A 57,671-nucleotide genomic window follows, 5' to 3' on the forward strand; every position below is an offset into this window, starting at 1 on the left:
GACCATCAGCCCGACGAGGACACCGCCGGGTTCGAGCCGGACGAGCTGATCGCGATGGGCGAGCGGGCCGGGATCTCCGGGCCGTCCTTCCCGGCCTGCGTGACCGGCGGCGGGCAGAACGCCCGGCTGGACGAGCTGACCCGGTACGCGTTCTCCGTCCGGGGGGTGCGCGAGCCGCCCGCGGCGTTCCTGGACGGCCGCCGGCTGGACGACTCCGTCCAGCGGGACGCGGCGCGGCTGGAGCGGGCCATCCATGCCGCGCGCCACCCGTGACGGCACTATGACCGAAATGTGATCGCCCGCTCTGGCCGTCCGGGGACCACGCGCCCCTCCAAAGGAGGTAACGTCAACGCCCATGCAGCCGGTGGCTTCCATACCTAGTCCCGCTCAGGGCGTCTGGCATCTGGGCTTCGTCCCCATCCGCGCCTACGCCCTGATGATCATCATTGGCATCGTCGTCGCGGTCTGGCTGGGCGAGCGGCGATGGGCGGCCAAGGGCGGCCAGCCGGGCGTGGTCATCGACATCGCCGTGTGGGCCGTCCCGTTCGGGCTGGTCGGCGGACGGGTCTACCACGTGGTGACCGACGCCCAGCGCTACTTCGGCGAGGGCCGCGACCCGGTGGACGCGCTGAAGATCTGGGAGGGCGGCCTGGGCATCTGGGGCGCCGTCCTGTTCGGCGCGCTCGGCGCGTACATCGGCTGCCGCCGGCACGGGATCTCCGTGGCCGCGCTGGGCGACGCGGTCGCCCCCGGCATCGCCCTCGGCCAGGCCATCGGCCGGTGGGGCAACTACTGGAACCAGGAGCTGTACGGCCGCCCGCTGGACACCTTCTGGGCCCTGGAGATCGACCCGGCGCACCGGCCGCGGCTGGAGGACGGCAGTCTCGACCCCCGGTACGCCGACATCGCGACCTACCACCCCACGTTCCTGTACGAGTTCCTGTGGTGCGTCGGCGTCGCCGCCCTGGTCATCTGGGCCGACCGCCGCTACAAGCTGACGCACGGCCGCGCGTTCGCGCTCTACCTGGCGGGCTACACCGCGGGCCGGTTCTGGATCGAGTGGCTGCGCATCGACGACGCCCACCACGTCCTGGGCATGCGGCTCAACAACTGGACGGCGCTGCTCGTCTTCATCGGCGCCGTGGCCTACCTCTACTGGGCGCGCGGCAAGACCGGTCCGGAGCAGGTCGGCGCCGCACCCGAGACCGGTCCGGAGACCGAGGCGGGCGGCGCGGTCGCCGCCCCGGAGGACGCGACCGCCAAGCCGGACGCGGCACCGGAGGAGAAGGACACCGCCGAGGCCGCCGCGGCCGACGAGAAGGACGCGGAACCCGTGTCCGGGACGGAGCCCGATCCGGAGCCCGAGCCCGAACCGGTGACCCCTGAACCGGCGACCTCTGAACCGGCGACCTCTGAACCGGCGACCTCTGAGGCGGAGGCCGAGAAGGACGAGGCGCCGGAGAAGCCCAAGAAGCCCGAGGACCCGGAGGAACCGGATCGGCCCAAGGGGTCCGGGGAGCCCGGAGAACCCGAGGCGTCGTCGGAGTCGGAGGACGAGCCCGCCGATGACGACGAGGACGCCAAGGCGGAACCCGTGAAAGACCGCAAGTAGCGTTGCCGGCCGAGCATCACCATCAGCACCGGGACGTCACCGGTGGCTGGCTGCGGCCCGCGGTGTTCGGCGCGATGGACGGGCTGGTGTCCAACTTCGCGCTGATCGCCGGGGTGGCGGGTGGCCACGCGTCCCGGCAGGTGGTGCTGCTGGCCGGGCTGGCGGGCCTGGCGGCGGGCGCCTTCTCGATGGCGGCGGGGGAGTACGTCTCGGTGGCCTCGCAGTCCGAGCTGGCCGAGGCCGAGATCGAGGTGGAACGGCGGGAGCTGGCCCGCCATCCGGACACCGAGCGGCGGGAGCTGGCCCAGGTCTTCATCGACCGGGGCGTGGACGCCGAGCTGGCCGCCGAGGTCGCGCGGCAGCTGTCGCGCGACCCTGAGGAGGCGCTGGAGGTGCACGCCCGCGAGGAGCTGGGGGTGACGCCCGGCGAGCTGCCCTCGCCGCTCCTGGCGGCGGTGTCGTCGTTCCTGTCGTTCGCCCTGGGCGCCGCGCTGCCGGTGCTGCCGTACCTGTTCGGGACGGGGGCGTTGTGGCCCGCCATGGTGGTCGCGGGGGTGGGGCTGTTCGGCGCGGGCGCGCTGGCGTCCCGGGTGACCGCGCGGCCGTGGTGGTTCGGCGGGCTGCGCCAGCTCGCCTTCGGCGCCGCGGCCGCCGGGATCACGTACGCGGTGGGGGCGCTGATCGGCGTCAACGGAGTGTGACGCCCGGGCACGAAGCGCGATCCGCGAATCGGGGCGAAACATCCTTTTGGACGCGCGAGCGGGCGGTGGACCGCTAAGCTCCCGGACTGTGATCGAGGCTCGTGGTACTCATGCGACCGGTTCCCAGACGTCGCGGGCATCGCGCACCGGCCGGGCGCCGCGCCAGGAGGGCGGCGGCGACTTCTGGCCGGAGGACGGACCCCGCCGCCGTGCCAAGGACGGGCCGCCCCGGTCCAAGCTCCCGCTGATCGTCGTGGCCGTGGTCGCGGTGCTGGCCATCGCCGGGGCCGCCGCGTTCTTCGTGCTCCGCGGCGGCGGCGACAAGAAGGCGGCGACCGGTCCGGGCAACGGCGCCAAGCTGTCCCCGACCGCGTACACGCCGCAGATAGCCGACAAGGACATGGCCAAGCTGGCGCAGCGCAGCGCCGATCAGCGGCCGGTCACGCAGGGCGAGGCGTTCCCCGCCGACGTCAGGACCGTCACCTACAAGAAGTACTCCCTGACCCTGGCCGCCTCCCAGATCAGCGACGACTGCAAGTCCGTCACCTGGGGCGCGCGGTTGCAGGCCGACCTGGCCAAGTACCAGTGCTCGCAGATCGCCCGCGGCGCGTACGTCAGCCAGGACCGCGGGCACGTCGGCCAGTTCATCGCGATCAACCTGGTGAACCAGGAGGGCGCGCAGCAGATCGTGCGCGTTCTCGACCCGCAGACCGCCGCCGGCTTCGTCTACCCGCTGGCCGCCGAGGGCGCCCCCGCCTTCGCCTCCGGGTTCAGCGCCGCCTACGCCCAGGCGTACGGGCACTACGTGATCGTCACCTGGGTGCAGCGCGCCGGGGGAGCCCAGCCCGCCTCGCTCAACGAGATGATCGACGTCAGCCTCGCCATCGAGAAGCCCGCCGACTTCGTGTGGGGCCGGCTCCAGCTCACCGACGGGACCCGGTAGGGCCCCGCCACCGTGGACTGGGACCAGCCCCGCCGCCGCGGCCCGCAGGAGCAGCGCGGGCAGGCCGCCCGCCGTCCGCGTCCCCAGCCGGGCCGTGCCGCCCCGCCGGCCCGCCGCCGGGGCGGTCCTCCCGAGCCAGGGGGCTGGGACCAGCTCATGCCGCGCGGTCGCGTCCCGCGCCCGCGCCCGCCGGAGGGCCGCGGCGGTCAGGCGGGGCGCGGGGCACCGCCACCGCGGGGTCCGGTTCCGCGTCCGCGGCTCCCGCAGGAGCCCCGGGAACGTTCCGCCGGGCAGGACAAGGGACAGGCGAAGGGGCAGGCGAAAAAGCAAGGGAAGCGGTGGGGGCGCGGGGCGTCCCCTGAGCCGCCCCCGGATCGGGCCGCCGCCGGCCGGCCGCGTCCCAAGGGCGCCGGAAAGAAGCGGGGCCGCCGTCCAGACGAGGGGCGGCCCCCGCTCCGCGAGAACGCGACCGGCCCCCGCCCGCGCCCGGCCGTCAAGCGTGAGAACCCGCCCCGCAAGGGTGGGGGCGGGACGTCCAGGCGCTACTTCGCCGCCGCCGGCGGGCTTGCCGTGATCATGGTGGCCGCCCTGGTCGCGGTGCTGGTCCTGGGGGGCGGTGACGAGGGGACGGGGCGGAGCGGCGCGCCGGGCCCGGTCGTGGGACGGCCCGCCGAGAGCGGCGTGTCCCCGTCCTCCTACTCCAGCAGCCCGTCCACCGGGGCGTACGCGGCGATCGAGCAGCGGTCCGAGGACGCGGCGCCGCTGACGGTCGAGGAGGCGTTCCCCGAGCGCGCCCAGAAGATCGAGCTGCCGGACGCCGGGGTGGAACTTTCGCTGAAGGCCAAGCGGCTCGACGGTGACTGCGCGGCGGCCGTCTGGGGTGCGGGCGTCGGCGACGTGCTCCGCCAGGGGGCGTGCAGCCAGGCCGTCCGTGGCGTGTACGCGGACACGGGCGAGAAGGCGGGCGAGGGTTACGCGCTGACCGTCGCGGTGTTCAACCTGGCCGGCAAGCAGGACGCGGACCGCCTGGTGGCCATGCTGGGCGGCGGCGGAGGTTTCGTCCGTCCCCTGGAGGCGGAGCCACCGGTGGACAGGTTCGGGCAGGGGTTCACCATGGCGCGGGGCCTGGCGATGGGTCACTACGCGGTCGTGGCCTGGGCGCAGCGGCTCGACGGGCAGGGAACAGCGCAGGACGAGACGCTGTTGTCCCTGCTGATCGAGGGTGGGAAGGCCCCTTCGGCGCTGGGCAGGGCGGCCCGCGCCACGCGGCCCGCGTCCTGAGCGGGGGATTGCACGAGATTCTCCCGGGTTGCACGCATGTTTCGCCCGTTACGGGGTAAACATGGTCTGGCCGTGAGGATGATCACCGAGGTCAGGGCGATTTGACCGAAAAGTCGGCCGGTATCCTGGTCTAAACCACTCTCGGGTCCCCGGCGACCGGCGCGAGGAGTTTCGCGATCTCGGTCACTCGGGGATGATCCGGGCGTGAGGTAATGTCTTCACACCGCAGCAGGGCCAACGTCGTCCCGCGCCTGCACAAGGCATCGAAGGTGAGATTCGAGTCGCCGGCACGAGCGGCGACACGCGACGACGGGAGGGTTGATGGCCGCTGCTGCCCTCGCCCCGGGAACACCCCCTGACCAGGGGCTGTACAGCCGGGCGAACGAGCACGACGCCTGCGGGGTCGCCATGGTCGCGGACCTGCGGGGACGCCCCAGCCATGAGATCATCCGCAAGGCCCTGACCGTCCTGAGGAACCTCGACCACCGGGGCGCCGTGGGCGCCGAGCCCGACGACGGCGACGGCGTGGGCATCCTCGTCCAGATCCCGGACGCGTTCTTCCGCGAGGTGTGCGGGTTCGCGCTGCCCGAGCCCGGCGGGTACGCGGCGGGCATCGCGTTCCTCCCGGTGGACGCCGCCGAGCGGGCCGCCGCGGTCGCGCACGTGGAGAGGCTGTGCGCCGAGGAGGGCCTGGCCGTGCTGGGCTGGCGCGAGCTGCCGCACGACCCCGACTTCGCCGGGCCCGCCTCCCGCAAGGCGATGCCGCACTTCACGCAGCTGTTCGTCGCCCCCGCCGAGGACGGCCCGCACGCGGGCAAGACCGGTCTGGAGCTGGACCGGGTCGTGTTCTGCATGCGCGAGCGCGCCGAGCAGGACGTGAAGGTGTACTTCCCGAGCCTGTCCAGCCGCACCGTGGTCTACAAGGGGATGCTGACCACGCCGCAGCTCGAGCCGTTCTTCCCGGACCTGTCCGACACCCGCTTCGCCAGCGCGATCGCGCTGGTGCACTCGCGGTTCTCCACCAACACCTTCCCGGCCTGGGAGCTGGCGCACCCGTACCGGTTCATCGCGCACAACGGCGAGATCAACACGGTGAAGGGCAACCGGAACTGGATGCGCGCCCGCGAGGCGCTCCTCAAGTCCGACCTGCTGCCCGGCGACCTGTCCCGGATCTACCCGGTGATCGACATCGAGGCCAGCGACACCGCGTCCTTCGACGAGTGCCTGGAGCTGCTGCACCTGGGCGGCCGGTCGCTGCCGCACGCGGTGCTGATGATGATCCCGGAGGCGTGGGAGAACCACACCGAGATGGACCCGGCGCGCCGGGCGTTCTACGAGTTCCACTCCACGCTGATGGAGGCGTGGGACGGCCCCGCCAGCGTGACCTTCACCGACGGCACGATCGCCGGCGCCGTCCTGGACCGCAACGGGCTGCGTCCCGGCCGGTACTGGGTGACCGACGACGGGCTCGTGGTGCTGGCCAGCGAGGCCGGGGTGCTGGACATCCCCGCGTCCAAGGTGGTCCGCAAGGGCCGGCTCCAGCCCGGCAAGATCTTCCTGGTGGACACCGCGGCCGGCCGGATCATCGAGGACGACGAGGTCAAGGCCGAGCTGGCGGCGGCCCACCCCTACGAGCAGTGGCTGCACCAGGGCCTGGTGCGGTTCGAGGAGCTGCCGCAGCGCGAGCGGGAGATCCCCACCCATCAGACGCTGGTCAAGCGGCAGCAGACGTTCGGCTACACCCTGGAGGAGCAGCGGGTCATCCTGACCCCGATGGCCAGGACGGGCGCCGAGCCGATCGGGTCGATGGGCACCGACACGCCGCTCGCGGTGCTGTCGGAGCGCCCCCGCCTGCTGTTCGACTACTTCAAGCAACTGTTCGCGCAGGTCACCAACCCTCCGCTGGACGCGATCCGCGAGGAGCTCGTCACCTCGCTCCAGTCCACGCTCGGCCCGGAGGGCAACCTGCTGGAGCCCGGACCGCACTCGTGCCGGCGGCTGGTGCTGCCCACCCCGATCCTGGACAACGACGAGCTCTCCAAGATCATCCATATCGACGACGAGGGCGACCTGCCGCATCTGCGCGCCCATGTCGTGCACGGCCTGTACGAGGTCGCCGGCGGCGGCCGGGCCCTGGAGCGGCGCCTTGAGGAGATCTGCGCCGAGGTGTCGCGGGCCATCGCCGACGGCGCCGGGACGATCGTGCTGTCGGACCGCGGCTCGGACGCCGAGCGCGCCCCGATCCCCTCGCTGCTGCTCACCGGCGCCGTGCACCACCACCTGATCAGGGAGAAGACCCGTACCCGGGTCGGCCTGGTGGTGGAGACCGCCGAGGCCCGCGAGTGCCACCACATGGCGCTGCTCATCGGGTACGGCGCGTCGGCGATCAACCCGTACCTGGCGATCGAGACCGTCGAGGACCTGATCGCCACCGGCGCGATCGAGGGCCTGGACCCGGCCAAGGCCGTGCGCAACCTGATCAAGGCGTACGGCAAGGGCGTGCTGAAGATCATGTCCAAGATGGGGGTCTCCACCGTCGCCTCCTACACCGGCGCGCAGATCTTCGAGGCGATCGGGCTCGGCGAGGAGGTCGTCGAGCGCTGCTTCACCGGCACCACCTCCCGGCTCGGCGGCGTCGGCTTCGACGTGCTGGCCCGCGAGGTCGCCGAGCGGCACCGCCGCGCCCACCCGCCGGGCGGCAACGAGCCCGCGCACCGCACCCTGGAGGTCGGCGGCGAGTACCAGTGGCGGCGCGAGGGCGAGAAGCACCTGTTCAACCCCGAGACGGTGTTCAAGCTCCAGCACGCCACCCGGACCCGCCGCTACGAGATCTTCAAGGAGTACACCTCCTCGGTGGACTCGCAGGCCGAGGCGCTGATGACGCTGCGCGGCCTGTTCGACCTGCGCGAGGGCGAGCGCCCGCCGGTGCCGATCGAGGAGGTCGAGCCGGTGTCGGAGATCGTCAAGCGGTTCTCCACCGGCGCGATGTCGTACGGGTCGATCTCGGCGGAGGCGCACGAGACCCTGGCGATCGCGATGAACCGGCTGGGGGGCAAGTCCAACACCGGCGAGGGCGGCGAGGACCCGGAGCGGTTCACCCCGGACGAGAACGGCGACCTGCGGCGCAGCGCGATCAAGCAGGTGGCCTCCGGCCGGTTCGGCGTGACCTCGGAGTACCTGACCAACGCCGACGACCTGCAGATCAAGATGGCGCAGGGCGCCAAGCCGGGCGAGGGCGGGCAGCTCCCCGGCCACAAGGTCTACCCGTGGATCGCCAAGACCCGGCACTCCACCCCCGGCGTCGGGCTGATCTCGCCGCCGCCGCACCACGACATCTACTCGATCGAGGACCTGGCCCAGCTCATCCACGACCTGAAGAACTCCAACCCGTCCGCGCGGGTGCACGTGAAGCTGGTCGCCGAGGTGGGCGTGGGCACGGTCGCGGCCGGGGTGTCCAAGGCGCACGCCGACGTGGTGCTGATCTCCGGGCATGACGGCGGCACCGGCGCGTCCCCGCTGACCTCGCTCAAGCACGCCGGCGCGCCCTGGGAGCTCGGCCTGGCCGAGACGCAGCAGACGCTGCTGCTCAACGGGCTGCGCGACCGGATCGTGGTGCAGGCCGACGGGCAGCTGAAGACCGGCCGGGACGTGATCATCGCGGCGCTGCTGGGCGCCGAGGAGTACGGCTTCGCCACCGCGCCGCTGGTGGTGTCCGGCTGCGTGATGATGCGGGTGTGCCATCTGGACACCTGCCCGGTCGGCGTCGCCACCCAGAACCCGGTGCTGCGCCGGCGGTTCAGCGGCAAGGCCGAGTTCGTGGTCAACTTCTTCGAGTTCGTCGCCCAGGAGGTCCGCGAGTACCTGGCCGCGCTCGGGTTCCGGTCGCTGGACGAGGCCATCGGGCATGTCGAGATGATCGACGCGCGGCGGGCGGTGGAGCACTGGAAGGCCGCGGGGCTCGACCTGTCGCCGATCCTGTACCGTCCCGAGCTGCCCGAGGGCGCGGCGCTGCGCCGCACCACCTCCCAGGACCACGGCCTGGAGAAGGCGCTGGACAACACGCTGATCCAGCTCGCCGAAGGCGCGATCGCGTTCGGTGACAAGGTGACCCTGGAGCTGCCGATCCGCAACGTCAACCGCACCGTCGGCACGATGCTGGGCCACGAGGTGACCAAGAAGTGGGGCGGCGAGGGCCTGCCCGACGACACCATCGACGTCACCTTCACCGGCTCGGCGGGGCAGTCGTTCGGAGCGTTCGTCCCGCGCGGCATCACGCTGCGGCTGGTCGGCGACGCCAACGACTACGTCGGCAAGGGCCTGTCGGGCGGGCGGCTCACGCTGCGGCCCCCCGCGGACGCGCCGTTCGCCGCCGAGCAGCAGATCATCGGCGGCAACGTGATGCTGTACGGCGCCACCTCGGGCGAGCTGTTCGCGCGGGGCGTGGTGGGCGAGCGGTTCTGCGTCCGCAACTCCGGCGCCACCGCCGTCGTCGAGGGCGCGGGCGACCACGCCTGCGAGTACATGACCGGCGGGCGCGCGGTGATCCTGGGCCCGACCGGGCGCAACGTGGCGGCGGGCATGTCCGGCGGCATCGCCTACGTGCTCGACCTGGTCGCCGAACGGGTCAACAAGGAGATGGTGGACCTGGAACCGCTCACCGAGGAGGACGCGGAGTTCGTCCGCGTCCTGGTGGAGCGGCACCTGGCCGAGACCGGCTCCACGGTCGCCGAGAAGCTGCTGGCCGAGTGGGAGACCGCGGCCGGGCGGTTCACGAAGATCATGCCGCGGGACTACCGGCGCGTCCTGGAGGCCAAGGCGAAGGCCGAGGCCGAGGGCCGGGACGTCGACGAGGCCATCATGGCCGCGGCCCAGGGCTGAGAGAGGGGGCGAGCACACCATGGCCGACCCGAAGGGTTTCCTGACCGTCCAGCGCGAGCTCCCGAAGCGGCGCCCGGTGGACGTGCGCATCAAGAGCTGGTCGGAGGTCTACGAGGACTTCGGCGGGGACCGGCTCGAGAAGCAGGCGAGCCGCTGCATGGACTGCGGCATCCCGTTCTGCCACCAGGGGTGTCCGCTGGGCAACCTCATCCCCGAGTGGAACGACCTCGTCTACCGCAAGGACTGGCGGGAGGCGGTCGAGCGGCTGCACGCCACCAACAACTTCCCCGAGTTCACCGGGCGGCTGTGCCCCGCGCCGTGCGAGAGCGCGTGCGTGCTGGGCATCAACCAGGACCCGGTGACGATCAAGCGGGTCGAGGTGGAGATCATCGACCGGGCCTTCGCCGAGGGCTGGGTGCGGCCGCGGCCGCCCGCGGTCCGCACCGGCAGGAAGGTGGCGGTCGTCGGCTCGGGGCCGGCGGGGCTCGCCGCCGCGCAGCAGCTCACCCGCGCCGGGCACGACGTCACGGTGTACGAGCGCGCCGACCGGATCGGCGGCCTGCTGCGCTACGGCATCCCCGAGTTCAAGATGGAGAAGCGGCACCTCGACCGGCGCATCGGGCAGATGCGCGCCGAGGGCACCGAGTTCCGGACCTCGGTGAACGTCGGCGCCGACCTCACCGCCGACGAGCTGCGCGCCGGCCATGACGCGGTCGTGCTGGCCGGCGGCGCCACCGCGTGGCGCGACCTGAACGTCCCCGGGCGCGAGCTCAAGGGCGTCCACCAGGCGATGGAGTACCTGCCCCCGGCCAACCGGGTGCAGGAGGGCGACTTCCCCGAGTCCCCGATCTCCGCCGCCGGCAAGCATGTGGTGGTCATCGGCGGCGGCGACACCGGCGCCGACTGCATCGGCACCGCGATCCGGCAGGGCGCCAAGTCCATCACCCAGCTGGAGATCATGCCGCGGCCGCCGCTGACCCGTCCCGACCACCAGCCGTGGCCGACGTACCCGATGCTGTTCAAGATGGAGACCGCCCACGAGGAGCTCGCCGACATGGGCGGCGAGCGGGTGTACGCGGTGTCCACCACCGAGTTCCTCGGCGACGAGGACGGCAACGTCCGCGCCCTGAGGCTGGTGGAGGTCGGCGGGCCCGAGACCGGCTTCAAGCCCGTCGAGGGCTCCGAGCGGGAGATCCCCGCCGAGCTGGTCACCCTGGCCATGGGCTTCCTCGGGCCGCAGCGCGAGGGCCTGCTGGAGCAACTGGGCGTCGAGCTCGACCAGCGCGGCAACGTCGTCCGCGACGCCGACTACCGGACCTCGGTGGACGGTGTCTTCGTGGCCGGCGACATGGGCCGCGGCCAGTCGCTGATCGTCTGGGCGATCGCCGAGGGACGGGCCGCCGCGCACGGCGTCGACAAGTTCCTGCGCGGGGAGACCGTGCTGCCGTACCCGATCCCGCCCACGGCGCGCCCGATCGCCTGACCGCGACCGCCGTCCTGTCCGGGGCGTGTGGGACGATCGCGCCCATGCGAGGCGCGGTGGTCACCCATGCCCCGGACACCGGCGCGCTCCGGCGGCCGAGGCTCGCCAAGGGGACGCCGTCGCCTGACCGGGCCGGTGAGAGCGGTCGGTTGGAGCGGTCGGTTAGAGCAGCGAACGAATCGAGGTGCCGGCCAGGGTGCGTACCTCGTTGGCCATGTGCGCCTGGTCGGCGTAGCCGGTGGCGTACGCGACGTCCGCGAGGGGACGCCCCGCACGGGCCATCGCCAGCGCCCGCTGGAACCTCAGCACGCGCTGCAGGGTCTTCGGCCCGTAACCGAAGGCCGCGAGCGACCGCCTGCGGAGCTGGCGATCGCCCAAGCCGATGTCGTCGGCCACCTCGCGTACCGTCCGGGACCGGAGGCCGTCCACGATCGCGGGAACGAGCGGGTCGGGGTCCGAGGTGGCCCTGGCCAGGACGGCGCGCACCAGGGTGCCGTGCGGGTCGCCGGACGCGGCGACGGCCTCGGCGAGGCGGTCGGCGTCCGCGCCCCATAGCTCGCGCAGGTGCGGGCGGCCGTCGCGTACCGCGTCGGAGGGCACGCCCAGCACCGGCGGGGCCGTCCCCGGGCGGAACCGCACGCCGACCAGCCGGTCGCCCGGCAGCAGCGTGGCGGGGTTGGGCCCGGTGTCGGGGCCCGCCACCATGATCGCGCCGTCCCGGCTCCACCAGATCAGGTCGACGCAGCCGTCCGGGACCACCCGGTGCGGGTACGGCCGCTCGGCGCCGCCGGGCAGCTCCTGCGTCCACAGGCAGGCCAGGCCGCTCCCCGGCGGGGCGGGGAACTCGCGATACCGGGCGGCGTCCACGATCCCCTGCTTACCACCCGCCTACGACACAGACCAGGGGCCGCGGCCGAATAGCGCCCGCCTGGCCGGGCAAGGGGCGACGAGTGGGTCCCGCACACCGGTGGGACCCGGACGCGAAGGGGAGAGACGACATGGCCAACGAGCTGCAGGGCAAGACCATCGCCTTCCTGGCGGCGCCCGAGGGCGTCGAGCAGGTCGAGCTGACCGAACCCTGGCGCGCCGTCGAGCAGGCCGGCGGGGAGCCGCGGCTGCTCTCCACCCGGCCGGGACGGATGCAGGCGTTCAACCACCTCGACAAGGGCGACACCTTCGAGGTGGACGTCACCGTCGACGCCGCGAGCCCGGACGACTTCGACGGGCTCGTCCTTCCGGGCGGCGTCGCCAACCCCGACTTCCTGCGGACGCGGCCCGAGGCGGTCGCGTTCGTCCGGCGGTTCTTCGAGGCGGGCAAGCCGGTCGCCGCCATCTGCCACGCGCTGTGGACGCTCGCCGAGGCGGAGGTCGCGCGCGGACGCCGGCTGACCTCCTGGCCGAGCCTGCGCACCGACCTGCGCAACGCGGGCGCCGACTGGGTGGACGAGGAGGTCGTCGTGGACGAGTCCGGCCCCAACGTCCTGGTCACCAGCCGCAAGCCCGACGACCTCAAGGCGTTCTCGCAGGCCGCCGTCGAGGTGTTCCAGCGCTGACCGGGGGCCGCCCAGGTCCGCTCAGGGCCGTCCCCGGCGGCGGGGACGGGCCCGGTGGTCTAGACCTTGAGCTAGACCAATCGGTGAATCTTTCGCGACCGTATCCTGCGTGAATGTACGTACTGGCAGGTAACTAAGTAGCGTTGTGTTGTGACCCGTCGAGCGAAGATCGTCAGTACCATCGGCCCCGCCTGCTCCAGTGCCGAGCAGATCCACGCCCTCGTCGAGGCCGGTGTCGACGTCGCCAGGCTCAACCTGAGCCATGGCGACCACTCCGTGCACGAAGAGGTCTACCACCGGGTGCGGGCCGCGGCCACGGCGACCGGACGCGGCGTCGGCGTCCTGGCCGACCTCCAGGGCCCCAAGATCCGCATCGGGCGGTTCCCGGACGGTCCGGTACGGCTCACCCTCGGCGACGACTTCACCATCACCACCGAGGACGTGCCGGGCACCCGCAAGGAGGTCTCCACCACCTACAAGGGCCTGCCGGGCGACGTCGCGCCCGGCGACACGGTGCTGATCGACGACGGCCGGGTGGCGCTGCGGGTGGTCGAGGTCGACGGCCCCAGGGTCCGCACCTCCGTCGAGGTCGGCGGGATGATCTCCGACTCCAAGGGGCTCAACCTGCCCGGCGTCCCCGTCAGCGTGCCCGCCCTCACCGAGAAGGACGAGGCCGACCTGCGCTGGGCGCTGCGCCTGGGCGTCGACATGGTCGCGCTGAGCTTCGTGCGCACCCCCGCCGACGCCGACATCTGCTACCAGATCATGGAGGAGGAGGGCGTCCGCGTCCCGCTGATCGGCAAGATCGAGAAGCCGCAGGCCGTCGATCTGCTGCCGGAGATCGTCGCCGCCTTCGACGGCATCATGGTCGCCCGCGGCGACCTGGGCGTGGAGCTGCCCCTGGAGGCCGTCCCGATCGTGCAGAAGCGCGCCATCGAGCTGTGCCGCGAGAAGGCCCGCCCGGTCATCGTCGCCACCCAGATGCTGGATTCGATGATCTCCGCGCCGCGCCCCACCCGCGCCGAGACCTCCGATGTGGCCAACGCCGTCTTCGAGGGCGCCGACGCGGTGATGCTCTCCGGCGAGACCAGCGTGGGCCAGTATCCGATCGAGGCCGTGCGGACCATGAGCCGCATCGTCACCGCCGCCGAGGGCGCCGCGCTCGAGGCGACCCACACCCTCGACCGCAAGCCGGAGACCGTCGGCGGCGCCATCGCCCGCGCGGCGGCCGAGGTCGGCGCGATCGTCGGCGCGGAGGCGCTGGTCGCCTTCACCATGTCCGGCGAGACCGCCCGCCGCCTGTCGCGCTACCGCTCGCCCATCCCGCTGCTGGCCTTCACCTCGGTGCCCGCCGTCCGCGGCAAGCTCGCGCACGTGTGGGGCGTCGAGACGCACATCGTCCCGTTCGCCAACCACACCGACGAGATGGTCCGCCAGGTCGAGCAGGGACTGCTGGAGTCGGGGCGCGTCCAGAAGGGCGACAAGGTCGTCATCGTCGCCGGCTCCCCGCCCGGCACCCCCGGCTCCACCAACGCCCTGAGGGTCCATCGCATAGGCGACGCGATCGCCCAGGCGACCGGAGGGGGCAACTGACGCACCCTCACGCGCGGCCGCCTTCCTGTGTGGCCGCGCGGGCGCCTCAGGGGAGAGGGGCCGGTCGTGGGGCGGGTCCGGCATCGTCCGCCGCACGATGGGCGGCCGCCGACGGCCGGGCGGTCGTCGTCCGATGGTGCCCCGAGTGGGATTCGAACCCACACTGGATGTGGTTTGAGCACATTGCCTCTGCCGGTTGGGCTATCGGGGCATCTCTTCTCTAGGTATTACCGAAATATCCAAATAAATCGGACGTATGGAGTTGTCATGCGGAAGCCGCGCGGAACCTCCCTGGCAGGGCGTTCCCCGGCAGACCTGGCCATGACCAGGGTAGCGGGTCCCGGTAGTCTCGTGCGCGTGACGGAGAGCGCTCGGCGAGTTGTGATCGCAGAAGACGAGGCCCTGATCCGGCTCGATCTCAAGGAGATGCTGCAGGAGGACGGCTATCAGGTGGTCGGCGAGGCCGGCGACGGGGAGACCGCCGTGCGGCTGGCGGCCGAGCAGCGGCCGGACCTGGTGATCCTGGACGTCAAGATGCCCGTGCTCGACGGGATCTCCGCGGCCGAGCGGATCTCCGCGGAGCGGATCGCGCCGGTGGTGATCCTGACCGCGTTCTCGCAGCGCGAGCTCGTTCAGCGGGCCACCGAGGCCGGGGCGATGGCGTACCTGGTCAAGCCGTTCAGCAAGACGGACCTGGCGCCGGCGATCGAGATGGCGGTGAGCCGGTACACCGAGCTGCGGGCGCTGGAGGCCGAGGTCGCCAACCTCCAGGAGCGGCTGGAGACCCGGAAGGTGATCGACCGGGCCAAGGGGCTGCTGCAGCAGGCGAACGGATGGAGCGAGCCCCAGGCGTTCCGGTGGATCCAGAAGACGTCGATGGACCGGCGGCTCACGATGCGGGCGGTCGCGGACGCCGTGGTGGCGGGAGCGCTGGGCGGGCGGCAGCAGGAGGGGGACGCCGAAACGAAGGCGTGACCCCCGGGGTTCCGTGTGCCGCGGGTCATGCCTGGTCCCGAGGTCGACGGCGGTCGTCGCGAACGCCTCACCGCCCGCGCGACGGGTCGTTACCGGACGTAATCGTGCATGGCCACGGGCGCTGTCTGATGGGCACGGGGGCGTAACGAAGGGGTAACCCTTCATCTCAGAGGTGCTGATCTGCGGTCCCGGGTCGGTGTACTACGGACTGGTGCCCGAGTGACCGCTTTGCCCAGCTCTTGACGGGAGTGCGGTCCCCCGGGCTCCACTCGTACCCGATCCGTGGTGGATCCGGATGGAAAGGTTAGGCACCTTGCGGCGCAACATGATGAGGGTCACCGGCGCTGTGGCGCTGAGTGCGGCGCTCGCGCTCAGCGCGGCCGCGTGCGGTGATGACGAAGGCGGGAGCAGCGGTGGCGGCGACTCCGTCACGATCGGATTCATGGGTGACCTGACCGGGGCGAACTCCGGCATCGTCATCCCGCCCAAGCAGGGCGCCCAGATGGCGATCGACGAGTACAACGCCACCAATCCCAAGGTCAAGATCAACCTCAAGACCTACGACAGCCAGGGCAAGGGCGAGCAGGCGCTCCCGCTGGCCAAGACCGCGATCACCAAGGACAAGATCGTCGGTATGATCGGTCCCGCGTTCTCCGGCGAGAGCCAGCAGGTGGGGCCGGCGCTGGAAGAGGGCAAGATCCCGTCGGTGTCGCCCTCGGCGACCAACTCGGCGCTGACCAAGAACGGGTGGAAGTACTACCACCGGATCGTCGGCAACGACGACGCCCAGGGCGCGGCGGTGGGCCAGTTCATCGCGAACTCCCTGAAGGCCAAGAAGGTCTTCATCATCCACGACAACTCCGAGTACGGTAAGCCGCTGGCCACGACGGTCGAGAACACCGTCAAGAGCGCCGGCGCGACGACCGAGGTCAGCGGGATCGACCCGGAGGCGTCGGACTACTCGGCGTCGGTGAACGCGGCGAAGGGCTTCGGCCCCGACGCCATCTTCTTCGGCGGCTACTACGCGGCCGGCGGCAAGCTGATCAAGCAGCTGCGCGAGGGCGGCGTCGACGCCCGCTTCCTGTCGGGCGACGGTTCCCTGGACAAGGGCCTGGCCAGCGGTGCCGGCGGCACCAACGCCGACGGCTCGATCATCGCCTGCCCGTGCCTGATCGACCCGACCGGCAAGGCCAGCGCGGCGTCCAAGAAGTTCTCCGACGCCTACAAGGCCAAGTACGGCTCGGAGACGGCGATCTACTCGGCCGAGGGCTACGACGCGGCCACCGCGTTCATCGAGGCGGTCAAGGCGGGGAACACCACCCCCGAGAAGATCAACGAGTTCCTGTCGACCGTGAACGTGCCGGGCGTCTCCAAGCCGATCAAGTTCACCCCGCAGGGTGACCCGGCGGTCGCGGACGTCTACGTCTACGAGGTCAAGGGCCAGACGCTGCCGCTGCTCGGCAACGCGAAGGATGCGAAGGTCGAGGGTTGATCATCGTCCGTTCGCCTGACCGGCGGGATTCGTTCGCCTACCGGCGGGCGGCTTGAACGACGCAGGAGCGGGAGTGCCAGAAGTGCTCCCGCTCCCCCGATGAAGGCGGCCTGACAAGTGCTCAACGATTTCATTGATCAGTTCTGGCCGTCCACGGTGGACGGCATCTCGCTCGGCGCCATCTACGCCCTCGTGGCGCTGGGTTACACCCTGGTCTACGGCGTCCTCCGATTGATCAACTTCGCGCACTCCGAGATCTTCATGATCGGCACCTTCGCCGCGATCGGCGCGGTGCAGATCATGGGCATCACCACTCCGGTCGGGACGGTGGCGCTGGTCGGCGTCGTCCTGGTGCTGGCGCTGTGCGCGGGAGTGGTCTCGGGCGGGGCGGCGATGCTGCTGGAGCTGGTGGCGTACCGGCCTCTGCGGAAGAAGGGCGCGTCGCGGCTCGCGGCACTGATCTCCGCGATCGGCGCCTCGCTGTTCCTCCAGCAGCTGTTCGCCCTGGTGGTGATCCCGAGGCTGTTCGACCGCCCGAAGGAGGGCGGCTTTCTGCCGGTGCAGTCGAACGACTTCGTCAACCCGGTGAACCTGTTCACGATCCGGTTCGAGGTGGACGTGGTGCGGCTGGTGGCCCTGCTGGGCCTGGCCGCGTTCGTCGCCGGCCTGGTGTGGCTCTACCTGGACTTCCGCACGGCGCGGCGCGCCTCGGCGCGCGCCGAGGACGAGGAGTACCTCGCCGGCATCGTGGCGGGTTCCGCGTCCCGCGAGGACACCCCCTCGGGTGGCGGCACGGCGACCCTGACCAAGGAGCCCGAGACCGGCCGGGCGCCGGCGCCCACCTCCACGCTCACCCTCAGGACGGCGCTGACGCGGCGGACCTCGGGACGGCTGCTGCTGGGCGGCGCGGCCGTCGGGGTCGTGGCCTACGTGCTGTCGCTCTTCGTGTCGATCGGGGACCTGTTCACCTTCGGCACGATCGACGTGCGCAGCGACAAGCTGATCATGGTGATCGGCGCGATCCTGATGATGGTCCTGCTGGACGTCTTCGTGAACCGGACCAAGCTGGGCCGGGGCATCCGGTCGACGGCGCAGGACCCCGAGACCGCGGTCCTGATGGGGGTCAACATCGACCGGGTCGTCATGGCGACGTTCGCGCTGGGCGGCGCGATGGCCGGTGTGGCCGCGGCGCTGTACATCATGCGCTTCGAAGAAGCGCATTTCATGGTCGGGTTCCTGCTGGGCATCAAGGCGTTCACCGCGGCCGTGCTCGGCGGCATCGGCAACCTGCGGGGCGCCCTGGTCGGCGGCCTGGTCCTGGGGCTGCTGGAGATGTACGGATCGTCGATCTTCGGGTCGGACTGGCGTGACGTGGTCGCGTTCGTCGTCCTGGTCCTGGTGCTGATGTTCCGTCCGACCGGCATCCTCGGCGAGTCGTTGCAGAGGGCCCGAGCATGACCGGGCCGAAGGGCGAGAAGGAGGGCAAGGTGCCCGGGTCCGAGGTGAAGACGGCCGCGGCTCCGGCGAACGAGGCCACGGGCAGGTCGCGGAGCCCGCGCTCGGCGTGGTCCCAGATGACCGACACCGCGAGCCGGAAGTGGGCGACGCTGCCACCGGCCGGCCGGTGGACCGTCTACCTGCTGCTGATCGTCGGGGCCGTGCTGCTGCCGTCGTCGGCGGTGGGCGAGGTCATGTCGCCGTCAAGCGACTGGTCGGCGCTGTTGTTCTTCCCGATCGGCGGGTACATCCTGCTGGCGATCGGGCTGAACGTGGTGGTGGGGCAGGCGGGCCTGCTCGACCTGGGCTATGTCGCGTTCTTCGCCATCGGCGGCTACGCGATGGCGATCCTGGGGAAGAACCTCGGCTGGAACTTCTGGGAGATCCTGGCCGTGGGCATCCTGCTCGCGGCGCTGTCCGGGGTGATCCTGGGCGCTCCCACGCTGCGGCTGCGCGGCGACTACCTGGCGATCGTCACGCTGGGCTTCGGTGAGATCATCCGGATCTCGGCGCGGAACACGCCGTCGATCGGCGGCCCGAACGGCATCTCCGGCATCCCGCACCCGCCGACGCTGACCGAGTGGGAGATCCCGGACGTGGAGCCGTGGACCTCGCTGGGGCTCGGCGGCGTGGCGCCGTTCCAGTACGGGGCGCTGGACATGCGGCCGTACTACTACCTGATGCTGGCCGCCATCGTCATCGCGATCATCTTCGTGAAACGGCTGGAGCGCAGCCGGGTGGGCCGCGCCTGGGCGGCCATCCGCGAGGACGAGGACGCCGCCGAGCTGATGGGCGTCCCGACGTTCCGGTTCAAGCTGGCGGCGTTCGCGATCGGCGCGGCCATCGGCGGCCTGGCCGGCGTTCTGTACGGCGCGCAGGCGACGTCGATCATCCCCGCGAACTTCGTGTTCATGGTGTCGGCGCTGCTGCTGTCGTCGGTGGTGCTGGGCGGTTCGGGTAACCTGCCGGGCGTGATGCTGGGCGCGTTCCTGGTGGCGTGGCTGCCGGAGCGGTTCCGTGACCTGGCGGACTACCGTGTGCTGATGTTCGGCGCCGCGCTGGTGCTGATGATGGCGCTGCGGCCGGAGGGCCTGCTGCCGTCCAGGCAGCGCAAGGCCGAGCTGGCCGAGGGCACCGGCGGAATGGGCAGCATGGGCGCCGAGGTGGCCACGCCCACCAGCGCGCCCGGAGCGACCGAGGTGGTGTCCAAATGAGCCGTGGCGAAGCCGAGAAGACGATCACCGAGGCTTCCGAGGCCCCCGGGGCGCCGGGCGGTGGGCCGCTGCTGGAGCTGAAGTCGCTGACCATGCGCTTCGGTGGCGTGGTCGCGGTCAACGAGCTGGACCTGACCGTGCGCAAGGGCGAGATCTTCGCCCTGATCGGGCCGAACGGCGCGGGCAAGACGACGGTGTTCAACGTGACCACCGGCGTCTACCGGCCGACGTCCGGGGACGTGGTGTTCGACGGCCGGCGGCTGAACGGCATGAAGCGGTTCGCCGTCACCAAGCTCGGCGTGGCGCGCACCTTCCAGAACGTGCGGTTGTTCCACAACATGACGGCCCTCGAGAACGTGATGGTGGGGGCGGACGCGCACCACCGCACCGGGTTCGTCAGCGCCTCGCTGGGCCTGCCCCTCCACCGCAGGGAGGAGCGGGACGGCCGGGACAAGGCCAGGGAGCTGCTGGAGTTCGTCGGCATCCCGCACCGGATCGACGAGGTCGCCAAGAACCTGCCGTACGGCGACCAGCGCCGGCTGGAGATCGCGCGTGCGCTGGCCACCGACCCCACCCTGCTGCTGCTGGACGAGCCCGCCGCCGGCATGAACCCGGCGGAGAAGCTGTCGCTGCAGGAGCTCATCCGCAAGATCCGCGACAGCGGCCGCACGGTGCTGCTCATCGAGCACGACATGGGGCTGGTGATGGGGATCAGCGACCGGGTCGCGGTCCTGGACTTCGGCCAGAAGATCGCCGAGGGCCTGCCCGCCGAGGTGCAGAACAACCCGAGGGTGATCGAGGCGTACTTGGGGGCTCCCGCCGATGCTTCTTGAGATCGAGGACGTGCACGTCCACTACGGAAAGATCGCGGCGCTCAAGGGCATCACGATCGAGGTCGGGCAGGGCGAGATCGTCTCGCTGATCGGCGCCAACGGGGCCGGCAAGACCACGACCCTGAAGACCATCTCCGGGCTGCGCCCGCTGTCGGCCGGCCGGGTGCGGTTCGACGGGAAGGACATCAGCCGGATGCCCGGTCACCGGCGGGTGCTGGCAGGCATCGCGCAGGCCCCGGAGGGCCGCGGCATCTTCCCCGGGATGTCGGTCGAGGACAACCTGCTGATGGGCGCCTACAGCCGCAAGGGGGACTTCTCCAAGGACCTCAAGCAGGTCTACGAGCTGTTCCCGCGGCTGGCCGAGCGCAGGACGCAGCCGGGCGGCACCATGTCCGGCGGCGAGCAGCAGATGCTCGCGATCGGGCGGGCGCTGATGACCGAGCCCAAGGTGCTGCTGCTCGACGAGCCGTCGATGGGCCTGGCGCCGATGCTGGTCCAGCAGATCTTCTCGATCATCGCGGAGATCAACCGGCGCGGCACCACCGTCCTGCTGGTCGAGCAGAACGCGCAGCAGGCGCTGCAGCTCGCCCACCGCGCGTACGTCCTGGAGACCGGGTCCATCGTGAAGTCGGCCCCTGCGTCGGAGCTGCTGGACGACCCGCAGGTACGCGCCGCCTATCTGGGCGGCGACCTCGGTGAGGCGGCGCAGAGCACATAGCCCCTCCGTCGACGTGCCCGCCGCCTCCTGTCCAGGGGGCCGCGGGCACGTCGGCTCTCCGGCCTGTCAAGCCTTCAGGGAAGTTTCACGTCCACGGGCGCGGGCTCGCTGACCGCGCCCACGCCCGGTTCCCCCTGGAAGCGGATCGCGGCGGGACGCTCGGTGCGGGGGACGTCGTACCAGATGTCCAGCTCGACCCGCATGCCCGCGCCCACGGGGAACTGCTCGGGCATCCGCTTGACCAGCATCGCCTCGCGGTCGGGCGTGATGGTGCGGCCGGACGCGAGCACCAGCGACTGCTCCTTGGGCACGAACGTCTGCCCGGTCCGGCCCGTGTTCTCCACCACGAGCCGCACCCGGACGTACTGGCCCTTGGGCCTCACGTCGGCATGGCTGCCGACGAGTTCCGGCATGCCGCCGGTGTAGCCGATGACGGTGAACGCGGTCTCCCCGCTGCGCGCGGTGGGGGCCTTCACCGCCTTCTCCCCGTCGTTCCGCACGGGACGCGGCGGGAGCTCATAGGTGGGCTTGGCGGCCGTGCGGCCCTCCTCGGCCCCGTCGCCCGAACAGGCGGTCGCCGTGAAGACCGTGACGGCCAGCACGGGGAGCAGCCGGGAAAGCACTGACCGGGTGCGCAGGGCCATGGGACGTTCCGGTCCTTGATCGGGGAGGGGGACCGGACCCGGAACCACCTTTGGGGCCGCGCCCGCCCTGTCCGGGCACGCGCGTTGTCTACTCAGTGATCCCGGGCCGTTCCGATGCACGCTACCGACCGTTCCTCTGGCGAGGCAAAGGAAAGCCGGTACCGGCCTCCGCAAAACACGCCAAATCGATGGATCGTTCCTGTCAGGTCGCGGGCTTGTCACGCAGCATGCAGGTGAGGCGGGCGGTGCACACGCGACGCCCCTGGTCATCGGTGATCACGATGTCGTAGGCGGTGAGCGTCCGCCCGCCGTGGACCTGGGTGGCGACGCCGGTGACCCAGCCCTCGGAGGCGGAGCGGTGGTGCGTGGCGTTGATCTCGATGCCCACCGCGATCCGGCCCGGACCGGCGTGCAGCGTCGCGCCCGCCGACCCCAGCGTCTCGGCCAGGGCGCAGGAGGCGCCGCCGTGCAGCAGCCCGTACGGCTGTGTGTTGCCCCGCACCGGCATCCGGCCGGTCACCCGCTCCGGTGTGGTCTCCAGGAGCTCGATGCCCAAGGCGCTCGCCAGACCGCGGTCCACCCCGGCCCCGGCGCCCTCGGCGTCCTGTGGCGGCGCGGCGAGGTCCCGCCCCTCCGTCGTCATCGAGCCTCCTTATTACCTCTTCAACCGCACTTCGGGCGAACTCCCGGGGGGTGTGGGGTCCGCCCCCGGGATGCGGCTCGAAGCGTCTCGAACTGTCGCACACGCAGACTAGAGTCCAGGTGTGGCAACGACAGCAGCGACCCCCGACGACAAGCGGCAAGACCGGCTTCTCCTGCTCGACGGGCACTCCCTGGCCTACCGGGCGTTCTTCGCCCTGCCGGTGGAGAACTTCACCACCACCGACGGCCAGCCGACCAACGCCGTGTACGGCTTCACCTCGATGCTGATCAACGTCCTGCGGGACGAGGCGCCCACCCACATCGCGGTGGCCTTCGACCGTTCCGAGCCGACGTTCAGGCACGAGCAGTACGTGGAGTACAAGGCGGGCCGGAGCAAGGCGCCCGACGAGTTCCGCAGCCAGGTCAGCCTGATCTTCGAGGTGCTGGACGCCCTGCGCATCCCGCGGCTGTCGGTGGCCGGCTACGAGGCCGACGACATCATCGCCACGCTGTCGGTCCAGGCCGGCCAGGCCGGGATGAAGACCCTGATCGTCACCGGCGACCGGGACGCCTTCCAGCTGGTCAACGAGGACGTCACGATCCTGTACCCGGTCCGCGGGGTCTCCGAGCTGGCCCGGATGGACCCGGCCGCCGTCGAGGCCCGCTACGGCGTGCCGCCCGAGCGGTACCGCGAGCTGGCCGCGCTGGTGGGGGAGAGCAGCGACAACCTGCCCGGCGTGCCCGGGGTCGGGCCGAAGACCGCCGCCAAGTGGCTCGCCAAGTACGGCGACCTCGACGGCCTGGTCGCGCACGTGGACGAGATCAAGGGCAAGGCCGGCGACAACCTGCGCGAGCACCTGGGCCAGGTGCTGCGCAACCACCAGATCAACCGGCTCGACACCGAGGTCGGGCTGGAGATGCGGCCGCCGCAGCTCACCATGGGCCAGTGGGACCGCGAGGAGATCCACACCCTGTTCGACTCGCTCCAGTTCCGGGTGCTGCGCGAGCGGCTGTACTCCACGCTGGCGCCCGCCGAGCCCGAGGCCGAGGAGGGCTTCCCGGTCGTCCGCGAGGAGCTGGAGCCCGGCGCGCTGGCCGCCTGGCTGGAGGAGAACGCCGGGCCCTCGAGCCGTACCGGCGTCGCGGTCACCGGAACGTGGGCGCGCGGCACCGGCGAGGTGACGGGCATCGCGCTGGCCTCGTCCGCCCCGGCCACGTCCGGCCCGGCGCCCGCGGTGTACCTCGACCCGGCCGAGCTGGTCGAGGACGACGAGCGGGCCCTGGCCGCCTGGCTGGGCGACCCGTCACGGCCCAAGGCGCTGCACGAGGCCAAGGGCCCGAGCCTGGCGCTGGCGGCGCGGGGCATGGAGCTGCGCGGCCTCACCAGCGACACCGCCCTGGCCGCCTACCTGGCGCTGCCCGGGCAGCGCACCTTCGACCTGGCCGACCTCGTCCTGCGCTACCTGCACCGGGAGCTGCGCGCCGAGGCCGACGACTCCGGGCAGCTCACCCTCGACGGGTCCGGCGAGGCCGAGGCCGCCGACGACCTGGCCGTACGGGCCCGCGCCGTGGCCGAGCTCGCCGACAGGCTCGACGCCGCCCTGGAGGAGCGCGGCGCCACCCGGCTGCTGCACGAGGTCGAGCTGCCGCTGGTGAGGGTGCTGGCCGACATGGAACGGGCGGGCATCGCCGTCGACACCGACCGGCTGGCCGAGATGGAGGCGAGCCTGGCGGGTCAGGAGAAGGAGGTCGAGCAGCTCGCCCACCAGGCCGTGGGGCACGAGTTCAACCTGGGCTCGCCGAAGCAGGTGCAGCAGGTGCTGTTCGAGGAGCTCGGGCTGCCCAAGACCAAGCGCACCAAGACCGGCTACACCACCGACTCCGAGGCCCTGACCAACCTGGCCGAGAAGAGCGACCACCCGGTGCTGGAGCACATCCTGCGCTGGCGTGAGGTCTCCAAGCTCAAGAGCATCGTCGCGTCCCTGATCCCGATGGCCGACGACTCCGGGCGCATCCACACCACGTTCAACCAGATGGTCGCGGCCACGGGGCGGCTGTCGTCCACCGACCCCAACCTGCAGAACATCCCCATCCGCACCGCGGAGGGCCGCCAGATCCGCGAGGCGTTCGTGGTCGGCGAGGGCTACGAGTCGCTGCTCACCGCCGACTACAGCCAGATCGAGCTGCGGATCATGGCGCATCTCTCGGAGGACGAGGCCCTGCTGGAGGCCTTCCGCGCCAAGGCCGACTTCCACACCATCACCGCGTCCCGGGTGTTCGGCCTGCCGCCCGAGCAGATCGACCCCGAGCTGCGCGCCCGCATCAAGGCGATGAACTACGGCCTGGCCTACGGCCTGTCGGCGTACGGCCTGTCGCAGCAGCTGCGCATCTCACCGGACGAGGCCCGCGCCCTCATGGAGGAGTACTTCCAGCAGTTCGGCGGCGTCCGCGACTTCCTGCGCGGGGTCGTCGACCGCGCCCGCAAGGACGGCTACACCGAGACCATCATGGGCCGCCGCCGCTACCTGCCCGACCTCACCTCCGACAACCGGCAGCGCCGCGAGATGGCCGAGCGGATGGCCCTGAACGCCCCGGTGCAGGGTTCGGCCGCCGACATCATCAAGGTCGCCAGCCTCAACGTCGACCGCGCCCTGCGTGAGCACGGCCTGCGCTCCAGGATGCTCCTCCAGGTGCACGACGAGCTGGTCTTCGAGGTCGCCCCCGGCGAGCATGAGGTCCTCACCGGCCTCATCCGGGACCAGATGTCGTCCGCCTACGAGCTGAAGGCCCCTCTCGAGGTGAGCATGGGCACCGGCCCGACCTGGGAGTCCGCCGCGCACTAGACGGCCGCCGGCCCGGAGCTCGCCCCGCTCGCGTGCCCGATGGCCACGTTGCCGGGGTGTCCTGGTGGCCTGTGTGCGCGTTGGGACGGGAGTTCGCCGTCGGGGCCTGTCGCGCCTGAGTGGCCGGATTCATTGCCGGTCGCGATGTGGTTTGCGGGGCGCGAGAGCGGCCGGTGAGAGATCATTGTGCGGGCGCCGGGGGCGCCGGGAATCCGATCGAGGGAGACGCGTGCCACTCCTCCACAAGATCGCCGCTGTCGTGATCGTCGCCGCCGTGGTCGCCGGGCTCTGGCTGCCCGGCGAGCGGGACGGGTCCCGTGCCGCCACCCAGGCGAAGGAGCCGGTGGCGCAGGCCAGCGGCGTCGGGCACCGGAGTCCCCCGCCGACACGGTCGGCACCACGGAAGGCGACGCCTTCGCCCGCCGGGACCGTGGGCCCCGCCACGCCCGCGGCCGCCGCCGCGAAGGCCGACGAGCTGGGGCAGGTCCCGGTGATCATGTATCACCGGATCGTCCCGAAGCCGGAGCGCGACCTGGACCGGTCGGCGGAGGACTTCCGGGCCGAGCTGGTGCGGCTCGCGAAGAGCGGCTACGTGCCGATCACGGCGGGCGAGTTCGCCGCCGGGTGGATCGACGTGCCGGCCGGGCGGCATCCGGTCGTGCTGACCTTCGACGACAGCATGCCCGAGCAGTTCTCCCTGGACGCCCAGGGCCGTCCCAAGGCGGGCACGGCGGTGGCGATCATCCAGGAGGTGGCGCGGCAGTACCCGGGGTTCCGGCCCACCGCCACGTTTTACCTGACCAAGGACCTGTTCCGGATGAACGGGCAGGAGAAGGCCGGGCTGGCATGGCTCCTGCGCAACGGGTTCGAGCTGGGCAACCACACCCTGAACCACCGGAACCTCTCGCAACTGTCCAAGAAGGACGTACAGAAGGAGATCGGCGACATCGAGGCCAGGATCGTCCGGCTCACCGGCAGGCACACCACCACGCTGGCCTACCCGTTCGGCGCCGAGCCGGACAAGCGGTCGTGGGCGGCGGAGAAGGACGGCGCGTACGCGTTCAAGGGCGTGTTCCTGGCCGGCTGGAAGCCGTCGGAGTCCCCGTTCGACAAGGACTTCGACCCGCTGGCGATCACCCGCGTCCAGTCCGAAGGCAAGATCGACAAGAACGACTGCGCCCGGTACTGCTCCGCCGCCTGGCTGGATGAGCTGGACAGGAACCCGGGGGAGCGGTACACCTCTGACGGCGACCCCAACACGATCACGTTCCCGCGGGCCGACGAGGACCGGCTGGCCAAGGAACTGCGAGGGCGTGGCCGGGTGTACTGAGCTCCCACCTGTTCCCTGACTCTTCCCTGACTCGGCACTGTCCCGCCTCCGTTCCGCCCCGGGGCCCGTCCGTGAGAACCCCGCGCCGCGGGGGCCGGTCCACTGTGCCGGGGGTGGCGTGGACCGCGCCGATTGACCACGCGGTTTCCGTCCCATATGCTGATCGCTGCGCTGTGGGCTTGCGCGTGCTTCGGACAGAGCAGGCTCGCGCTCGGTCAGGTCGACATCGGTTTCCCTGACGTGGCTCATGGCCACGTCCCATCTCCGGTCATCGGCAGGGCGGAAAAGGGCCCTCCGCGCACTACGCGCAACTACGCATGTCCGTATCCGGAGCCAGCCGACACATGACGAGCAGCACCGAGGCAACCTCGACCACCCCGCAGGTAGCGGTCAACGACATCGGGTCCGAGGAAGCCTTCCTCGCCGCGATCGATGAGACCATCAAGTACTTCAACGACGGCGACATTGTCGAGGGCACTGTCGTCAAGGTCGATCGTGACGAGGTCCTCCTCGACATCGGCTACAAGACCGAGGGCGTCATCCCCTCGCGCGAGCTGTCCATCAAGCACGATGTCGACCCCAACGAGGTCGTCACCGTCGGCGACCATGTCGAGGCCCTGGTCCTCCAGAAGGAGGACAAGGAGGGCCGGCTGATCCTGTCCAAGAAGCGCGCGCAGTACGAGCGCGCCTGGGGCACGATCGAGAAGATCAAGGACGAGGACGGCATCGTCACCGGGACGGTCATCGAGGTCGTCAAGGGCGGCCTGATCCTCGACATCGGCCTGCGCGGCTTCCTTCCCGCCTCCCTGGTGGAGATGCGGCGGGTGCGCGACCTCCAGCCGTACGTGGGCCGCGAGCTCGAGGCCAAGATCATCGAGCTGGACAAGAACCGCAACAACGTGGTGCTGTCCCGCCGCGCCTGGCTGGAGCAGACGCAGAGCGAGGTCCGCCAGACCTTCCTCAACACCCTGCAGAAGGGCCAGGTCCGCAAGGGCGTCGTCAGCTCGATCGTCAACTTCGGCGCGTTCGTCGACCTCGGCGGGGTGGACGGCCTGGTGCACGTCTCCGAGCTGTCCTGGAAGCACATCGACCACCCGTCCGAGGTGGTCGAGGTGGGCCAGGAGGTCACCGTCGAGGTCCTCGACGTCGACATGGAGCGCGAGCGGGTCTCGCTGTCGCTGAAGGCGACGCAGGAGGACCCCTGGCAGCAGTTCGCCCGCACCCACCAGATCGGCCAGGTCGTGCCGGGCCGCGTCACCAAGCTGGTGCCGTTCGGCGCGTTCGTCCGGGTCGAGGAGGGCATCGAGGGCCTGGTGCACATCTCCGAGCTGGCCGAGCGCCATGTGGAGATCCCCGAGCAGGTCGTCCAGGTCGGCGACGAGATCTTCGTGAAGATCATCGACATCGACCTCGACCGGCGCCGCATCAGCCTGTCGCTCAAGCAGGCCAACGAGAGCGCCGCCGGCATCGAGGAAGAGGACTTCGACCCGACGCTGTACGGCATGCCGGCCGAGTACGACGAGCAGGGGAACTACAAGTACCCCGAGGGCTTCGACTCCGAGACCGGCGAGTGGCTGCCCGGCTACGACCAGCAGCGCGAGACCTGGGAGCGGCAGTACGCCGAGGCCAGGGCCCGGTTCGACGCACACCGCAGGCAGATCGAGGAGGCCCGCAGGGCCGAGGCGGAGGCCGAGGGCGGCGCCCCGTCCGGCGGTGGCGAGACCTCCTACTCCGGCGGCGCCGAGCGCGAGGACACCTCCTCCGGGGCCCTTGCGACCGACGAGGCGCTGGCGGCGCTCCGCGAGAAGCTCTCCGGCGGCCAGTAACATCATCCGGCCAGCGTCCCGCCCCCCTCCCAGGGGGCCGGGGCGCCGTCGGCCGAGCACGGCCGGGACCGGTCCCACCCCGGGCCCGTCCCGGCCATGACTCGTTCGCTCCTCCGTGCTCCTTGGGTGTTCCTTAGGTGCTCCTGGTGTCAGGTGCTCCTTGTGTCCCGCTGCCGCGTGCGGAGACGGAGGGCGACCGGCGCAGGCCCCTACCCGGGCGTGCGCCGATCCCATCCCCGAACCGTCCCGCCCGCGACGCACCCCCACGCGACCCGCGAGGCGGAGGCGGCTCGTCCAGTGGTACGGGCGGGACGCCGCCCATGGTTCGCAGGATCCTGGACGGTTACCCGCCGTTCCCGGGCGGTCATGCACCGTTTCCACGAGGTCTCGGGTGGCTTCGGCGGCTTGGGGACACGGCCGGCGCGGGCGCGCGTGACCGCGCGAACACGGGCGCGGAGCCCGGGGTCTGGAGGCCGCCGCTGCGCTATTCTCGCGCGCGACGGCCAGGTATCGCGCGGATCGCGGTGCCCGCCCTTCGTGCCGCCGTAGTACCGCGACACCGCTGTACCGCTACACAGCGGTACAGCGCCATCGCGGTACCGCCCCTCCGCCCGATCGTCCCCGGGAGCAAACGTTCAATTGGCCACCACACAGCTCGGTACCAGGCCCGGTGAACCCGTCCAGCCGGCAGGCGCGCCGATCGTCCCGCAGGGGCCGGCGCGGCTGGCGCTGATCGCGGTCACGGCGGCGGTGCTCGCGCAGACGCTACGGTTCGCGCTGCCCCAGTACGACCATTTCGCCGACACGGCCGGGACCGCGGTCGCGGGCGTGGTGCTCCTGGCGGTGTACCTGGCCGGGCTGGCGGCCCCGCTGATCAGGAGCGTGGCGGGGCCGCGCGGGCTGCTGCTGGCCGGGGTCGGCGGGCTGCTGGTGGTGCGGCTGCTCGCGCAGGCGCTGACCCCGCAGACCTGGCTGGCGTTCGCGGGCACCGCCATCGGCATGATCGCCGTGGCCGCGCTGTACGAGGGCGCGCGCGGCCTGTCCGGCGTGGGCTTCGCGACCGCCACGGTGGCGGGACTGTCGGCCGACACCGCGATGCGGATGGCGTTCGCGACATGGGACGCGTCGTGGCGCTCGGGCGTGGGCCCGTGGCTGGCGTGCCTGCTGTTCGTGGGCCTGGGCGCCGCCGCGCTGTACAGGGAGCTGGCCTCGGGTCCGGTCGAGCCCCCAGGCGTCTCCTGGCGGGACGCCTTCGGGGCCGTGGCGTTCGGGCCGTTCCTGGCGTTGCAGGTGCTGGTGCTGTCCAGCCCGGGGTTCGTGGCGTCGGCGAGCTGGCGGTCGCTGACCGCCGCGCACATCGTGATCGTGGTGGGGCAGGGCCTGGCGCTGGCGTTCCTGGCCTCGGGACTGGCCGTGCGCGCCGTGCCCGGCGGCGTCTGCGTCCTCGGCGGGACGCTGCTCGGCCTCGGCGCCGCCGCGGTCTCGGGGACCTACTCCATCGCGGGTGTCGAGGTGGTCCCGGTCGTGGTGATCGGGCATGTGCTGTCGGCATGGCTGCTGGCGGTGGCGTGCCGGGCCCCGCTGCGCCGCGCGGGGACGGGCGGCCCGGTGTGGAGGGTCGACGTGGGCGCCGCGACCGGTGGCCTGCTGATCGGCCTGATCCTGGTGTCGTACCAGGTCAGCGCGCTGGAGCCGCTGCCGTTCCCGAACAATGCACTGCCCGGCCTGGCGGGGCTCCTGCTGGGCGCGCTGGCGGCGATCGCCGCGGCCCGCGGCGGGCCGCTGCCGGCCCGCGCGCCGCTGCGGGCGCTCACCGCGGGCGCCGCCGCGCTCGTCCTGCTGCTCGGCACGCTGGCCTTCACCGTGGCCGGGCCGGACGGGACGGCGCAGGCCGCACCGGCGGACGGCCGTGTGCGGTTGCTCACCTACAACATCCACGACGCCGTCAACCAGAAGGGGCGGCTCGACCCGGAGAGCATCGCCCGCAACATCGAGGCGCAGCGGGCGCACGTGGTGCTGCTCCAGGAAGCGGGCCGCGGGTCCCTGCTGTCGGGGACGACCGACGTGGGCGTGTGGCTGTCGCGGCGGCTCGGCATGACGCTCCTGTGGGGCCCGGCCGCGGACGGGCAGTTCGGCAACGCGATCCTCACCTCGCTGCCGGTGGAGGACTCGGGCATCGGGCGGATGCCCAGGGGTGACTGGTCCCAGATCCGCGGGTACGTGTGGGGACGGCTGCGGGTCGGGGACCGGTCCCTGACCGTGTGGTCGACGCACCTGGAGGGCGGCGCCGACCAGGCGGAGGAGCGGACCCGGGAGATCGCGGCGCTGGTACGGGCCTGGGGCGGCGCGCCCCGCACGGTCATCGGCGGCGACCTCAACGCCGCGCCGGGCAGCGCCGAGATCACCCGGATGCTGGACGGCACGGAGCTGCGCAGCGCCGCGCCCAGCGGCGACCCGTCGCCGACCACGGCCGACGGCCGCCGGGTCGACTGGATCTTCGGCACCGACGACCTGCTGCTCTCCGACTACGACGTGCCGCGCTCGGCGGCGTCCGACCACTATCCGGTCGCGGTGACCGTCTCGATCGGCCCCTGACGCGGCGTTCGACGTCAAGGAGGCGATCGGGCGGCTCCGCGGCCGGGGTCTGGGGATCTCCCAGGAGGGATGGGCATGAGTGAGCCGGAGGGGCGGGGCGCCGTCATCGAGCGCGCCGTGCTGGACGACGCGGGGGAGATCCTGACCGTGCAGCGAGCGGCCTACGTCTCCGAGGCGCAGCTTTACGGCGACCCGTTCATCCCGCCGCTGGTGGAGTCGCTGGAGCAGGTGCGCAAGCTGCTCGGCGGGGACGACGCGGTGGTGCTCAAGGCGGTGGTGGACGGCCGCCTGGTGGGGGCGGTGCGCGCCCAGTTCAGCGACCGCACGTGCCTGGTGGGACGGCTCGTGGTGGCGCCGGACATGCAGGGCCGCGGTATCGGGCGCCGGTTAATGGAGGCGCTGGAACGGGAGGCGGCGGACCGCGCGGACGCCTGCGTGCTGTTCACGGGCCATCTGAGCGAAGGCAACCTGCGTCTCTACCGGCGGCTCGGCTACGGCGAGACGCACCGTGAGCGGGTCGCCGCCCACCTCACCCTTGTGCACATGCGCAAGGCGCTCGTCCCCGCCGCCGCGCAGTGAACGCCACGCAGTGAACGCCACGCCGTGAACGCCGCGCCGTGAACGCCGCGCCCTACAGTGGTGCCGTGCTGAGAGTGGGACTGACCGGCGGCATCGGGGCGGGCAAGAGCGAGGTGTCGTCGCTGCTGCGCGAGCGCGGCGCGCTGGTCGTCGACGCGGACGTGATCGCGCGCGAGGTGGTGGAGCCGGGCACGCCCGGTCTGGAGGCGGTCGTCGCCGAGTTCGGCGAGGAGGTCCTGCGGCCTGACGGCACGCTGGACCGGGAGAGGCTCGGCTCGATCGTCTTCTCCGACCGGGACCGGCTGGCGGCGCTGAACGCCATCGTGCACCCGCTGGTGGGCGAGCGGATGCGGGACCTGGTGGACGCGGCGCCGCACGACGCGATCGTGGTGTACGACGTGCCGCTGCTGGTGGAGAACGGGCTGGCGGACGACTACGACGTGGTCGTGGTGGTGGACGCCCCCGTGGAGGTGCAGCTCGACCGGCTGACGTCCCGGCGCGGCATGAGCGAGGAGGACGCCAGGGCGCGGATCGCCGCCCAGGCGTCCCGCGAGGAGCGCCGCGCCGTCGCCACCCACGTGATCGACAATTCGGGCTCCCTGGACGATCTCAAGGCCCAGGTGGACGCCCTCTGGGAGGATCTGACCCGGCGTGCGGGCTCGGCCGGGTGAAGGGGACGCGATGCGGGTGACGTGGGCGACCGACGAGGGCAGTCCCGAGCGTGGCAACGAGGACTTCGTCGCGTCCGCACCGGGCGCCGTCGTCGTCCTGGACGGCTGCGGGCTGCCGCTGGGCACCGATCTCGGCTGCGTCCACGGCACGGCCTGGTATGCCCGCTCGCTCGGCATGAGGCTGCTCTCACGGCTCGTGGACGGCCTCGGAGGGGCCCGCCCGTCCTCGCCCCCGGTCGGGCCCCCGGAAGGGACGTACAGGCCGGATCAGCGCCCTCTGGTGGGCCGCCTGGCGGGCGCCATCGCCGATGTGGCGGCGTCCCACCGGTCGACCTGCGACCTGCGCCGCCCGACGACGCCCGCCGCGACCGTGCTGGCGCTGCGCGTCCGCGGCGATCTCGTGGACTACCTCGTGCTGGCCGACTCGACCCTGCTGCTGGACGGCCCGGACGGGCTCCGGGAGATCACCGGGGGCCGGCACTACGCCGCCGCCGACCCCGCCGTCGCCCGGCACGCGATCACCGGCACCGTGCCGCTGGCCGGCCTGCGCCACGCCTACCTCCTCACCGACGGCGCCACCCGCCTGGCCGACCGGTTCGGCCTCGCCGACTGGCACGGGCTGGCCGGCACCATTTGCGAGCAGGGCCCGGCCGAGCTGATCGCCCGCACCCGCGAGGCCGAACGCAGCGACCCGAGCGGCGCCCGCTGGCCGAGGGGCAAACCCCACGACGACGCCACCATCGCCCACTGCGCCTTCTGAGGGCCTCTTGGGGGACTCTTAGGCGGGGCTTGTCAGAAGTCGGCCTCCATGGGGATCTGGCGTACCTCGGGGAGGTAGGCGTCCAGTTCGCCTGGCTCGAAGCGGCACATGCCTATCGCATACCAGAACTCGCCCGCCGTGTTGCCCTCCCGCTTGTAGCGGCCCTCGGGGGAGAGGGCGGCCCATCCCTCGGAAAGGCCGAGGAGGGTGACGCGGGGGGACGGGGCGTCCCGTCCCGTGGGGTCGGGGACGTTCCACAGTATGACCGCGCCGTCGTCGCCCGCCCCTGCGAGAAGCGTCCCGTCCGGGCTGAACTCCACCGCCCAGACGCGGCGGGTGTGGCCGGTGAGGGTGTGCAGGTGGTGCCCGGTGTGCGCGTTCCATAGGTGGATGACCAGGTCGTCGCCCGCCGTGGCCAGCAGCGCGCCGTCCGGGCTGAACGCACACGTCCACAGCCGCCCGGCGTGGCGGGTCAGGATCCGCTGCGGCTCGCCTGTGCGCGCGTCCCACAGCCGCGCCGTGCCGTCGTGCCCGGCGCTGGCCAGGGTCCGGCCGGAGGGGTGGTGGCGTACGCGGTAGACGCGGTCGGTGTGGCCGTGCAGCTCCGACAGCAGGGTGCCTGCGCGGGCGTCCCAGATGCGCACCAGCCCGTCGTCGCATCCGGTGGCGACCCGCGTTCCGTCGGGGCTGAAGTCGATGGAGCGGACGCGGCCCCTGTGGTCGGCGAGGTTGACGATCTCGCGCCCGGTCGTCCAGTACCAGAGGCGGACGCTGTCGTCGTCGTTGGCGGTGGCCAGGACCTCACCGCCGGGGTTGAACGCCTGCGCCCACACGTGGTCGGTCTCGACGTTCAGCTCGCGCTCGAACGTGCCCGTCCCGGCCTGCCACAGGTGGACGCCGCCGTCGTTGGTGGCGGTGGCCAGCCGCGTCCCCGCGGGGCTGAACGTGGCGAAGGTGAGGTTGTCGGCGATACCGCGCAGCACGCGCACGAGGCGGCCGGTGCGCGGCTCCCACAGGCGGACCAGGCCGTCGTTGCCGCTGGTGGCCAGGAGGCCGCCCTCGGGGCTGAACGCGACGCCGGTGGTGCGCCTGCCGTGGCCGCGCAGGACGAAGCGGCACTGGCCGGTCTCGGTGTCCCACAGCCGGGCGGTGCCGTCGTTGCTGCTGGTGGCGAGCTGCGCGCCGTCCGGGCGGAACGCGAACGGCCACACCGCCCCCCGGTGCCCGGACAGTTCCAGCCGCTGCCGCCCGGTCGCGGCATCCCAGAGGCGGACGGACCCGGCGCTGTCGGCGGTGGCGAGGCGCCCGCCGTCGGGACTGAACGCCGCCTGGTAGATGGCGCCGCCGTGGCCGGACAGCGTCAGCTTCTGGCGGGCGCTATCCCAGAGGCGGACCGAGCCGTCGGTGTCGCCGGTCACCATCAGCTCGCCGCCGGGGTGGAACGCGATGGCGTAGACACGGCCGGTGTGGCCGAGCAGCTCTTCCCGTATCTCGCCCGTGTGGATGTCCCAGAGCCGCACGGTGCCCGTCTCGTCGCCCGCGGCCAGCAGCGCCCCGTCCGGGTGGAACACCGCGCGGAACACCGCGCCCCTGTGGCCGGTGAGAGTCCGGCGGAGGGCACCGGTGGTCAGGTCCCACACGCGCAGGGTCCCTCCCGCGTCACCTGTCACCATCAAAGACCCGTTGGGGTCGAAGACCGCCGTGTAAACGGGGGAGGTGTGCCCTGACAGCTCGTGCCGCAGATCCCCTGTCGCGGCGTCCCAGAGGCGGATCGTGCCGTCCGCGGCCCCTGCCGCGATGAGGGGATCGGGTCCGGGGCCGACGACGACGGGCCAGACCCCTTCGGGGTGGACGGTGTGCGTGTGCGCGGTGTGTCCCGTGGCGAGGTCCCACACGCGGACGGTGCCATCGGCGGCGCCCGTGACGAGCAGGCTTCCCTGGGAGTCGAACGCCACCGCGTAGGCGCGGCCCCGGTGCCCTTGGAGGGTGCGCAGGGGAGTGCCGGTGACTGCGTCGCAGATGAGGACGCCTCCGTCCTCGCCGCCCACCGCGACCACGGAACCGCCGGGGCTGTAGGCGAGCGGCTGCGGCAGCCTGCTGGTCTGGAAATGGAACCCGTACGGGACCCCGACCGCCGCGGGGGCCATCTCGATGCCCACGGGCCGTCCCGGGGCGATCGCGGCCTCGCGTAGCTCGGGGGAGCGTGCGATGCGGTCGGGGAGCGCGGCGGCGATGAGCGCGGCACGGGTCCAGCGGCCGCCGTCCACCATGGCGTCGCGCAGGTCGGCGCGGGCGAGCCGGGCTCGGGACAGGTCGGCGCCGCGCAGGTCCGCGCCGGTCAGCCGCGCCTCGTCCAGCCGCGCCCCCGCCAGGGACGCGTCGCGCAGGACGGCGCGTGACAGGTTGGCCCCCACCAGATGCGCGTCGGTGAGGTCGGCGCCGGTGAGGTCGACCTCCTGGAGGTCGCGGTAGGACAGGTCCTCGCCCTGGAGGCGGGCGCCGCGCAGGTCGGTGCGGGCCGGCGTGCGCAGCCTGGTGGTGATCTTGATGGCGTTGGCGCGGGCGGCGTCGGCCGCGCCCGGATCGGCCAGCACGCCCGCCACCCAGTCCTGGCAGGCACGGGTGTCGGCCAGGTCGCACAGGAAGTCCACGGTGAGTTGCGACAGCGCCCTGCGCGACAGTGCCGCCGGTGTGCCGCCGCCCTCGAACTCCATGGCGATGTGCCGCGCCACGAGCCACTCCATGACCGACCCGTGGATGAACCCGAACATGCCCTCGGCGGTGCGCACCAGCAGGCTCCCCGCGCCCACCGCGTGCGTCACCTGCTCGGACGACAGCCGTCCCTCGGCCAGGTCGCTGAGCGTCCCGGCGACGTCGGCGAGCTCGGACAGTTGCAGGAACTCCTCGTTGCCCTCCCACAGCCGCAGCGCGAGCGTGCCGACCGCCGTCCACATGTCCTCGACGGTCAGCCCGGAGGGCCCGCCCGACTGGCGGACGCGCTCCGCCTCGTAGGTGAGCCAGGACGTCAGGATCTCGCGGTACAGGTCGGCCGGGCTGACGGTCGCGCGCGCTTGGGCGACGGCGCGCAGCCGTTCCTCGGGCAGGTCGGCGATGAAGCTGAGCATCCGCGGGTTGCTGGTCAGGCCGAGCAGCTCCCCGATGCTGTGCAGGGCGCGCAGCCGCGTGTCGGCGGCCTCCTCGCTGCCGTACCGGCCCACCAGGTACGAGCGCACCTGCGCCGGGTTGAAGTCCTCCAGGCCCAGCACGCGCCGGTGCGGCAGCACGCCCACCTTCTCGCCCATCGCGGTCAGCACCTGCGCCTGGGACTTGAAGTGCTGGGTGCGGCTGGCCACCACGATCTTCGCCTTGTCCTGGGCCGCCTGTAGCAGCGTGTCCAGGTGGTCGGCGGCCTGGTCGTAGGTGACCCTGGTGACCAGCTCGTCGAACCCGTCGAACAGCAGCACGATGCGGCCCTGGCGCAGCATGTAGTGGAACGCCTTGAGGTCGATCAGCTCCTCGCCGTGGTTGGCCAGGTGCGCCGCCACCAGGCCGTCCACCGAGTGCGCCTTGTCGAGCGCGCGCAGCTCGATGAGGATCGGGATGACGTGCGGCAGCTCGGCGGGGATGCGGCGGGCCAGCTCGCGCAGCGCGAACGTCTTGCCGCGGCCGAAGTCGCCCAGCAGGAGCAGGAAACGCCCATGGTCGGCGGCCAGCAGCCGCAGCATCTCCCCGACGACGTCCTCCTGCACCTCCTGGTCGCCCGCTTCGGACGACGCCTGCCCGCCGCCGGCGCGTGGCGTGCGGAGGCTGTCGAGCTGCCGGAACCGCTGCGGAACGTAGAGGGACGGTGGGTACAGGCCCCCCGCGTTGAGCCGCGCGGTCTGGCCCGCGACGTACTCCGACAGGTCCAGCAACCCCTGGAACTCGGTCAGGCTGCGCAGCCGTATGCCGCGCCGCATCGCGTCCTCGCGCAGGGAGCGGGGCGGTGCCGGCCCTAGGAAGACCAGTTCCGATCCGAAGTCGTCCCCGTCCGCGTGGACGTGCCGTACGAAGGCGTCCACATCGGCCTCGGTGACCTGCCCGACGTGGGCGCCGATGCGGTACTGGCGGACGAACCCGTCCTCCATATGCGAGAGCAGCAGGTGCGGCGGGTCGGCCTCGATACGGCGGATCTTCGGGTTCTCGAACCTCGTCTCGCACGCCTCGGTGATGCGGTCGAGAAGGCGGCCCGTCGGGTCGGGAGTGGGTTCCGGGGGCTCCTCCCCGCCTTCGCGTAGGGGCACCAGCGGCGGGACGGGGCGGGGCTCGTCGGGCGGGGGCGGGAACGTGCCACTCACCATCGTCCAGGACCGGTCGAGCCGTTCCGGGCCGCGCCGCGCCGCGTCCTCAGGGGTCCAGCGTTCCAAACCGTCCCTGCTCACCACGAGGATCTGGTGACGTCCGGTGGCGAGCGCGGGAACGGACGGCACACCCGATGGCAGCAGCGGGATCATCCCCTGATCGGACTCGGCCCCTTGGAGGAACAGGTTGACGTGGCCAGCGAGCAGGGAGTTGACGGTGTCGGTATCGCGCAGCGCACCGGGCTCAGAGGGGATGGGGCTGTGCGCCACGGCGGCGAGCCTCAGCCAGCCCTCGCTCTCGTAGTGCCGCAGCCGCTCGGTGAACCACGCCGCCTGCGCCTGACCGACCTGCCCGTACCTGTCCCCCGGGCGATGCGTCTGCGGCATCGTCGAGTTGAGACCGGCCACCACGACCTTGAGGTCGTCCATGGGGAACAGCGTCCACGGCTGTGCGCTGTCGAAGATGAGACTGTCCAAGCCCTGGTAGAACTCCTTGAACAGTCCCGTGAAGTGCCGCCACTTCGGCCAGAACGGGGGCTGCGGATCGATGTCGTCGGCCTCGCAACTGGCGAAGTACGCCTGGCACGCGGCGCGCGTCACATCGTGCGTGCCGGGCACGACCACCACGCGCTGCGCCTCCAGGCCGAGAAGCGCGCGCAGGCTCGTCAGGAACGACAGGGCCTCGGTGAACTCCTTGCGGCTCCCCGAATGCGTCAGGTTGCCCGTGACGACCAGCAGATCGGGCCTGGGCACCCCCGCGTCCGCGAGCAGCGTGACATCGCTCCAGATGCGGTTCTGCAGGTCCGTGGCGCTGGTCGGCTCGTCCGGCTCGGCGAGCGTACGGCCGAAGCGCGGGCCCGACACGTGCAGGATGCTCAGCCGCTCCCGTGGCCGCTCGTCGTCGCCGTTGCCGGAGCGGGCGGGGAACGCGGGCGGCACCACGGGGGCCCTGCGCGCGGGGCGCTCCCCGGCGATCTCCGGCAACCGGGGCTCGGATCCTTCGACGCGCCCCTGGAGCGGCGCGCGGCCCGGCGGTGCCGATCCGGTGCCTCCGGCCGCCCCGGGGAAGCCCGGGCCGTTCAGGGGACGGGCATGACCCGCCAGGGCCTGCTCGATCCGTTCCATCAGAAGCGCGCGTGCCTCATCGGCATCCTCGATGCCGACCAGGTCCACGTAGGTGATGGTGGACAGCAGCCCGTCGATCGGGCAGTCCTCGATCCGCACGGTGACGAGCTTGTTCGCGGGGTCGTCCGGGTCGGCGCGCAGCGCGGTCATCCACTCCCACCGGCCGTACCGCGAACGCAGGTAGTTGCGCGACAGGACGGCGACCACCACCTTCGCCTCCGACAGGCCGCGGTCCATGAAGTCGATGAAGTTGGTCCCGGCGACGAAGTCCCACGCCTGCATCATCGTGCGGAACCCGGCCGCCTCCAGTTGCCAGGCGATCCAGGACGCCCAGCGCTCGTCGGCGGGGGAGTAGCTGATGAAGAAGTCGGTCGGGCGCTCCCGCCGTGAGGGCTCGCGGCCCGGCGGCTCTCGCCTGAAAGGCTCCGGCGCTGGAGGATCCTGTCGGAAGGCTTCACCGGGGGGAGTCATGCGGCCAGTATCGCGCGGCCTCGTCACGGGTCCCAGGGCGGCGCGCGGCCATGGGATCATGAGGCGCGTGGTGACCCTCGCACTGCCGTTCCGCCGCCTGGCCCGTGCCTTGAGCGTGCTGGACTGGGTCCGCGTCGGGTTGCTGGCCGCCGGGCTGGGGTTCGTCGCGACGGGGCTGCTGCCCGCGGACGACGCCGAGGCGAGCGTGCGCCGGATCGCGCCGATGCTGGTCTTCCTGTTCTCGGTCATCGTACTGGCGGAACTCACCAAGGAGGCAGGGGTCTTCGACCTCATCGCCGAACGGGTGGCGCGCGCCGGACGGGGAGGCTACGGGGCGCTGTTCTTCCTGTGCGTGGCGTTCGCGTCCCTCACCACCGTCTTCCTCAACCTGGACACCACCGCCGTCCTGCTGACCCCCGTCATGCTCGCCCTGGCCGCGCGCACGGGCATCGCCGCACTGCCCCTGGCGATGACCACGGTATGGCTCGCCAACACGGCCAGCCTGCTCCTCCCGGTGTCGAACCTGACCAACCTCCTGGCCTCCGACCGGGTCGCCTTGGAGACACCCGCGTTCGCCGAACGCATGTGGGCCCCGCAGCTCGCGTCCCTGGCCATCACCATGGTGATGCTGTGGGTCTTCTACTGGAGACGCGGCGAGCGTGGGGCCGACCGGTACGAGCCGCCATCGCCCACACCCATCCATGACCCGGTGCTGTTCGGCGCGACGGCGCTCGCGTGCCTGGTGTTCATCGGGGCCGTCCTGGCGGGCGCGGAGACCGGCTGGGAGATCGCCATCGCGTCCAGTATCGCGGCCGTCATCGCGGTGGCCGCGTTCGCCGTGCGGGAACGGTCGCATCTGCGGCCCGCGCTGATCCCCTGGCAGTTGCTCGTGTTCGTCACGGGCCTGTTCCTGGTGGTGCCGACACTGAGCCGGTTCGGGCTGGACACCGTGATGCGCGGGCTCGTCGGTGTCGACGACGGCACGGGCGGGGCGTTCCGCGCGGTCTTCTCGGGCGCGGGGCTGTCCAACGTGCTGAACAACCTGCCCGCCTACGTGGCGGGGGAGTCGGTGGTGCACCCGGACAACCACGACCAGTTGCTGGCCTTGCTCATCGGCACGAACGTGGGGCCGGTCATCACCCCCTGGGGCTCGCTGGCCACGCTCCTGTGGTTCGAGTGGTGCCGGCGCCGGGGCGTGACCGTGCCGATGCGGCGCTTCGTCCTCACCGGTGTGGCGCTCGCCGTCCTCGGATGCGCGGCCTCCACCGCGGCCCTGCTGCTCACAGGCTGAGGCGCGGGGCCTCCATGCGGACGATCCCCAGCAGGCGATCCAGATGCTCGGGGCGTGCCGCGACGAAGCTGAGCTCGTCCGGGGAACGGTCGATCGACGCTTCGTACGAGGAGCCGTCCAGCCCGCGCAGTTCCGCGCCCGCCTCCGCGGCCAGCAGCGCGCCCGCGGGCAGGTCCACGATCTCGGGCCGGTAGCCGACGATGCCGTCGATGTCGCCACGCGCCAGCATCACCCACGCCACCAGCGGCGCCCACAGTTGCAGCAGGCGGCGGCTGTGGGCCTCCAGCATCGACCTCATGGGTGACGCCACCGGGTCACCCGGCCCCACCCGGTGGCCCTGCGTCCACGCCAGGACAGGGTTCTCCAAGCGCCCTGGACGTTGCGTCCCGCCGAGCAGCAACGCCGTCCCCGACGGGCTGCGCGCGCCCTCACCGCGGATCGCCGACCACGTGCGCCCGCTCACCGGATCGTGGACGACGCCTAAGACGGGGACAGAACCAGCGCACAGCGCCAGCCCCACCGCGTACACGGGCATCCCGATCGCGATGTTGTTGGTGCCGTCCAAGGGATCCACCAGCCACACCGGGGGCCGGGCGCCGTTGCCATCGGGCTCTCCGGACGCTTCAAGCAGACCCGACTCCTCGGCGATGATGCGGTGCCCGGGGTAGGCCGCACGCAGCCGCCGCACGATCAGCGACTCCGCCGCCATGTCCAGGTCGGTCACCACATCCCCGGCGTCGTCCTTGAGCCGCACCTCCATCGGCCCCTGCATCCGGGCTCGCAGGAGGGCCCCGGCCGACTCGGCGGCGTCCACCGCCACCCGCCGGGCCGCGGCCAGGTCGACCTGTGCCGTGGCCGGCGTCGCTGGAGCGGCCCTGGCGGTGGGGGTGAGCGGTCTCATCGAGGCGTCTCCAGTGGCGTCCGGTCCGCGGGCGGCCCGGTGCGGGAAGGGGTCGACCGGGAACGGTCCGACCGGGAACGGGTCAACAACGGGTCAACAACGGGTCAACTCGGTGCGGTGCGACCGGTCCGCCCGCGCGTGCCGGGCGGGTCGGGATCGGCCGGGGGCCTCGCGGCGACACGGCCGGCGGCGGGTTCGGGCAGGACCGGGTGGGCGGCCTCGATGCGCCGGACCGAGCGCAGTGCCGCCCTGGCCGTCTCGTCCGGCCCGCAGCGCAGCCGCCGCGTCTCGTGTGACGGGGCGTCCAGCGGGCCGAGCGACAGGTTGCCGCCGCCCGGGTCCTGACGGCCCAGCGCGACGGTGGCCGCGTCGGGGCCGCCCTCGACGTACGTGCTGTGGAAGACCCCGGCCGGCAGCGTGTAGGTGTCGCCCGTGCCGTAGGTGGAGGCGGCTCCGGGGAGGTAGCGGACGGTACGGCCGGTCGCCTTGAGCTCGTCCACCTCGCCCTTGCTGACGACCTCGAACAGCCGGTGCGTGGCACCGTCCGGTCCGGAGGGCGCGGTCTCGGCCACATGGGCGCGGGCGTTCCGCACCGAGCCGTACAACACGAAGCTCACCAGCTCCCAGCTATGGCAGTGCACGCCGGAGGTCGTCGTCTCCACCGACTGTACCTCGGGGGACCAGATATGCAGGCACACGCCTAGGTCACCTGTCCGTTCCAAAGGAAGACACAGGAAACCCAGGGGATGGCGCACCGCGTTGATGGGCATACGCCCCTCGGCGATGTCACCCAGCACGCGCCAGGCCCACCGCGGGACGGTGGCAGCCGCAGTACCCCCGGTGATCTCCCCGTACAGGTCGGTGTAGCGCATGGCCGTCTGTCCGCTGCGTCGATCTGGTGGTCGTGGCCTACTCGTAGGGGTCCTTGGCGCGGAGCGCCTTGCGGATGATCTCGACGATGTCGCGGTCGGTGTAGCCGGGCGCCAGATCGATCCCGAGCACCTCGAAGAGCTTGCGCACCTCCTCGACGGTCGGCTCGTCGTCCAGCGGCGCCGTCCGGGCCCGCTCCACCGGCACCCGCCGGGCCTGGTCGAGGCTGGTCTGCAACTCCGCGCTGATCCAGCCGTAGTAGAACTTGCCGCTGTCGATCACCAGCGCCTCGCCGCGCGGGTCGTCCCGCGTCACCACCACGCGCGACGCCGCGAGGTCATAGCGCAGCGTCGTCATCGTCTGCGACAGGCCGATGTCGATGTCGAGCATGCCGAACCGCTGCTTGTGCCAGCACGCCGCCAGGATCGTCGCGTACGCCTCCTTGCGGGTGCGCTCCAGCGTCCACGTCTCCCCGGTGGCGTCGGGGCGCTCGGCCACCGAACGCCGGTGCTGCGCGTAGTCGCCGCACACCGCCTCATTGGTCGGATCGATGATCTCAAGGCGGAACCACAGGGTGCGGCGGTCGCGGCGGGCGGCGGACACGCACTCGGGCAGCGTCTTGGCCCGGATGTAGGTGCCGGTGCCGCCCTTGAAGAACCACCGGTCGGTGTCGCGCCGGGCCTCCTCCAGCACCTGACCCACCTGCGCCCCGCTGATGACCCGGACGACCGCGGTCTCCTCCAGCGCGCGCCTGGTGTCGGTCACCACGCCCTCGAACACGTCCAGGCGGTCGAACTTCGCGCTGAGGTCGTCCAGGCTCGTCGAGGAGGACTGGAGCGCCTGGCGCACCTCCACCTCGACGGGGGCCCGGCGGGCCCGGTCCCGCAGCAGGTAGGTGGCGAGCAGGCCGACCACGGCCAGCACCGCGCCGTCGGTGATCTCATTCTCGTTCGGCAGGTCGAAGCCCACGCTGAGCACGCCGACGGCTATGGCCAGGACCAGCGCGATGACGGCGTCGATGTTCTTCCCTACCCAGGTGGCGAAGCGGGTCATCGTCTGCTGCATCCCCGTCCATGTCGGCGTGGTCATGGTAACCACCCCGCGCGGCATGCGGCCACCGCCATATCCCTTGCGTGGAAGGGGTTCCCGCGAACTCCGCCGCCTTTTCTCGGTAAGGCTCCCTTTGAACTGCCATGACCGGTGCGGGATGTGCACAACCTGCGCTATAAGCTCGTTCCATGACCATCCGGGGCTGGTGGTCGGCGCTGTGGCCGACGCGTCGCTCCCGTGCGCTGGACGTCTCACTGGCCCTCGGGACGGCCGTGCTGGATGGTGTCTGGCTGTTCTACGCGGAGCAGCATTTCTGGCTGCCCCCATGGGAGGTCTCGCTCGCCAGCGTCATCCTGGGCCTGGCCCTGGTGGTGCGGCGCCGCCACCCGGTGGGATTGACCGTGTTCGGCCTGATCTTCGCCCCGCCCACGGGCGGCGGGGGCATCTCGGCCCTCATCCAGCTCTACTCCCTGGGCGCCTACGCGGCCTCGCGGCGGACCGTCATCGCCCTCGCGGTCGCCGGATACCTGCTGTACCTGATCTTTCCGGGGCCCACGGTGACGACGGAGTCGTTCGCCGTCCGGGCCATCACCGGGTTCGCCTTCATCGCCCCGCCCGTCCTGCTGGGCCTGTACATGGGCACCCGCAAGCAGCTCCTCCGTTCCCTTCAAGAGCGCACCGAGCGGCTGGAGCGCGAGCAGCATCTGCTGGCCGAGCGTGCCCGGGGGGAGGAGCGCACCCGGATCGCCCGCGAGATGCACGACGTGGTGGCCAACCGGGTGAGCGTCATGGTCGTCCACGCGGGGGCACTCAAGGCGATCGCCGCCCGCGACCCCGAGCGCGCCGCCGAGACCGCCGCCGTCATCGGCGACATGGGACGGCAGGCCCTGGAGGAGCTGCGCCATGTCATCGGGGTCCTGCGGCAGGGTGAGGAACCCCTCACCCAGGGCACCCCCTCTTTCTCCGAGATACGCGAGCTGATCGGAAGGTCCAGCGCCGCCGGGCTCCCCGTGGAGATCACCGTCTCGGGTGAGGAACGTCCCATGCCGCCTGCCGTGGGACGCACGCTCTACCGCCTCGTCCAGGAGGCCCTGACCAACGTCCACAAGCACGCAGGGGACGCCGACACGGAGATCGAGGTCGCGATGACCGCCGAGGCGGTCGAGGTCGAGGTCCGCAACGCCCGGCCCCGCGCCGCCCCCAGGCACGGGCTGCCCAGCGGCGGGCACGGCCTGGTGGGGCTCCGGGAGCGGGTCACCGCGCTGGGCGGCGGCTTCGAGGCGGGCCCCTGCGAGGGCGGGTTCAAGGTCAGGGCCCGCCTTCCGCTTCCGGCCTCCTGACCTGCGGAAATAATCCCGGGCCCCAGATTGTCCTTCCCCCTGCATACAGTGGGACGGGCAGCGAAGGCCGGCCGGTGGGCCGGCATGGCACGAGGGGGGCGGGATGCGTCCGATCACCGATCTGCGGCGCCGCGTGGCGCCGTTCGAGGTCGTCACCGAGATGACGCCGTCCGGCGACCAGCCCCAGGCCATCGCCGGGCTGGCCGAGCGGATCGAGCGCGGCGACAAGGACGTGGTGCTGCTCGGCGCCACCGGCACCGGCAAGACCGCCACCATCGCCTGGCTGGTGGAGAAGCTCCAGCGGCCGGTCCTGGTCATGCAGCCCAACAAGACCCTGGCCGCCCAGTTCGCCAACGAGCTGCGCGAGATGCTGCCCAACAACGCCGTCGAGTACTTCGTCTCGTACTACGACTACTACCAGCCCGAGGCGTACATCCCCCAGACCGACACCTACATCGAGAAGGACTCCTCGATCAACGACGAGGTCGACCGGCTGCGGCACTCGGCCACCAACTCGCTGCTGACCCGCCGCGACACGGTGGTGGTCGCCTCGGTGTCGTGCATCTACGGCCTGGGCACCCCGCAGGAGTACGTCGACCGGATGGTGCGGCTGCGGGTCGGCGACGAGATCGAGCGCGACGACCTGCTCAGGCAACTGGTCGGCATGCAGTACACCCGCAACGACCTGGCGTTCAGCCGCGGCACCTTCCGCGTCCGCGGCGACACCGTCGAGATCATCCCGCAGTACGAGGAGCTCGCCGTCCGGATCGAGATGTTCGGCGACGAGATCGAGAAGCTGGCCACCCTGCATCCGCTGACCGGCGAGGTGATCAGCGAGGACGAGGAACTGTACGTCTTCCCGGCGTCCCACTACGTCGCGGGCCCGGAGCGGATGGAGCGGGCGATCCGCGACATCGAGGCCGAGCTGGCCGAGCGCCTGGCCGAGCTGGAGGGCCAGGGCAAGCTGCTGGAGGCGCAGCGGCTCCGCATGCGCACCACCTACGACATCGAGATGATGAGGCAGGTCGGCACCTGCTCCGGCATCGAGAACTACTCCCGGCACATCGACGGGCGCCCGGCGGGCTCGGCGCCCAACACCCTGCTGGACTTCTTCCCCGAGGACTTCCTGCTGGTCATCGACGAGTCGCACCAGACCGTCCCGCAGATCGGCGCGATGTACGAGGGCGACGCCTCCCGCAAGCGGATGCTGGTCGAGCACGGCTTCCGGCTGCCCTCGGCCATCGACAACCGGCCGCTGAAGTGGGAGGAGTTCCTGGAGCGCATCGGCCAGACCGTGTACCTGTCGGCCACCCCCGGCTCCTACGAGCTGAACCGGGTCGGCGGCGACGTGGTCGAGCAGGTCATCCGCCCCACCGGCCTGGTCGACCCGGAGATCGTGGTCAAGCCCACCAAGGGCCAGATCGACGACCTGATCCACGAGATCCGGCTGCGCACCGAGAAGGACGAGCGGGTCCTGGTCACCACCCTCACCAAGAAGATGGCCGAGGACCTCACCGACTACCTGCTGGAGATGGGCGTCAACGTCCGCTACCTGCACAGCGAGGTCGACACCCTGCGCCGCATCGAGCTGCTGCGCGAGCTGCGCTCGGGCGAGTTCGACGTGCTGGTCGGCATCAACCTGCTCCGCGAGGGCCTCGACCTGCCCGAGGTGTCGCTGGTCGCGATCCTGGACGCGGACAAGGAGGGTTTCCTCCGGTCGGAGACCTCCCTGATCCAGACCATCGGCCGCGCCGCCCGCAACGTCTCGGGCCAGGTCCACATGTACGCCGACACGGTCACCCCGTCGATGGAGCGCGCGATCGACGAGACCAACCGGCGCCGGGCCAAGCAGATCGCCTACAACACCGAGCACGGCATCGAGCCGACCGCGCTGCGCAAGCGCATCGCCGACATCCTCGACTCGCTGGCCCGCGAGGACGCCGACACCGAGACCCTGATCGGCGGCGCCGGGCGCCAGCAGAGCCGCGGCAAGGCCCCCGTCCCGGGCCTGGCCTCCCGCACCCGTGCCCGCGGCTCCGAGGCGGCGGGCCGCCACGCCGCGGACCTGGTCGGCGAGCGTCCCCGCGAGGAGCTGGAGGGGCTGATCGAGCAGATGACCGCGCAGATGCACCAGGCCGCCACCGACCTCCAGTTCGAGCTGGCCGCCCGCCTCCGCGACGAGATCAAGGAACTCAAGCGGGAGCTGCGCGAGATGAAGGAGGCCGGCGTCAACTGACGGAGGCCCCGGTGCGCGTCCTGCCCGCCTGGCTCCTGGCCAGGACCGCGCCCATGAGAGGCCGTCCGGTTCCAGTTCCCGGTAGGTGCCCCAGCCCCGGTCGATCGCCACGTCGAGCAGGGCGCGGACGACGCCGGGCCGGTGCAGGCCGAGGTAGGCGCCGTCCTCCGCCCGCACCACCCGCCGTAAGACCCGGCGCCTCGGGCACACCTGCGTAGGGGCTGCCCTGGTCCGACTTGGGAATAGGGGGAAGGGCCTGGCGGCACCTGCCCGTAGGCGCCGCCGTAAGGGGGCGGCTGCTGTCCCGGCCGCTCGTCGGGAGCCGGTCGCGGTCGCGTCATGCGGATCATGGTAGGGACTCCCCGCCCACCGACCTGACCGATCTTGCACGGGCAGAAGCGCACCGGTTGACCTCAAGCAAAGTTGAGCTACTAGCGTCGGCGGCGTTCAAGGATGGAAACCTCGGAAGGCGCAGGCGGATGACACGACTTGACCTCGGCCCCATCGGCGTGACCCTGGACGTACGCCCCGACGGCGGTCACCTCGACGACGCCGCCATGCTGGAGAGCCTCGGCTACTCGACGCTCTGGATCGTCGGCGGCCAGTTGGCGACCCTGGATCCCCTGCGAGACGTCATCGGGGCGACCAGGACCGTCCCCGTCGGCAGCGCGATCATCCCCGCCCGGGTGTACGCGCCCGAGGACGTGGTCGCGCTGCGCCGCGACCTCGAGACCTCCCATCCGGGACGGCTGATCACGGGGCTGGGCGGGGCGCACGGCGATCACCCGCTGCGGACCATGAACGCCTACCTCGACAGCCTGGACGCCGCCGACCCGCCCGTCCCGGCCGCCGCCCGCATGCTGTCGGCGCTGGGCCCGCGGATGCTGGAGCTGTCCCGCGACCGGGCGGCCGGTGCCGTGCCGCTGCTGGTCACCCCGGAGTTCACCGCGGACGCCCGGCGGATCCTGGGGGACGAGGCGACCCTGGCCGTCATGGAGTACGTCGTCCTGGAAAGCGATCCGCGGCTCGCAAGGGACACGGTGCGCGAGCCCATCGGCTTCCTGACGAGGGTCGGCGGCTACCCGAAGAACCTGCGCCGGATGGGCTTCACCGAGGAGGACATCGCCGGCCTCAGCGACCGCCTGATCGACGGGCTGGTCGCGTGGGGCGACCTCGACACCGTCACCGCCCGCCTGAAGCGCCACCTGGACGCGGGCGCCGACCAGGTCGTCCTGGTCGTACGCCCCACAGACCCGAACGCCATCCCTCACAAGGAGTGGCGTGCCTTGGCCGACGCCCTCATCGGCTGACTCCGGGCAGCATGCGGCTACCAGGCTGCGGCGATGGAGCGCGTGCCCAGAAGCCCCGCCCAGTCCGCGGACTCGGAGACCGCCGAGTGGAGCCGGGTTCGTGGGTGGGTCGGCTGGTTGCGGGGGTCAGTACGGGAGTTGCTGGAGGGTCCAGCCGTTGCCGTCGGGGTCGGTGAAGGCGGCGTAGGAGACGGCGGGTTTGCCGGGGGCGCCCATGGTCTCGACTTCGGCGATCTCGACGCCGCGGTCGAGGAGCCAGGCTCGGGACGCGTGGATGTCGGAGACGACCAGGTGCAGTCCTTGCACGGAGCCAGGGGGTGTGTCGACGACTCCGGTGCCGATGCAGATCGAGCACGCCGAGCCCGGTGGGGTGAGCTGGACGACGCGGAACTCGTCGCCGAACCGCTGGTCGAGGTCGACGGTGAAGCCGAGCTTGGTGGAGTAGAACTCCTTGGCGCGGTCCACGTCCGAGACCGGGATCGGGACGAGTTCCAGCTTCATGTCCATGGCGGTGTCCTTGTCCGACTGGTGGCCTGCCTCACGGTAGGGCCCTCAACGATCACGTGGGCGGCCGTGGCCATGAGAGGACGCAGGAACACCTGACGAAAGTCATGGGGGCGCCCGCCGATCCTGCATGGTGGACGGGGCGGGCGGATTCCTAGGTTCGACGGCATGAACGATGCCGATCACTGGGCCGCCTCCGCCACGGAGCTGACCAAGGTCTACGGTCAGGGCGAGACGCGGGTGACCGCGCTCGACAAGGTCTCCGTCGGGTTCCGGAGGGGCGAGTTCACCGCGATCATGGGGCCGTCCGGGTCGGGGAAGTCGACCCTGATGCACTGCATGGCGGGCCTCGACTCGCTCACGTCCGGCTCGGCGCGGATCGGCGGTACCGAGCTGGGCTCGCTGGGCGACCGGCGGCTCACCCGGCTGCGCCGCGACCGGGTCGGGTTCGTCTTCCAGTCCTTCAACCTGCTGCCGACGCCGACCACGGGCGAGAACATCACGTTGCCCCTCGACATCGCGCGCCGCAGGCCCGACCCGGAGTGGCTGGCGAGGGTGGTGGCGACGGTGGGCCTGGCCGACCGGCTCGGGCACCGTCCCGGGCAGTTGTCCGGCGGGCAGCAGCAGCGGGTGGCGGTGGCGCGGGCCCTGGTGACGCGGCCCGAGGTCGTGTTCGCGGACGAGCCGACCGGCAACCTGGACTCGCGGTCCGGCACGGAGGTGCTGGGATTCCTGCGCGATTCGGTACGGGGGCTGGGAAGCACCGTGGTGATGGTCACGCACGATCCGGTGGCCGCCGCGTACGCGGACCGCGTGGTGTTCCTCGCCGACGGACGTGTCGTGGGGGAGCTGAGCGGGCCCACCGCCGAGGCGGTGCTCGACTTCGTCAAGCGGCTGGACGCGGGGAGCGGTCAGAACTGATGGTCCGTACCGCGTTGCGCGACGTTATCGCGCACAAGGCCCGGCTGCTGATGACCGCGCTCGCCGTTCTGCTCGGCGTGGCGTTCGTGTCCGGCACGCTGGTGTTCACCGACAGCGTCTCCACCGCCTACACGCGCGGCTCCGAGAGGAGCTTCGACCGCGTGGACGTCCGGATCCGTCCCATCGGGACGGGGGACTCGGGCGGCACCGGCAGCCTGCTCGACAGGCGCCTGCTGGACCGGGCGGGCGCGCTGCCGGGCGTCGCGTCCGCCACCGGCACGGTGTCCGGTTTCACCGCGCTGGCGGGACGGGACGGCCGGATGCTCGGCGACGGCTGGGCCACCATGGGCGCCAACTACTCCGGGCAACCGCTGGTGGAGGGACGGGCGCCGCGCGCCGCCGGCGAGATCGCCATCGACGCCGAGACCGCCGCGCGCAGCGGGTACGGGGTGGGCGACACCGTCCGGCTGTCGGTGAGCGGACCCGTGCTGGACGGGCGGGTCACCGGTGTCTTCTCCACGACCGATGGGAACGTCGCGGCGGGCGGCACGCTCACCGTCTTCGACACCGCCACGGCCCAGCGCCTGTTCGCGGAGCCGGGCCGCTACAACCACATCGACCTGGAGGCGGCGCCCGGCACGTCCCAGGACGCGCTGCGGCGGCAGGTGGAGCGGCTGCTGCCGTACGGGAGCGAGGCCGTCACCCGGGGCGAGCTGGTCCGGCAGCAGACGGCCCGGAACGCCGCGAGCTTCTCCTCGCTCTCCCAGATCCTCCTGGCCTGCGCGGGCGTGGCGCTGTTCGTCGGCGGCTTCCTGATCGTCAACACCTTCACGATGCTGATCGCCCGGCGCGGCAGGGAGCTGGCGCTGCTGCGCGCGGTCGGCGCGACCCGGGGGCAGGTGACCAGGTCGGTGCTGGCCGAGGCCGCCATGGTCGGCCTCGTCGCGTCCGCGGTGGGCCTGGCCATCGGCGCCGGTGTGGGCGCGGCCGTCCGCGCGCTGCTGTCGGCCTCGGGCGGCCTGCTGCCCGACGGCCCGCTGGTCATCAGCTCCGCCACCGTGCTGGTCTCGCTGGGGCTCGGTCTCGGCGTCACGCTGGCCGCCGCGTGGCTGCCCGCCCGGCACGTCTCGGCGATCCCGCCGGTGGCGGCGCTGAGCGGCGCGTACACGCCACCGGCCGGGCGGCGCCTGGTGGTGCGCGACTCCATCGGCGCCGTCCTCGCCGCGACCGGTGGCGGCATGGTGGTCGCCTCCACCTTCGCGGACGGGGGCGGCACCGCGGCCCTGGACGAGCAGGAGGCGTTGCTGGGCCTGGGGGCGGTGCTGCTGCTCACCGGCGTGTTCGTGCTGACCCCGCTGATCTCCCGACCGGTGATCGCCGCCGCCGGGCCCGCGCTGCGCCGCTTCGGCGTGGTCGGACGGCTGGCCGGGCGGAACGCCGTGCGCGATCCGCGCCGCACGGCCGCCACCGCCTCGGCGCTGACCATCGGCCTCACTCTGATCACGGCCCTGAGCGTGCTCGGCACCAGCGCCGACAGGACCATCCGGGAACTGGCCGGAGCCGACTACATCCGCGCCGACTACGTCGTCACCATGGCGAACTCCGGTTCCCTCGCGCCCGACGCGGAGCGGCGGCTGAACGCGCTGGAGGAGGTCGTCGCGTCGTCCCCGAGGCGGGAGACGCCGGCCCGTGTGGACGGTGAGGACCAGGCGGTGACGGGCTTCGACACGGCGACGATCCGGCAGCTGGTCGGGTTCGAGTTCGTCGAGGGGACGTACGCCCCCGGCGACACGGCCGTGGTCGACGACGTGACCGCCGCCGAGCGCGGCTGGCGCGTCGGCGACACCCTCACGGTCGTCTGGCCGGACGGCAGGCGCGGCACGCTGACGGTCAGCGGCCTCTACCGGAGCGCCTTCGACAGGGGTGTGAAGGTCGACACCTCCGTGATGGACCCGCATCTGGACCGCATCGCCGACAACCAGATCTTCCTCAAGACCAGGGGCGGGACGAGCGACGCCAACAGGCGCGCCGTGGAGAGGGCGCTGGGCGGCAGTCCGGCCGTCCGCGTCTCCGACAAGGACGACCTGGTGAAGCAGTTCACGGGCGCGGTCGGGATCGTCCTGAGCGTCCTGTACGGGATGCTCGCGCTCGCCGTCCTCGTCGCGGTCCTCGGCGTGGTGAACACGATGGCGATGTCCGTCCACGAACGCGCGCGGGAGATCGGGCTCCTCCGCGCGGTCGGGCTGGACCGCCAGGGCGTCCGCCTGATGATCCGCCTGGAGGCGACGGTCATCGCGCTGTTCGGCGGGGCGCTGGGCGTCGCGCTCGGCGTCCTGCTCGGCTGGGCGGCCGGTGAGCTGGTCTCCACGACGGTCCTGGACACCTGGAGCTTCGTGGTCCCCTGGGGACGCCTGGCGCTCGTGCTGGTGTCGGCGGCGCTGGTCGGCGTGGAGGCCGCGGTGTGGCCGGCGCGCCGCGCCACCAGGCTCGGCACGCTGGAGGCGATCGGCGCCGGATGAGGCGGTGTCCCGGAGGGGACGTACGATCGCGGGATGAGCATGGAGCCGCGGCCCGCGCGGGAGACGGATCTGGCCGTCCTGCCGGAGATCGAGAGGTCGGGCGACGCGATGTTCGCGGACCTGGGGATCGTGTTCCCTCCCGGGCCCATGGTGATCGAGACGATGATCGGGAAGGGCGCGGACATCCTGGTGGCCGGGAACCCGCCGGTGGGGTTCGCCGCCGTCCGCGAGCTGGACGGCGCGGCGCATCTGGAGCAGATCTCCGTGCGCTCCGACCTGGTGGGGCACGGCATCGGCGGCCGGCTGCTCAAGGAGGTGCTCGCGCGCGCCGCCGAGGAGGGCGCTCCCGGGGTGTCGCTGCTGACCTTCCGGGACGTCCCCTGGAACGGGCCCTGGTACGCCAGGCACGGCTTCGCCGTCCTGCCCGAGGAGCGATGGACGCCTGGGCTGCGCGCCCATTGGAACGCCGAGGTCGGCGCGCGGCTGCATGAGCTGGGGCCGCGCGTCGTCATGTGGGCGCCGTCGCCGGGCCCGGACGACACTGATCGATCTACAATGTAAAGGCGGGAACCCGGTCGGGCCCATGGACGTCGTCTCATGGCGAGGGGAGGGGGCGCATGCGCATCGGGCTCGGTGGACGGGGTCGCTCGGTCGCCGTCCTCATCGGGCTGCTCGCCGTGGCGATCGTCCCGCTGGTCGCGTTCCCCGCCGTCCGCTGCGAGATCTTCGGCGGCGGCTGCCCCCGGCCGGTCGCCGCGAAGGCCGACGACACGGTGCGGGCGCCGCAGCGCCGCCCGCTCACCCCGGTCGAGGCCGCGACCAGCGGCACGTACGTGGCGCTCGGCGACTCCTACTCCTCCGGCGTGGGCGCCGAGGCGACCGCGGCCGACCACAACCCGCTGTCGGGGTGCCAGCGGACGTCCAAGGCGTACTACCACCAGATCGCCAGGTCGTTCAGGTTCAGGTCGACCGCGTTCTGGGCCTGTGCGGGCGCCACCACGCGCACCGTCCTGACGGGCAAGTCGGGGGAGCCGTCCCAGCTGAACCGGATCGACGGCGGCACCAGCCTGATCACGATCAGCGTGGGCGGCAACGACGTCGGGTTCTCGAAGGTGATGGCCGGCTGCGTGGTGAAGCTGCCGTGGAGCCGCACCTGCACCGAGCAGGGCAAGGACGTGGCGTACCGGATCGCCGACCTGCGCCGCTCGCTGCCCGACCTGTACGCGCGGATCATCGCGAAGGCGCCCCGGGCGCGGATCGTGGTGATGGGGTACCCGCGTCCGTTCTCCGAGGTGGACGGTGCGGCGGGCGACAACATCTCGGTGGGGGACCAGCAGTGGCTGAACGCGCGGGCGCGTGATCTGAACGAGGTGATCCGGCAGACCGTGGCGGAGGCCGACCAGCGCGTGGCGGAGACCGGCGGCGCGGGCAGCGTGGAGTTCGTGGACGCTTACAGCGCCTTCGCGGGCCACGAGGTGGGCAGCGCGGACCCGTACATGAACGGCCTGGGCGTCAGCCTCTCGTCGCTGGCGGCCGAGCCGCGCAGCTTCCATCCGACGGTGCGCGGGCACGAGGCGCTGGCGCGCCTGTTCATCGCGCAGATCAACCGGGGCCCGGGACGGCCGCTCCATCAGTTCCGCTGAGCCGGTTGAGCCGGTCGAGGGCGTCGGTGAACTCCTCGATCATCTCGTAGACGACCTGGCGGGCGGGTTTGACGGCGTTGAGGTAGCCGACGCACTGGCCGACGAAGTAGTTGGCGAGCGCCCGCGCCCCGGGATGGCCGGACTCGGCGATCTTGTCGATCTGGTTCAGCGCGCCCTGCGCGATGATCATCTGGAGGGGCATGCCGAGCGCGCCGGGGCTGTCCGGGCCGTCCCATTCGTCGGTCCAGGCGGAGCGGAGCTGGCGGGCGGGCTTGCCGGTGCGGGACCGGGATCTGACGGTGTCGCGGGACGTGGCGGCGAGCAGCTTCTCCTTGACGGCGGGCGCGGTCTCGGCCTCCTCGGTGGTGAGCCAGACCGAGCCGCACCAGACGCCGGAGGCGCCCAGCGCCATCGCGGCGGCCATCTGGCGTCCGGTGGCGATGCCGCCGGCGGCCAGCACGGGGATCGGGGCGACGGTGTCGACGACCTCGGGGACCAGCACCATGGTGGAGATCTCGCCGGTGTGCCCGCCGGCCTCGCCGCCCTGCGCGACGATGATGTCGGCTCCGGCGGCGACCTGGCGGCGGGCGTGCTCGGCGGTGCCGACGAGGGCGGCGACCGGGACGCCCGCGCCGCGGGCGGCGTCCACCATCTGGGGCGGGGGCGGGCCGAGCGCGCTGGCGATGAGGCGGATGGGGTGCGCGAGCGAGACGTCGATGAGTGCGGTGGCGCCCTCCTTGGTGACCTGGGTTCCGCCTGAGCGGGCGTTGCCGGTGCTTGACGGGGTCCGCGCGGGCATGGGGACGTCGTATTTCTCGAAGAGGTGGCGCAGGAAGGTCCAGTGCTCCTCGGGGATGGCGGCGAGCATGGTGTCGAGGCCGCCCTCGCCGCGTCCGGCCCGTTCGGCGGATTCGTCGATCTTGCCGGGGACCAGCACGTCCACGCCGTACGGGCGGCCGCCGACGTGCTCGTCCAGCCAGGTCAGCTCCTTTTCGAGCTGGTCGGGGGTGTAGGCGACGGCGCCGAGCACGCCCATGCCGCCGGCGTTGGTGACGGCGGCGACGACGTCGCGGCAGTGGCTGAAGGCCAGCAGCGGGAACTCGATGCCCAGCGTCTCGCAGATCTCGGTGCGCACGGCTCGTACGCTAGGCCCCGAACGCCGTTCGGTCTAGGGGCGGAAGAGCAGCGCGGTCTCGCCCTCGTCCGGATGCTCGTAGTGGGCCCGGAGCGGCAGGTTCTCGCGCAGCTCGCCGGGCGCGACGCCGGCCAGCCGCGTGTGCAGCCACGGGCCTTCGGCCAGTTCCACCAGGGCCAGGATCGCCGGGGGCGGCACCGTCCCGTCCTCGGCGGGGCGGCCGTGCACGACCGTCCAGCTCACCAGGGTCGCGTCGCCGCGGGCCTCCGCCCAGTCCAGGCCCTCTTCGCCGCACTCGGCGCAGGTGCCCTGGTCCGGTGCCGACCAGTGGCCGCAGGACGCGCAGCGCCTGATCATCAGCCGTTCGGACGCCGTCCCGTCGAAGAAGGGGTCGGTGCGCCCGTCCCGGCGCAGGATGCCGATGTCCACGCCTAGGCCTCCTTCGGATGCGGGCTGAGGATCAGCGTGGAGTGGTGGTCGAGGATGCCGCCGTTCCCGCTGACCAGGATCACGTCGTTGCGGTCGGCCTGGCGCTCGCCGCCGTCCCCGCGTCCCTGGATGACCGCCTCCGACAGCGGGGTCATGCCCCACATGTAGTACGCCGACAGTTGCCCGCCGCCGGTGTTGGTGGGCAGCGCGCCGCCGGGCCCGAGGGCGCCGGAGGCGGCGAACGCGCCGCCCTCGCCCTTGGCGCAGAACCCGTAGTCCTCCAGCGTCACCACGACGGTGTAGGTGTAGCAGTCGTAGAGCTGCGCCTGGCTGATGTCGTCCACGGTCACACCGGCCATCTTCATCGCGATCGGCCCGGACGTGGCCGCGCCCGTGGTGAGCCCGAAGCCGCTGCCGCGTTCCCTGCGGTGACCGGGATGGCCCTGCCCCCAGCCCCACACGTGGACGGGCGGCCGTGCCAGGTCGCGGGCACGGTTAGAGCTGGTGAGCACGACGGCGATGGCGCCGTTGGAGACCAGGCAGCAGTCCAGGAGGCGCAGCGGCTCGGCCACCCAGCGGGACGAGCGGTGGTCGTCCAGCGTGATCGGCTCCCGCATCTGCGCCCGCGGGTTCCGGGACGCCCATGCGCGCGTGCTCACGGCGACGGCCCCGAGCTGTTCGGTGGTGGTTCCGTACCGGGCCATGTGCCGCTGGGCGGCGAGCGCGTAGAAGGTGTTGACGGACCGGAACCCCAGCGCCGCCGTCATCCCGCCGTACCCGTACCACTGCGCCTGTCCCGGCGCGGCCCCGGACCCCGCCGGGGCGCCCCGGTCGTACGCCGAGCCCGCCGATTGCCTGGGCTTGAGCGGTGCGTCGGCGAACACGCAGGCCACCGTGGACGCGGCGCCGCTGAGGATCGACGTCGCCGCGTACGAGACCATCGCGCCCGCGGTGGCGCCGAAGGAGTTCACCAGGGACAGCAGCCGCAGGTCGCGCAGGCCCAGCGTGGCGGCCAGCTCGATCCCCGGTGACCCGCCCAGGCCATGGCTGACCAGCAGCCCGTCGAGGTCGCCGAGTGTCAGCCCGGCGTCCGCCACCGCCAGCCGCACCGCCTCGGCCGCGAACGAGCGCGGGCTGCGCCCGTACACCCTGCCGAGCTCGGTCATGCCGAGACCGACGATCGCGGCGCCCGTGCCCTCACCCATGCCCCCACGGTACCGAATCACATTCGGCTCATCCGGAGGGGGTGCGGGGGCCGCGCTCAGCTCGCGAGCACCGCCTGGAGGAAGTCGCGGGTGCGCTGCTCGGACGGCTCGCCGAAGATCTGCTCGGGCGGGCCCTCCTCGACGATCTGGCCCTTGTCGAACATCAGGACCCGGTCGGAGATGTCCCTGGCGAACCCCATCTCGTGGGTCACGCACAGGATCGTCAGGTCGCTGGTGCGCGCGATGTCGCGCAGCAGGTCCTGGACGCCCACCACCAGTTCCGGGTCGAGCGCCGAGGTGACCTCGTCCAGCAGCAGCACCTTCGGCTCCATGGCCAGGGCCCGCGCGATGGCGACGCGCTGCTGCTGCCCGCCCGACAACTGCGTGGGGTGCGCGTTCGCCCTGTCGCCCAGCCCGACCAGGTCCAGCAGCCGGTGGGCGCGCTCGGCGGCCTCGTCCTTGGACAGCCCCAGCACGTGCATCGGCGCCTCGGTGAGGTTCCGCAGCACGTTCATGTTGGGGAACAGGTTGAACTGCTGGAACACCATGCCGACCTGCTTGCGCATCTCGTGCAGGTGCCGTTCGTTGGCCGGGACGAGGGCGCCGCCCTTCCTCATGTGCCACAGCGGCTCGTCGCCGATGCGGATCACGCCGCCGTCGAGCCGTTCCAGCGTCATCAGCAGCCGCAGGATCGTGGTCTTGCCCGAGCCGCTGGGCCCGATCAGCGTCACATGCTCGCCGGGCGAGACGTGGAAGTCCAGCTCGCGCAGCACGACGTTGTCGCCGAACCGCTTGACGACCTTCTCGAAGTGGATGCCCGGGGCCTGGCCGCCGTCCGGGCGGGCCGGGCCTTCGTCGGCGCGCTTGGCGAGCGGCGACTCCTCCGGCGTCGGGGTTTCGGGGGTGGTGTCAGTAGGTGGCATAGCGCCTCTCCAGGCGACGGACGGCGATCGACGACACGATGCTGACGACGATGAACAGCACGGCGATGGTGGTGAGCGGCTCGAGGGTCTTGAACGACCTCGCCCCCTCCTGGTACGCGACGCCGAGGAGTTCCAGGACGGTGATGCCGAACAGCAGCGGCGAGTCCTTGAACATGGCGATCAGGTAGTTGCCGAGCGTGGGTATCACCTTGCGGACGGCCTGCGGGAGGACCACGTCCTGCCAGACCCGCCGCTTCGGCAGGTTCAGCGCGGTGCACGCCTCCCACTGTCCCCGGGGGACGTCGGCGATGCCCGCCCGGTACACCTCGGCGGTGTAGGTGGAGTAGTGGATGCCGAGGCCGAGGATGCCCGCGGAGAGCGGCCCGAGCGTGAGCCCGAACTCCGGGAACACGTAGAAGACGAAGAACAGCTGCACCAGCAGCGGGGTGCTGCGGATGAACTCCATCACCCATCGCGTGACCTGGCTGACGACCCTGCTGGGCGAACGGCGCAGCATCGTCCACACCAGGCCCAGCACCAGGGCCAGCGCGTAGCCGACCAGCGTGGCCACGACCGTGATCCGCAGGCCGCTCAGCATGTCGGGCAGGAACTGCCCGGTGTACTCCCAATCCCAGGTCACGCGTCCTCCTCATGGGGTGACGGCATGATCGAGCGCGGCGCAAGCATGGCGTCACCCCACCGTTCCGCCGCCCGGCGCGGACGCCGCGACGGTGGCCGGGTCGGCCTTGTCACGGGACGGCCCGCGGCCCAGCATCCGGTCCACCCGCCGCTCGG

General features: G+C 72.0%; 44 protein-coding genes and 1 tRNA gene (2 of these 45 only partly in view). 30 read left to right on the forward strand and 15 right to left on the reverse strand.

Annotated features, from left to right (window positions below; all coding sequences use genetic code 11):
* From QSK21_RS05700 to QSK21_RS05730, 7 genes are all read left to right on the forward strand, one after another.
* Positions 1-273, forward strand: the 3' portion of a protein-coding gene (locus QSK21_RS05700) for a DsbA family protein (RefSeq protein ID WP_285694163.1). Its footprint begins 480 nt before the window's first position; only the last 273 of its 753 coding nucleotides appear in the window; its start codon lies off the left edge, out of view; the stop codon is at positions 271-273.
* An 82-nt stretch (positions 274-355) separates the two neighbouring features.
* Complete coding sequence (gene lgt / locus QSK21_RS05705; protein WP_285694164.1) at positions 356-1,612, forward strand: prolipoprotein diacylglyceryl transferase; 1,257 nt, start codon at positions 356-358, stop codon at positions 1,610-1,612.
* Positions 1,613-1,614: 2 nt separating this feature from the next.
* The gene (locus QSK21_RS05710) at positions 1,615-2,313 is read left to right on the forward strand and encodes a VIT1/CCC1 transporter family protein (protein WP_285694165.1); all 699 of its coding nucleotides are present in this window, start codon (positions 1,615-1,617) and stop codon (positions 2,311-2,313) included.
* An 88-nt stretch (positions 2,314-2,401) separates the two neighbouring features.
* Positions 2,402-3,256 carry a hypothetical protein gene (locus QSK21_RS05715; protein ID WP_285694166.1) on the forward strand — a complete coding sequence of 285 codons (855 nt, stop codon included), beginning with the start codon at positions 2,402-2,404 and terminating at the stop codon, positions 3,254-3,256.
* A 12-nt stretch (positions 3,257-3,268) separates the two neighbouring features.
* Positions 3,269-4,537, forward strand: a complete 1,269-nt coding sequence (locus QSK21_RS05720) for a hypothetical protein (protein ID WP_285694167.1) — start codon at positions 3,269-3,271, stop codon at positions 4,535-4,537.
* Between the two features lie 321 nt (positions 4,538-4,858).
* The gene (gene gltB / locus QSK21_RS05725) at positions 4,859-9,415 is read left to right on the forward strand and encodes a glutamate synthase large subunit (RefSeq protein WP_285694169.1); all 4,557 of its coding nucleotides are present in this window, start codon (positions 4,859-4,861) and stop codon (positions 9,413-9,415) included.
* 19 nt (positions 9,416-9,434) lie between these two features.
* Positions 9,435-10,898 carry a glutamate synthase subunit beta gene (locus QSK21_RS05730; RefSeq protein WP_285694170.1) on the forward strand — a complete coding sequence of 488 codons (1,464 nt, stop codon included), beginning with the start codon at positions 9,435-9,437 and terminating at the stop codon, positions 10,896-10,898.
* Positions 10,899-11,060: 162 nt separating this feature from the next.
* Here QSK21_RS05730 and QSK21_RS05735 read toward each other — a convergent pair whose 3' ends face one another.
* Positions 11,061-11,765, reverse strand: coding sequence for a DUF6597 domain-containing transcriptional factor (locus tag QSK21_RS05735; RefSeq protein ID WP_285694171.1), 705 nt, complete (start codon positions 11,763-11,765; stop codon positions 11,061-11,063).
* A gap of 131 nt (positions 11,766-11,896) precedes the next feature.
* Here QSK21_RS05735 and QSK21_RS05740 point away from each other — a divergent pair, with 131 nt between their 5' ends.
* Both QSK21_RS05740 and pyk read left to right on the forward strand, forming a co-directional pair.
* Positions 11,897-12,451: a type 1 glutamine amidotransferase domain-containing protein gene (locus QSK21_RS05740; protein ID WP_285694172.1), complete on the forward strand. Its 555-nt coding sequence runs from the start codon at positions 11,897-11,899 to the stop codon at positions 12,449-12,451.
* 150 nt (positions 12,452-12,601) lie between these two features.
* Entirely contained in the window at positions 12,602-14,044 is a 1,443-nt protein-coding gene (gene pyk / locus QSK21_RS05745; RefSeq protein ID WP_285694173.1) for a pyruvate kinase, read from the forward strand.
* A gap of 134 nt (positions 14,045-14,178) precedes the next feature.
* On the opposite strand, the gene QSK21_RS05750 is transcribed toward pyk, so the two are convergent.
* Positions 14,179-14,255: transfer RNA gene (locus tag QSK21_RS05750), tRNA-Leu, on the reverse strand.
* Positions 14,256-14,365: 110 nt separating this feature from the next.
* Here QSK21_RS05750 and QSK21_RS05755 point away from each other — a divergent pair.
* From QSK21_RS05755 to QSK21_RS05780, 6 genes are all read left to right on the forward strand, one after another.
* Entirely contained in the window at positions 14,366-15,019 is a 654-nt protein-coding gene (locus QSK21_RS05755) for an ANTAR domain-containing response regulator (RefSeq protein ID WP_285694174.1), read from the forward strand.
* A gap of 328 nt (positions 15,020-15,347) precedes the next feature.
* Complete coding sequence (locus QSK21_RS05760; RefSeq protein ID WP_285694297.1) at positions 15,348-16,511, forward strand: branched-chain amino acid ABC transporter substrate-binding protein; 1,164 nt, start codon at positions 15,348-15,350, stop codon at positions 16,509-16,511.
* Between the two features lie 117 nt (positions 16,512-16,628).
* Positions 16,629-17,969: a branched-chain amino acid ABC transporter permease gene (locus QSK21_RS05765; protein ID WP_285694175.1), complete on the forward strand. Its 1,341-nt coding sequence runs from the start codon at positions 16,629-16,631 to the stop codon at positions 17,967-17,969.
* Between the two features lie 116 nt (positions 17,970-18,085).
* Positions 18,086-19,222, forward strand: a complete 1,137-nt coding sequence (locus QSK21_RS05770) for an ABC transporter permease subunit (protein WP_285694298.1) — start codon at positions 18,086-18,088, stop codon at positions 19,220-19,222.
* A 92-nt stretch (positions 19,223-19,314) separates the two neighbouring features.
* Positions 19,315-20,055 carry an ABC transporter ATP-binding protein gene (locus tag QSK21_RS05775; protein ID WP_285694299.1) on the forward strand — a complete coding sequence of 247 codons (741 nt, stop codon included), beginning with the start codon at positions 19,315-19,317 and terminating at the stop codon, positions 20,053-20,055.
* Positions 20,045-20,773, forward strand: coding sequence for an ABC transporter ATP-binding protein (locus QSK21_RS05780; RefSeq protein ID WP_285694176.1), 729 nt, complete (start codon positions 20,045-20,047; stop codon positions 20,771-20,773). The genes QSK21_RS05775 and QSK21_RS05780 overlap by 11 nt, the downstream gene beginning before the upstream one ends.
* 74 nt (positions 20,774-20,847) lie before the next feature.
* Here the strand turns inward: QSK21_RS05780 and QSK21_RS05785 are convergent, their stop codons facing one another.
* Together QSK21_RS05785 and QSK21_RS05790 are read right to left on the reverse strand one after the other, a co-directional pair.
* Complete coding sequence (locus tag QSK21_RS05785) at positions 20,848-21,417, reverse strand: DUF4352 domain-containing protein (RefSeq protein WP_285694177.1); 570 nt, start codon at positions 21,415-21,417, stop codon at positions 20,848-20,850.
* A 202-nt stretch (positions 21,418-21,619) separates the two neighbouring features.
* Positions 21,620-22,060, reverse strand: a complete 441-nt coding sequence (locus QSK21_RS05790) for a PaaI family thioesterase (RefSeq protein ID WP_285694178.1) — start codon at positions 22,058-22,060, stop codon at positions 21,620-21,622.
* A 121-nt stretch (positions 22,061-22,181) separates the two neighbouring features.
* Between QSK21_RS05790 and polA the strand changes: the two genes are divergently transcribed.
* The 7 genes from polA to QSK21_RS05825 all read left to right on the forward strand — a co-directional run bounded on the left by polA (position 22,182) and on the right by QSK21_RS05825 (position 32,663).
* Entirely contained in the window at positions 22,182-24,902 is a 2,721-nt protein-coding gene (gene polA / locus QSK21_RS05795; RefSeq protein WP_285694179.1) for a DNA polymerase I, read from the forward strand.
* Between the two features lie 229 nt (positions 24,903-25,131).
* Positions 25,132-26,232, forward strand: a complete 1,101-nt coding sequence (locus QSK21_RS05800) for a polysaccharide deacetylase family protein (RefSeq protein WP_285694181.1) — start codon at positions 25,132-25,134, stop codon at positions 26,230-26,232.
* Between the two features lie 344 nt (positions 26,233-26,576).
* A complete protein-coding gene (rpsA, locus tag QSK21_RS05805; RefSeq protein ID WP_285694183.1) occupies positions 26,577-28,058 on the forward strand; it encodes a 30S ribosomal protein S1 in 1,482 nt (493 codons plus the stop codon).
* Positions 28,059-28,697: 639 nt separating this feature from the next.
* Entirely contained in the window at positions 28,698-30,653 is a 1,956-nt protein-coding gene (locus QSK21_RS05810) for an endonuclease/exonuclease/phosphatase family protein (protein WP_285694184.1), read from the forward strand.
* Positions 30,654-30,722: 69 nt separating this feature from the next.
* Positions 30,723-31,232 carry a GNAT family N-acetyltransferase gene (locus QSK21_RS05815; RefSeq protein ID WP_285694185.1) on the forward strand — a complete coding sequence of 170 codons (510 nt, stop codon included), beginning with the start codon at positions 30,723-30,725 and terminating at the stop codon, positions 31,230-31,232.
* Between the two features lie 65 nt (positions 31,233-31,297).
* Positions 31,298-31,903, forward strand: coding sequence for a dephospho-CoA kinase (gene coaE, locus QSK21_RS05820; protein ID WP_285694186.1), 606 nt, complete (start codon positions 31,298-31,300; stop codon positions 31,901-31,903).
* Positions 31,904-31,913: 10 nt separating this feature from the next.
* Positions 31,914-32,663, forward strand: a complete 750-nt coding sequence (locus tag QSK21_RS05825) for an integrase (protein ID WP_285694187.1) — start codon at positions 31,914-31,916, stop codon at positions 32,661-32,663.
* Positions 32,664-32,695: 32 nt separating this feature from the next.
* On the opposite strand, the gene QSK21_RS05830 is transcribed toward QSK21_RS05825, so the two are convergent.
* A complete protein-coding gene (locus QSK21_RS05830; protein ID WP_285694188.1) occupies positions 32,696-38,599 on the reverse strand; it encodes a WD40 domain-containing protein in 5,904 nt (1,967 codons plus the stop codon).
* Positions 38,600-38,657: 58 nt separating this feature from the next.
* Here QSK21_RS05830 and QSK21_RS05835 point away from each other — a divergent pair, with 58 nt between their 5' ends.
* A complete protein-coding gene (locus QSK21_RS05835; protein ID WP_502871513.1) occupies positions 38,658-39,890 on the forward strand; it encodes an ArsB/NhaD family transporter in 1,233 nt (410 codons plus the stop codon).
* Here the strand turns inward: QSK21_RS05835 and QSK21_RS05840 are convergent.
* From QSK21_RS05840 to QSK21_RS05850, 3 genes are all read right to left on the reverse strand, one after another.
* On the reverse strand, positions 39,880-40,791 hold the full coding sequence (locus QSK21_RS05840; RefSeq protein ID WP_285694190.1) for an inositol monophosphatase family protein: 912 nt from the start codon (positions 40,789-40,791) through the stop codon (positions 39,880-39,882). The two genes, QSK21_RS05835 and QSK21_RS05840, sit on opposite strands and share 11 nt — an antisense overlap.
* A 104-nt stretch (positions 40,792-40,895) precedes the next feature.
* Entirely contained in the window at positions 40,896-41,453 is a 558-nt protein-coding gene (locus QSK21_RS05845; protein WP_285694191.1) for a hypothetical protein, read from the reverse strand.
* A gap of 247 nt (positions 41,454-41,700) precedes the next feature.
* Positions 41,701-42,750 carry a hypothetical protein gene (locus QSK21_RS05850; RefSeq protein WP_285694193.1) on the reverse strand — a complete coding sequence of 350 codons (1,050 nt, stop codon included), beginning with the start codon at positions 42,748-42,750 and terminating at the stop codon, positions 41,701-41,703.
* Positions 42,751-42,899: 149 nt separating this feature from the next.
* Between QSK21_RS05850 and QSK21_RS05855 the strand changes: the two genes are divergently transcribed.
* The 3 genes from QSK21_RS05855 (at position 42,900) to QSK21_RS05865 (ending at position 47,597) form a co-directional block, all read left to right on the forward strand.
* Positions 42,900-44,051, forward strand: a complete 1,152-nt coding sequence (locus tag QSK21_RS05855) for a sensor histidine kinase (protein WP_285694194.1) — start codon at positions 42,900-42,902, stop codon at positions 44,049-44,051.
* A gap of 103 nt (positions 44,052-44,154) precedes the next feature.
* Positions 44,155-46,287 (forward strand): excinuclease ABC subunit UvrB, encoded by a 2,133-nt coding sequence (gene uvrB / locus QSK21_RS05860; RefSeq protein WP_285694195.1) that lies wholly within the window; start codon positions 44,155-44,157, stop codon positions 46,285-46,287.
* A 479-nt stretch (positions 46,288-46,766) separates the two neighbouring features.
* The gene (locus QSK21_RS05865; RefSeq protein ID WP_285694196.1) at positions 46,767-47,597 is read left to right on the forward strand and encodes a TIGR03620 family F420-dependent LLM class oxidoreductase; all 831 of its coding nucleotides are present in this window, start codon (positions 46,767-46,769) and stop codon (positions 47,595-47,597) included.
* Between the two features lie 126 nt (positions 47,598-47,723).
* Here QSK21_RS05865 and QSK21_RS05870 read toward each other — a convergent pair whose 3' ends face one another.
* The gene (locus tag QSK21_RS05870) at positions 47,724-48,104 is read right to left on the reverse strand and encodes a VOC family protein (RefSeq protein WP_285694197.1); all 381 of its coding nucleotides are present in this window, start codon (positions 48,102-48,104) and stop codon (positions 47,724-47,726) included.
* Positions 48,105-48,269: 165 nt separating this feature from the next.
* Here QSK21_RS05870 and QSK21_RS05875 point away from each other — a divergent pair, with 165 nt between their 5' ends.
* From QSK21_RS05875 to QSK21_RS05890, 4 genes are read left to right on the forward strand one after another with little or no spacing between them, the layout of a single operon-like run.
* Positions 48,270-49,022: an ABC transporter ATP-binding protein gene (locus QSK21_RS05875; RefSeq protein WP_285694198.1), complete on the forward strand. Its 753-nt coding sequence runs from the start codon at positions 48,270-48,272 to the stop codon at positions 49,020-49,022.
* Positions 49,022-51,541: an ABC transporter permease gene (locus tag QSK21_RS05880; protein WP_285694199.1), complete on the forward strand. Its 2,520-nt coding sequence runs from the start codon at positions 49,022-49,024 to the stop codon at positions 51,539-51,541. The genes QSK21_RS05875 and QSK21_RS05880 overlap by 1 nt, the downstream gene beginning before the upstream one ends.
* A 33-nt stretch (positions 51,542-51,574) precedes the next feature.
* Positions 51,575-52,102 carry a GNAT family N-acetyltransferase gene (locus tag QSK21_RS05885; RefSeq protein ID WP_285694200.1) on the forward strand — a complete coding sequence of 176 codons (528 nt, stop codon included), beginning with the start codon at positions 51,575-51,577 and terminating at the stop codon, positions 52,100-52,102.
* Between the two features lie 56 nt (positions 52,103-52,158).
* The gene (locus QSK21_RS05890) at positions 52,159-53,184 is read left to right on the forward strand and encodes an SGNH/GDSL hydrolase family protein (protein WP_285694201.1); all 1,026 of its coding nucleotides are present in this window, start codon (positions 52,159-52,161) and stop codon (positions 53,182-53,184) included.
* On the opposite strand, the gene QSK21_RS05895 is transcribed toward QSK21_RS05890, so the two are convergent.
* The 6 genes in view from QSK21_RS05895 to ehuC are tightly spaced (at most 56 nt apart) and all read right to left on the reverse strand, a layout consistent with a single transcriptional unit that may run on beyond the window.
* The gene (locus tag QSK21_RS05895) at positions 53,144-54,319 is read right to left on the reverse strand and encodes a nitronate monooxygenase (RefSeq protein ID WP_285694203.1); all 1,176 of its coding nucleotides are present in this window, start codon (positions 54,317-54,319) and stop codon (positions 53,144-53,146) included. The genes QSK21_RS05890 and QSK21_RS05895 overlap by 41 nt on opposite strands.
* Positions 54,320-54,352: 33 nt before the next feature.
* A complete protein-coding gene (locus QSK21_RS05900) occupies positions 54,353-54,748 on the reverse strand; it encodes a Zn-ribbon domain-containing OB-fold protein (RefSeq protein ID WP_285694204.1) in 396 nt (131 codons plus the stop codon).
* Positions 54,749-54,750: 2 nt separating this feature from the next.
* A complete protein-coding gene (locus QSK21_RS05905; RefSeq protein ID WP_285694206.1) occupies positions 54,751-55,953 on the reverse strand; it encodes a thiolase family protein in 1,203 nt (400 codons plus the stop codon).
* 56 nt (positions 55,954-56,009) lie between these two features.
* Entirely contained in the window at positions 56,010-56,876 is an 867-nt protein-coding gene (gene ehuA / locus QSK21_RS05910) for an ectoine/hydroxyectoine ABC transporter ATP-binding protein EhuA (RefSeq protein ID WP_285694207.1), read from the reverse strand.
* Positions 56,863-57,516: an ectoine/hydroxyectoine ABC transporter permease subunit EhuD gene (ehuD, locus tag QSK21_RS05915; protein WP_285694208.1), complete on the reverse strand. Its 654-nt coding sequence runs from the start codon at positions 57,514-57,516 to the stop codon at positions 56,863-56,865. The genes ehuA and ehuD overlap by 14 nt, the downstream gene beginning before the upstream one ends.
* Before the next feature lie 51 nt (positions 57,517-57,567).
* Positions 57,568-57,671: the final stretch of an ectoine/hydroxyectoine ABC transporter permease subunit EhuC gene (gene ehuC, locus QSK21_RS05920; protein WP_285694209.1), read on the reverse strand. It continues 616 nt past the right edge of the window; 104 of the gene's 720 nt are visible here — the last part of the coding sequence; its start codon lies off the right edge, out of view; its stop codon occupies positions 57,568-57,570.

The organism is Actinomadura sp. NBRC 104412, assembly GCF_030269515.1.
Classification (GTDB): Bacteria; Actinomycetota; Actinomycetes; order Streptosporangiales; family Streptosporangiaceae; genus Spirillospora.

Excerpts from the sequence above, each read along its gene's own strand:
- QSK21_RS05890 (WP_285694201.1), top strand. The coding sequence starts at position 52,159 with ATGCGCATCGGGCTCGGTGGACGGGGTCGCTCGGTCGCCGTCCTCATC.
- QSK21_RS05815 (WP_285694185.1), top strand. The coding sequence starts at position 30,723 with ATGGGCATGAGTGAGCCGGAGGGGCGGGGCGCCGTCATCGAGCGCGCC.
- QSK21_RS05905 (WP_285694206.1), bottom strand. The coding sequence starts at position 55,953 with ATGGGTGAGGGCACGGGCGCCGCGATCGTCGGTCTCGGCATGACCGAG.
- QSK21_RS05865 (WP_285694196.1), top strand. The coding sequence starts at position 46,767 with ATGACACGACTTGACCTCGGCCCCATCGGCGTGACCCTGGACGTACGC.
- QSK21_RS05875 (WP_285694198.1), top strand. The coding sequence starts at position 48,270 with ATGAACGATGCCGATCACTGGGCCGCCTCCGCCACGGAGCTGACCAAG.
- QSK21_RS05730 (WP_285694170.1), top strand. The coding sequence starts at position 9,435 with ATGGCCGACCCGAAGGGTTTCCTGACCGTCCAGCGCGAGCTCCCGAAG.
- uvrB (WP_285694195.1), top strand. The coding sequence starts at position 44,155 with ATGCGTCCGATCACCGATCTGCGGCGCCGCGTGGCGCCGTTCGAGGTC.
- QSK21_RS05780 (WP_285694176.1), top strand. The coding sequence starts at position 20,045 with ATGCTTCTTGAGATCGAGGACGTGCACGTCCACTACGGAAAGATCGCG.
- lgt (WP_285694164.1), top strand. The coding sequence starts at position 356 with ATGCAGCCGGTGGCTTCCATACCTAGTCCCGCTCAGGGCGTCTGGCAT.
- QSK21_RS05760 (WP_285694297.1), top strand. The coding sequence starts at position 15,348 with ATGAGGGTCACCGGCGCTGTGGCGCTGAGTGCGGCGCTCGCGCTCAGC.
- QSK21_RS05880 (WP_285694199.1), top strand. The coding sequence starts at position 49,022 with ATGGTCCGTACCGCGTTGCGCGACGTTATCGCGCACAAGGCCCGGCTG.
- QSK21_RS05830 (WP_285694188.1), bottom strand. The coding sequence starts at position 38,599 with ATGACTCCCCCCGGTGAAGCCTTCCGACAGGATCCTCCAGCGCCGGAG.
- QSK21_RS05855 (WP_285694194.1), top strand. The coding sequence starts at position 42,900 with ATGACCATCCGGGGCTGGTGGTCGGCGCTGTGGCCGACGCGTCGCTCC.
- QSK21_RS05790 (WP_285694178.1), bottom strand. The coding sequence starts at position 22,060 with ATGACGACGGAGGGGCGGGACCTCGCCGCGCCGCCACAGGACGCCGAG.
- QSK21_RS05870 (WP_285694197.1), bottom strand. The coding sequence starts at position 48,104 with ATGGACATGAAGCTGGAACTCGTCCCGATCCCGGTCTCGGACGTGGAC.
- ehuA (WP_285694207.1), bottom strand. The coding sequence starts at position 56,876 with ATGCCACCTACTGACACCACCCCCGAAACCCCGACGCCGGAGGAGTCG.
- QSK21_RS05740 (WP_285694172.1), top strand. The coding sequence starts at position 11,897 with ATGGCCAACGAGCTGCAGGGCAAGACCATCGCCTTCCTGGCGGCGCCC.
- QSK21_RS05885 (WP_285694200.1), top strand. The coding sequence starts at position 51,575 with ATGAGCATGGAGCCGCGGCCCGCGCGGGAGACGGATCTGGCCGTCCTG.
- QSK21_RS05775 (WP_285694299.1), top strand. The coding sequence starts at position 19,315 with ATGCGCTTCGGTGGCGTGGTCGCGGTCAACGAGCTGGACCTGACCGTG.
- QSK21_RS05785 (WP_285694177.1), bottom strand. The coding sequence starts at position 21,417 with ATGGCCCTGCGCACCCGGTCAGTGCTTTCCCGGCTGCTCCCCGTGCTG.
- QSK21_RS05770 (WP_285694298.1), top strand. The coding sequence starts at position 18,086 with ATGACCGACACCGCGAGCCGGAAGTGGGCGACGCTGCCACCGGCCGGC.
- QSK21_RS05840 (WP_285694190.1), bottom strand. The coding sequence starts at position 40,791 with ATGAGACCGCTCACCCCCACCGCCAGGGCCGCTCCAGCGACGCCGGCC.
- QSK21_RS05755 (WP_285694174.1), top strand. The coding sequence starts at position 14,366 with ATGACCAGGGTAGCGGGTCCCGGTAGTCTCGTGCGCGTGACGGAGAGC.
- QSK21_RS05850 (WP_285694193.1), bottom strand. The coding sequence starts at position 42,750 with ATGACCACGCCGACATGGACGGGGATGCAGCAGACGATGACCCGCTTC.
- QSK21_RS05835 (WP_502871513.1), top strand. The coding sequence starts at position 38,658 with ATGAGGCGCGTGGTGACCCTCGCACTGCCGTTCCGCCGCCTGGCCCGT.
- rpsA (WP_285694183.1), top strand. The coding sequence starts at position 26,577 with ATGACGAGCAGCACCGAGGCAACCTCGACCACCCCGCAGGTAGCGGTC.
- QSK21_RS05825 (WP_285694187.1), top strand. The coding sequence starts at position 31,914 with ATGCGGGTGACGTGGGCGACCGACGAGGGCAGTCCCGAGCGTGGCAAC.
- gltB (WP_285694169.1), top strand. The coding sequence starts at position 4,859 with ATGGCCGCTGCTGCCCTCGCCCCGGGAACACCCCCTGACCAGGGGCTG.